This is a genomic window from Pseudomonas aegrilactucae, assembly GCF_019168305.1.
Taxonomy (GTDB): Bacteria; Pseudomonadota; Gammaproteobacteria; order Pseudomonadales; family Pseudomonadaceae; genus Aquipseudomonas; species Aquipseudomonas aegrilactucae.
Window position 1 is genome coordinate 1 of the sequence record NZ_JAHTBI010000122.1, and the last position, 44717, is coordinate 44717.

Sequence of the window (44717 nt, forward strand, 5' to 3'; positions counted from 1 at the left end):
TCAAACTTTCTCAAAACAACTTCAATACCCCATTCCTTCTATATAGAAGAGGACACTTACAGCACCCCCGCCTCTCGCAAACGCAGCACATCCTGCGCATCAAGCCCCAGTACCTGCGCCAACACCTGCTCGGTATGCTCGCCCAGCAGCGGCGGCGCACTGCGATACTCCACCGGCGTCTCGGACAGGCGAATAGGGCTGGCCACCTGCGGCACGCTGCCCGCCAGTGGGTGGGGAATCTGGATGGCCAGGCCACGCGCCTGCACCTGCGGGTCCTGAAACATCTGCGCCAGGTCGTTGATCGGACCACACGGCACACCTGCCTGCTCCAGCTGGCTGACCCATTCGGCCGTGGTCTTGAACACCGTGGCCTGACGGATCAGCGGGATCAGCTCGGCGCGGTTGGCCACCCTCAGCTTATTGGTGGCAAAACGCGGATCGTCTGCCCACTGCGGCTGGCCCGCCACCTCGGCGAACTTGCGAAACTGCGAGTCGTTGCCCACGGTGAGAATGAAATCACCGTCGGCGGTAGGGAAGTCCTGATAAGGCACGATATTCGGGTGCGCATTACCCAGGCGCCGTGGCGCCGTACCCGTGGTCAGGTAGTTCATGGCCTGGTTGGCCAGGCAGGCGACCTGCACGTCGAGCAACGCCATGTCAATATGCTGGCCGCCGCCATCGTGATCACGGTGGGCGAGGGCGGCCAGTATCGCGACCGTCGAGTACAGCCCGGTGAGGATATCGGTCAGCGCCACCCCCACTTTCACCGGCCCCGCACCGTCCTCGCCCTCGGGACGGCCAGTCAGGCTCATCAGCCCACCCAGGCCCTGGATCATGAAGTCGTAGCCGGCGCGCCTGGCATAAGGCCCGGTCTGGCCGAAACCGGTAATGGAACAATAGATAAGCTGCGGATTGATCGCCCGCAGGCTTTCGTAGTCCAGTCCGTAGGCCGCCAGCCCACCCACCTTGAAGTTCTCGATCAGGATGTCCGACTTGGCCGCCAGCTCGCGCACCAGTTGCTGGCCTTCTGGCTGGGTGAAGTCGATGGTCACCGATTGCTTGTTGCGGTTGGCCGACAGGTAGTAGGCCGCCTCGCTGGTGTTCTCGCCATAGGCGTCCTTGAGAAACGGTGGGCCCCAGGCGCGCGTATCGTCACCCGCCCCCGGGCGCTCGACCTTGATCACCTCGGCCCCCAGGTCCGCGAGGATCTGCCCGGACCACGGCCCGGCCAGTACCCGCGACAGGTCCAGCACCCGCAGATGAGATAGCGCGCCCATGGGCTGGCTCCTTGTTATCTATTAATAGAAGGCCTGGATACCGGTCTGTGCACGCCCCAGGATCAGCGCATGCACGTCATGCGTACCTTCATAGGTGTTCACCACCTCGAGGTTGACCAGGTGCCGGGCCACGCCGAACTCGTCGGAGATGCCATTGCCACCGAGCATGTCGCGGGCCATGCGCGCGACGTCCAGCGCCTTGCCGCAGGAATTGCGCTTCATGATCGAGGTGATCTCTACTGCAGCAGTGCCTTCGTCCTTCATCCGCCCCAGGCGCAGGCAACCCTGCAGGGCGAGGGTGATCTCGGTCTGCATGTCGGCCAGCTTCTTCTGGATCAACTGGTTGGCCGCCAAGGGGCGACCGAACTGCTGGCGGTCGAGGGTGTACTGGCGCGCGGTGTGCCAGCAGGCTTCGGCAGCCCCCAGCGCGCCCCACGAGATGCCGTAGCGCGCCGAGTTCAGGCAGGTGAACGGGCCCTTGAGGCCGCGCACGTCGGGGAAGATGTTGTCTTCAGGCACGAATACATTGTCCATCACGATCTCGCCGGTGATCGATGCACGCAGGCCGACCTTGCCATGGATCACCGGGGCACTCAGGCCCTGCCAGCCTTTCTCCAGCACGAAGCCGCGAATGTCACCGGCATCGTCCTTGGCCCACACCACGAACACATCGGCGATCGGGCTGTTGGTGATCCACATCTTGCTGCCGCTGAGGCGATAGCCACCGTCGACCTTTTTTGCACGGGTGATCATCGCGCCCGGATCGGAGCCATGGTTGGGCTCGGTGAGGCCGAAGCAGCCGATCCACTCGCCGCTGGCCAGCTTGGGCAGGTACTTCTGCTTTTGCGCCTCGGTACCGAATTCGTTGATCGGCACCATCACCAGCGAAGACTGCACGCTCATCATCGAACGGTAGCCGGAGTCGATACGCTCCACTTCACGGGCAATCAGGCCGTAACACACATAGTTGAGGCCACTGCCACCGTACTGCTCCGGGATGGTTGCGCCCAACAGGCCGACTTCACCCATCTCGCGAAAGATCGCAGGGTCGGTCTGCTCGTGACGGAAGGCTTCCAGCACACGGGGCGCAAGCTTGTCCTGGGCGAAGTGGAAGGCGCTTTCGCGCACCATGCGCTCTTCTTCGGTGAGCTGCTGATCGAGCAGCAGCGGATCGATCCAGTTGAAGCTTGCTTTGCCGGCCATGAGCGAATCCTCGGGAAATGGGTTCAGGTATGTCGTGGATTGATCCTAGGCCTGATCGGGGCAGGCGACAAACGAGGATTACGCATAGTGTTGTGATAATTTCTCACTCCATAAGGGTGCTGAAGGCCATTTCAACGCCCCATTAGTGAGGTTGACGTATATGCGACGCAAGATCCCCAGCACCACGGCCCTGGTGTGCTTCGAGGCTGCGGCGCGCCACGAGAGCTTTACCAAGGCAGCCCACGAGCTTTCCCTGACCCAGGGCGCCGTCTGTCGCCAGATAGGCGCTCTGGAGGCATTTCTCAATGTCGAGCTGTTTCGCCGCTCGCGGCGCGGGGTGAAGCTGACCGAGGCGGGGCTGTCGTACAGCCGCCGCGTCGCTACCCAGCTCGATGCAGTGGAGCGCGACACCTTGTCGGTGATGGGCCAGCAGGGCGCCAACGTGATCGAACTGGCACTGGTACCGACATTCGGCACCCAGTGGCTGCTGCCGCGCCTGAAGGGCTTCCAGCGCCTGCACCCCGAGGTCACGGTCAACCTCACCAACCGCACACGTCCGTTCCTGTTCGCCGACACCCCGTTCGACGCCGCCATCTACTTTGGCGACGCGGACTGGTCGGGCACCCAGTCGCATCGCCTGATGGGCGAGAACCCCGTACCGGTGTGCAGCCCTGCGCTGCTGGCAGGGCAGGCCAGCCTCAGTGCACAGGCCATCGCCCAGTTGCCGCTGCTGCAGCAGACCACCCGACCGTACGCCTGGCGCCAGTGGTTCAACAGCCTGGAGATGAACGTGGCGCGCGACATGACCGGCCCGCGCTATGAGCTATTCTCGATGTTGGCGCAGGCGGCCATGCACGAAATGGGCGTCGCGCTGATCCCGCCGTTCCTGATCCAGCACGAACTGGGGGAGGGCAGGCTGGTGATCGCCAACCCTCACGCGCTGTCGAGCATCAAGGCGTATTACCTGATGATCCCCGAGCGCAAGGTGGAATCGGCTTCATTGCGCGCCTTTCGCGACTGGCTGGTAGACGAAGCTCAGCGCTACACCGCGCAACACAAGGACGAAAGCGGTTTGCTGACCCCGTAGTCAGCAAATAAATAGCCCTACAGATATACGGAAATGTCGCATATGAGCAGACTGTTCCGGCGCACCTCAAAACACCCCTTAACCCTGCTGTTTACGGGGGCTTCACGGCATAAATCGGGCCCGATCGAGGGCTTTCGAGAAATTTGTCTGAAAAAATTTCAAATTCTACCTAATGTCCCTGAAGCCCACGGTTCGCGGGCTTGAGCCTGGTTATTGCGACATTCGGTCACAGGGTGACTTGTAGTTTGATCTTCGTCACCCTCCATAACCTGTTGAAGCGATTCAGGATCGCCTGCAAAATGCCGCGCCCCGCCTGGATTCAGGCGGGATCGTGCTGATCGGCCGCCCCAGACGCACCATCCGCAGTGCGCTGGTTTACCAACAAAAGATCACGCAGGAGAAATTGACGTGCACATTGGTGTTCCTCTCGAAACGCAGACGGGCGAGACACGTGTCGCTGCCACCCCCGAAACCATCAGGAAACTGATTGGCCAGGGTCACCAGGTCACTGTGCAGCGCGGGGCCGGCATCAATGCCAGCGTGCCGGACAGTGCCTATGAAGCAGCAGGCGCGACCATCGGCAGCGCTGCCGATGCGTTCGGCGCACAGCTTGTTCTTAAGGTTGTGGCGCCCAACGACAGCGAACTGGGCCAGATCAAGCGCGCCAGCGTGCTGGTAGGCATGCTCAACCCGTTCAACAACGACGTGATCGGCAAAATGGCCGAAAGCGGCATTACCGCCTTCGCCCTCGAGGCGGCGCCACGCACTTCGCGGGCCCAGAGCCTCGACGTGCTGTCGTCCCAGGCCAACATCGCCGGCTACAAGGCCGTGCTGCTGGCCGCTCATCACTACCCGCGCTTCATGCCCATGCTGATGACCGCCGCCGGTACCGTGAAGGCCGCCCGCGTGCTGATCCTGGGGGCTGGCGTGGCCGGCCTGCAGGCCATCGCCACGGCCAAGCGCCTGGGTGCGGTGATCGAAGCCTCGGACGTACGCCCTGCGGTGAAGGAGCAGATCGAGTCGCTGGGTGCCAAGTTCATCGACGTGCCCTACGAGACCGACGAGGAACGCGAGTGCGCCGAAGGCGTTGGCGGCTATGCGCGGCCGATGCCGGCCAGCTGGATGCAGCGCCAGGCCCAGGCGGTGCACGAGCGCGCGAAACAGGCCGACATCGTGATCACTACCGCGCTGATCCCGGGGCGCAAGGCACCGACCCTGCTCAGCGCCGAAACGGTTGCGCAGATGAAGCCTGGCTCGGTGGTCATCGACCTCGCGGCGGCTCAGGGCGGCAACTGCCCGCTGACCGTGGCCGACCAGGTGGTGATCGAGAACGGCGTGACCATCGTTGGCCCGACCAACCTGCCGGCCCAGGTCGGCGCGGATGCCTCGGCGCTGTATGCACGCAACCTGCTCGACTTCATGAAGCTGCTGTTCGACAAGGACGGCGCATTCACGATCAACCTCGAAGACGACATCGTCGCCGCGTGCCTGATGTGCCGCGACGGCCAGGTCATGCGCAAGAACGGATAAGGAGCCAGACAATGGAAGACATGCTGATCTCTCACGGCGTCTACAACCTGATCATCTTCGTGCTGGCCATCTATGTGGGCTACCACGTGGTCTGGAACGTGACCCCGGCGCTGCACACCCCGCTGATGGCGGTCACCAACGCCATCTCCGCCATTGTCATCGTCGGCGCCATGCTCGCCGCCGCGCTGACCGTGACCCCGCTGGGCAAGACCATGGGCACCCTCGCGGTGGCCCTGGCGGCGGTCAACGTGTTCGGCGGTTTCCTCGTCACCCGGCGCATGCTGGAGATGTTCAAGAAAAAGGCCGCCAAGGCTGAGGGGAAGAAGTAACCATGAGCATGAACCTGGTAACACTGCTCTACCTTGTCGCCTCGGTGTGCTTCATCCAGGCCCTCAAGGGCCTGTCGCACCCGACCACCTCGCGGCGCGGCAACCTGTTCGGCATGCTCGGCATGGCCCTGGCGGTCGTCACCACCATCGGCCTTATCTATAAGCTGGGCGCGGAGCTTGCCACCGACGGCATCGGCTATGTGATCGTCGGCCTGCTGGTTGGCGGCACCGCCGGCTCGATCATGGCCAAGCGCGTCGAGATGACCAAGATGCCCGAACTGGTCGCCTTCATGCACAGCATGATCGGCCTGGCCGCGGTGTTCATCGCCATCGCGGCCGTGGTCGAGCCGCAATCGCTGGGCATCGTGGCCAGCATCAGCGACCCGATCCCCACCGGCAACCGTCTGGAGCTGTTCCTGGGCGCGGCCATCGGTGCAATCACCTTCTCCGGCTCGGTCATCGCCTTCGGCAAGCTCTCGGGCAAGTACAAGTTCCGCCTGTTCCAGGGCGCACCGGTACAGTTCAGCGGCCAGCACAAGCTCAACCTCGTGCTGGGCCTGGCCACCCTGGGCCTGGGCCTGATCTTCACCTTCACCGGCAACCTCGGCGCCTTTGCCTTGATGCTGGCCCTGGCGTTCGTGCTGGGCGTGCTGATCATCATCCCGATCGGCGGCGCCGACATGCCGGTGGTGGTGTCGATGCTCAACAGCTATTCGGGCTGGGCAGCGGCAGGGATCGGCTTCTCGCTGAACAACTCGATGCTGATCATCGCCGGCTCCCTGGTGGGCTCCAGCGGTGCGATCCTGTCGTACATCATGTGCAAGGCAATGAACCGCTCGTTCTTCAACGTGATCCTCGGCGGCTTCGGTGGTGCGGCAGAAGCCGCCGGCCCGGCCGGTGCCAAGGAAGCACGCCCGGTCAAGTCCGGCTCGGCCGACGACGCCACGTTCCTGCTGAGCAACGCCGACACCGTGATCATCGTGCCCGGCTACGGCCTGGCGGTGGCCCGTGCGCAACATGCGCTCAAGGAACTGACCGAGAAGCTGACCCACAACGGCGTGACCGTGAAGTACGCGATCCACCCGGTGGCGGGGCGCATGCCCGGGCACATGAACGTGTTGCTGGCCGAGGCCGAAGTGCCGTACGACCAGGTGTTCGAGATGGACGACATCAACTCCGAGTTCGGCCAGGCCGACGTGGTGCTGGTACTGGGCGCCAACGACGTGGTCAACCCGGCCGCCAAGAACGATCCCACCTCGCCGATTGCCGGCATGCCGATCCTCGAAGCCTTCAAGGCCAAGACCATCATCGTCAACAAGCGCTCGATGGCCAGCGGCTATGCCGGCCTGGACAACGAACTGTTCTACCTGGACAAGACCATGATGGTGTTCGGCGACGCCAAGAAAGTCATCGAAGACATGGTCAAAGCTGTGGAATAAGCCCTTTAAAAGGCTGTGACAAAAAGCCCCAGCGCGGTGCCGGCTGGGGCTTTTTCGTGCCCGCCCAGCCGACAGAAGGCTCTATTTCAGGGCTTCGCATTCGACCTTGGTCGTGGGACGGCCGGGCGTGAAATCACTAGACTGCGCATCTAGCTTTAGCAGCCCGAGATAATAATCCATGTACCGTGATCGTATTCGCTTGTCCTCTTTGCACAGCAAGGTAATGAGTGCGGCCGACGCCGCCGGCTTGATCGAGGACGGCATGACCGTCGGCATGAGTGGTTTCACCCGTGCCGGTGAAGCCAAGGCCGTGCCGCACGCATTGGCCGAACGGGCCAAGCAGTCGCCGCTGAAAATCAGCCTGATGACCGGCGCCAGCCTGGGCAACGACCTCGACAAGCAACTGACCGAGGCCGGTGTACTGGCCCGCCGCATGCCGTTCCAGGTCGACAGCACGCTGCGCAAGGCCATCAACGAAGGCAAGGTGATGTTCATCGACCAGCACCTGTCGGAAACCGTCGAACAGTTGCGCAACCAGCAACTGAAGCTGCCGGACATCGCTGTCATCGAAGCGGTTGCGATCACCGAACAAGGCCACATCGTGCCGACCACCTCGGTGGGCAACTCGGCCAGCTTCGCGATCTTCGCCAAGCAGGTCATCGTCGAGATCAACCTGGCGCACAATGCCAACCTCGAAGGTCTGCACGACATCTATATCCCGACCTACCGCCCGACCCGCACGCCGATCCCGTTGGTAAAGGTGGACGACCGTATCGGTAGCACCGCCATCCCGATCGACCCGGCCAAGATCGTCGGCATCGTCATCACCGACCAGCCGGACTCGCCGTCCACCGTGCTGGCGCCCGACGAAGAAACCCGGGGCATCGCCAATCACCTGATCAACTTCCTCAAGCAGGAAGTCGACGCCGGGCGCATGACCAACACGCTCGGCCCGCTGCAGGCAGGCATCGGCAACATTGCCAACGCGGTGATGTGCGGCCTGATCGACTCGCCGTTCCAAGACCTGACCATGTACTCCGAAGTGCTGCAGGACTCGACCTTCGACCTGATCGACGCCGGCAAGCTGAGTTTTGCCTCGGGCAGTTCGATCACCCTGTCGACCCGGCGCAACGCCGACGTGTTCGGCAACCTGGAGCGCTACAAGGACAAGCTGGTACTGCGCCCGCAGGAAATCTCCAACCACCCGGAGGTGGTGCGCCGGCTGGGCATCATCGGCATCAACACCGCACTGGAGTTCGACCTGTACGGCAACGTCAACTCCACCCACGTATGCGGCACGCGGATGATGAACGGCATCGGCGGCTCGGGCGACTTCGCCCGCAATGCGCACCTGGCAATCTTCGTCACCAAGTCGATCGCCAAGGGCGGCGCCATCTCCAGCGTGGTGCCGATGGTCAGCCACGTCGACCATACCGAGCATGATGTCGACATCCTTGTGACCGAACAGGGCCTGGCCGACCTGCGCGGCCTGGCCCCGCGCGAGCGGGCACGGGTGATCATCGACAACTGTGTGCACCCGGACTACCGCGAGGCCCTGAACGACTACTTCAACCGTGCCTGCGAACGCGGCGGGCACACTCCGCACATCCTGCGCGAAGCACTGCAGTGGCATGAAAACCTGGAAGAAACCGGGCGCATGCTGGCCAGCTGAGACGAGTGAGGCACAGCCGGTGACGCGCAATGCGCACCGGCTGTACAGTTGAAACCGCTGAACTTAAACAAACTGTTCTACTGTACTGGTAAAATACCGGCAATTTCCCACCCTGCCCCCTCTCTCCAGCATAGAAATGCACCAATTAAGTGCGGACCGGTACAGTTGCGTTCATTTCGGGTGCAACAGTCGCTTTAAACAGTTAACTGGCCCACTACAATGCAGGTGAACTGTATCTACTGTTACGCACGACAGAAGAGGATCATTGGCATCAGTTAAATCACTACCTAATGCCGCCACAAGCGGAAGGACGACATCATGGAACGTACACTCAGTTCCGATCTGGTTTTCGAAAGCAACGCCCAACAATCCCAAGCCTCGCTGCCACTGCGCCTGCTGGCCAACCTGATGCTGTGGCAACGCCGCATTGCCAGCCGCCACCAACTGGCTCGCCTGGATGCGCGCCTGCTGGCTGACGCCGGTATCAGCGAAGCACAACGTTACGAAGAGCTGAGCAAGCCTTTCTGGCGCTGATGCAGGGCCCGCCGGCCAACGCCGGCACCCCGAATTCAAAAACCCGTCGCAGGAAACTGCTGACGGGTTTTTTTTCGCCTGAAAGGTGCGGCCTAGAGCGGTTTTGTCGATTAGCGGTACAGTTTAAGAATCTAAAAAAACGTGCAGTACAATTTAAGTCGATACTGTTTTCGGCAGCCTCTTCGCCGGCAAGGCCGCAGCGCCGACCCCACGTCTGCGTGATAACCTTATGGCACCTGACACTAGAACCACCCAAGCCCAACCCAGGAGATCGACCATGTCCACTACTCGCTTGCTTGGCGCCGCGCTGCTATTGGCTCTGGCCTCGACTGCCCACGCCACCAGCTTCGTGGTTACCACCGATACCGTCGTACGCGGTGTCGCCGCTTCCACCGATGCCACCTCCGATGTGTCCTCCTCATTGCGTGATGACAAGATCGTGCGTGCCGCCCGTGACGAGGCGGCCAGCTTCGTGGCCAGCCAAGGCGATATCCGCGGCGTGAAACTGGAAAGCGCCTTCGCCCACATCCGCCAGCAGACCCCGACCCTGCAGGCCACCGACGCCCAGCTGGCTCAGGCGATCCTGGCCCTCTGAACCCTGCGCAGGCCCGGCACACGTAACATCGTGTAAAAGCCGGGCACCCTGCGCTGGTCCCCACCGGCGCATTGGGATAGCCTTTGCCGCCTGATTTCACAGCCCACAAGACCTCATGCGTTATTTGCCACCGCTACTGCTCGCGCTCTGCGCGTCGACGGCCGCCCAGGCCTTCGATACAACCACCCAGGCCCTCGTGATCAATGGCTACGCCACCAGCAAGGTGACCTCGGCCCCCTTCGATCGCAAGCTGATACGGGCGGCCCGGGATGACGCCGCAGCCTTTGTCGCCAGTGACGGTGCGCTGCGCGGCGCGCAACTGGAGACGGCCCTTGTACGGCTGCGTCAGACGGTACCTCAACTTCATGCCAGCGACCTTGAACTGGCGCAGGCCATTCTCGTCCAATGACTACAACCGTTTCCGGAGATGCTCCATGCGTAAACCGCTGATTGCCGCCGCCCTTGGCCTGCTCATGCTCGCCGACGTGGCCCAGGCACAGACCCTGGTGGCCACCAGCAACATCATCGTGCGTGCCTTTGGCCGTTCGATCGACTTCACCTCCGACACTACCACCTCGATTCGCGACGCCAAGGTCGTGCGCGAAGCCCGTGACGACGCCGCCAGCTTCGTCGCCAGCCGCGGCGACATCCGCGGTGCACAACTGCAAGCAGCCTTCGATACCCTGCGCCAGCGCGTACCCCAAGCCCGTGACGCCAGCGACCAGGTGCTGGCCGAAGCAATCCTGGCCCTGTGAAGCCCCTGCGTGCCTGGCTGCTGGGTAGCGCACTGACGCTGCTGGGCACCCCTGCGTTGGCCGACCTGCAACTGCACCTGCAGGCAGACGGCCTCGACCCGCAACAGCAGCGCGCCAGCCAGGCACTGCTGGACGAAGCGCTGCAGGCCCTGCCGCCGCGCTTCAAGGCCGCGCTGGACCGGCGCGTGGATGTTTCATGGAACACGCGCATGCCCACAGACGCCTACGGCCAGGCGTCGCTGGTATCCACCCTGGAACTCAACCGCAACCTGCTGCCCGCGCTGGTCGACGGCAGCGCCGCTACCACGCAGACCGGCCGCCCGCACGGCACCGTCCGTCAGGAACTGCTGGCCACGGTGCTGCACGAGCTCACCCACCTGTATGACCGCGCCCGTCTCTGGCCGGCGGCCGAGCGCCGCCTGATCACCCAGTGCACGCGCCACAACGCCAGCCAGGGCAGGGTGGGGCTGACCGACCAGTGCCGCGGCCAGACCGAACGCCGCTTCACCCTCAGCGACGACCCACGCCTGCTCGACCTGGCCGGCTGGCCACAATATGTCGGGCGCCGTGGCGAACGCGAACAGCACAACCGGCAGATCGCCCGCAGCCCCGACAGCTACGAGCTGAGCAGCCCCAAGGAATTCATCGCGGTCAACATGGAGTACTTCCTCCTCGACCCGAGCTACGCCTGCCGCCGCCCGGCACTGCATAAATACCTGCGCGAGCACTTCGGCTGGGCACCGCCACAGGCGGCCTGCGCCCAAGGCCTGCCGTTCCTCAATGCGGGCAACGACTTCGCCAAGCAGCCGCTGGGCCAGATCGACCCCGAGCGGGTCTACGCGGTCGACTACCTGCTGGCCGAAGCCAACCAGAACTGGGTCAGCCGCTGGGGCCACAGCATGCTGCGCCTGGTCATCTGCGCCCCCGGCCGCCCGCGCGGGCCCGACTGCCGGCTCGATCTGGACCAGCACCTGGTGCTGTCGTACCGCGCCTTCGTCAACGACCTGCAGCTGTCGAGCTGGGACGGCCTCACCGGCGCCTACCCCTCGCGCCTGTTCGTGCTGCCGCTGGCCCAGGTCATCGACGAATACACCAAGACCGAACTGCGCAGCCTGGCCTCGATCCCGCTCAAACTGAACCGCGACGAACTCGAAAGCCTGGTGCGCCAGGCCGCCGAGATGCACTGGAACTACGACGGCAACTACTACTTCCTGTCCAACAACTGCGCGGTCGAAACCCTCAAGCTGCTGCGTAGCGGCACGGGCAACACGCGCCTCAACGGCCTGGACAGCATCATGCCCAACGGCCTGCTCGAAGTGCTGCAGGGGCGCGGCCTGGCCGACATGAGCGTACTCGACGACCCGCGTGAGGCCTTGCGCCTGGGCTACCGCTTCGACTCCTACCGCGACCGCTACCAGGCCATGTTCCTGGTGCTCAAGCAGCACCTGCCGGTGCCCCAGGACAGCGTCGAAGCCTGGCTCGAACAAACGCCTGCGCAGCGCCAGCCATGGTTTGCCAAAGCCGACCTGCGCACCAGTGCCGCGTTGCTGCTGCTGGAGCAGGCCGGCCTGCGCCGCCAACTGCTGCTGGCCCAGGACGAGGTCAAGCAACGCTACCTCAGCGGGCGCGCGCTCAACGACAGCAGCGTGGCCAAGGCCGACAGCACCTTGCAGCAGATCCTCGCCAACAGTGGTTTTCTCAGCAAACCGGCAGAATTGCTCGGCAACACGGGGTATGGCCTGCCGCAGGCCAGCGAGCGCGAGCAACTTGAGCAGGCCAGCAGCGCGCGCCAGCAGCAGTTGCAGCGCCTGACCGGTGACCTGGACACGCAAGTACGCGCCTTGCTCGGCCCCGCCCGTGCGGCCGAAATCGCCGCGGTCGAAGCCAACCTCAAACAGCTCGGCGAGCACCTGCGGGCCCTGCACAAAGCCGCTGGCGGGCTGCAATTGCCGTGAGTCGGTCCAAGGGCCTGGGCAGGCGCCCTACAGCGTTTCACCGGGCTCGCCCGGGAGCTGCTCGTCCAGGTGCAGCCAGGGCAACCGGCTGTCAGTCCAGATATGCCGGTTCGGCCGCACCTGTTCGGGCGCATCCAGGGTGGTCAGGGTGATATCGATGCTTTGCGGGCTCAGGTCGGTGGTCAGCGCCAGGTGCGCGCCGCAGCGACTGCAGAAGTAGCGCACGCAACTGGCCGACGAGTCGTAGCGCTGCGGCGTGCCCTGCAACCACTGGAAATCCTCGCAACGCACCGTTGCCCAGGTCACCAGCAAGCCGCCGGTCACGCCACGGCAGACCGAACAGTGGCAGTGCGCGACATCCTCCAGCGCCCCGCCCACCGAATACCGCACGGCGCCGCAATGGCAGCCGCCTTCATGCACTTCACTCATCCTGATCGCTCCCGCAGACCCGCATCGGTTGATGAAACCTTCTGTCGCCTTTGTGCCGTCGAAAGCTGGCTGAAAGCTTGTGCCCTTAGCATCGCCTCACCACCGGCATAAGACCGGTCGCCAGGGCCACTGACTTTACTGCAGCGCCCGGCCCAATTAACAACAACAATGGTGATACTGATGTCCTTCCACGCCCGCCTTCGCGCCATACCCCCGTCATTACTCCACGCACCGCGCCTCGCGCGCTGATTCCGTTCGTCCTTTTTTCGACGCGCCACGCCTGGAGTATTGCCCCATGCTGACCTTCCTCGGCTTTGCCATGGTCATCACCTTCATGTACCTGATCATGACCAAGCGCCTGTCGGCCTTGATCGCACTGATCCTGGTACCGATCATTTTTGCCCTGTTCGGCGGCTTCTCGGGTGAAATCGGCCCGATGATGCTGCAAGGCATCAGCAAGCTTGCCCCCACCGGCGTGATGCTGATGTTCGCCATCCTCTACTTTGCCCTGATGATCGACTCCGGCCTGTTCGACCCGGCCGTGCGCAAGATCCTCAAGCTGGTCAAGGGCGACCCGCTGAAAGTCTCCGTGGGTACCGCCGTGCTGGCCCTGGTGGTCTCGCTCGACGGCGACGGCGCCACCACCTACATGATCTGCGTGGCCGCCATGCTGCCGCTGTACAGCCGCCTGGGCATGAGCCCGCGGATCATGGCCGGCCTGATCATCCTGGCCGGCGGGGTGATGAACATGACCCCCTGGGGCGGGCCCACCGCCCGTGCCGCCAGCGCGCTGCACGTCGACCCCTCGGACATCTTCGTGCCGATGATCCCGGCCATGGCCTTCGGCGTCATCGCCATCCTCGCCATCGCCTACATGTACGGCAAGCGCGAACGTGCCCGCCTGGGCGAGCTGCACCTGCCGGGTGATGAAATCGACCACAGCGAAATCAGCGTATCGCAATACCCCGACGCCCGACGCCCGAAACTGCTGTGGTTCAACGGCGCCCTGACCTTTGCCCTGATGGTCGCGCTGATCGCCGGCCTGCTGCCGCTGCCGGTGCTGTTCATGATCGCCTTCAGTATCGCCATGGTGGTCAACTACCCGTGCCTGCAACAGCAGAAAGACCGCGTCGCGGCCCATGCTGGCAGCGTACTGGCGGTGGTGGGGCTGATTTTCGCGGCGGGTATCTTCACCGGCATCCTGTCGGGCACCGGCATGGTCGAGGCGATGTCCAAGAGCCTGCTGGCCGTGATCCCCGATGCAATGGGCCCGTACCTGGCGGTGATCACCGCGATCGTGAGCATGCCGTTCACCTTCTTCATGTCCAACGACGCGTTCTACTACGGCGTATTGCCGGTACTGGCCGAAGCGGCCAGCCACTATGGCATCTCGCCCGTCGAGATGGCCCGCGCGTCGATCGTCGGGCAACCGGTACACCTGCTCAGCCCGCTGGTACCCTCGACCTACCTGCTGGTGGCGCTGGCCGGTATCGAGTTCGGTGACCATCAGCGCTTCACCTTGAAGTGGGCAGTGCTGGTCTGCCTGTGCATAATGCTCGCCGCGCTGCTGATGGGTATTTTCCCGCTGTTCAGCAGCCTGTAATTCAACGGTTTCATCCAATCGATTGCGCGCCGGCCTGCCTGGCGCGCAACGCCTCACGCTCGAAGGAACAAACATGGAATGGCTGACCAGCCCAGAGATCTGGGTTGCCTTTTTAACGCTTACGGCCCTTGAGATCGTTCTCGGTATCGACAACATCATCATGATCTCGATCCTGGTCAGCCGCATGCCCAAGCACATGCAGCAGCGCACCCGGATCTTCGGCCTGGCCCTGGCCATGATCACGCGCATCCTGTTGCTGCTGTCGATCGCCTGGGTCATGCGCCTGACCGCCGACCTGTTCCATGTGTTCGGCCAGGGCATTTCCGGGCGCGACCTGATCCTGTTCTTCGGTGGCCTGTTCCTGTTGTGGAAGAGCTCGCAGGAGATCTACCACGGCCTGGAAGGCGAGGACGAGACCCACGACGAGCCAGAAGCGGGCAAGGCCGGCGGCAAGTTCCTCTACACCATCCTCCAGATCGCGATCATCGACATCGTGTTCTCGCTGGATTCGGTGATCACTGCGGTGGGCATGGTTTCCCACGTGCCGGTGATGGTGGCGGCGATCATCGTCGCGGTACTGGTGATGATGCTGTGCGCCAAGACCATCAGCGATTTCATCGACAAGCACCCGTCGCTGAAGATGCTCGCCCTGTCGTTCCTGATCGTGGTGGGTACCGTGCTGATCGCCGAGGCCTTCGAAGTGCATGTGCCAAAAGGCTATGTCTACTTCGCCATGGCGTTCTCGCTGGCGGTGGAAGCGATCAACATCAAGATGCGCACTGCGGCTGCGAAAAAGAAACAGCAGAGCGATCCGGTGAAACTTCGCAAGGACATTCCGGGTCAGTAACACTGGCTGCGTTGAACGAAGGCCCCATTTGGGGCCTTTTGTTTTTTCGGACAGCGCCGATCCTGTGGGCGCTGGCTTGCCAGCGAAGACGCCCGAGCAGCCAACCAAGGTTTCAAAGCCTGAACATGCATGCCATGCTGGCGCCAAGGTTGCTGGCCGACTACAGCTTAAGTGAGCACTGGGAAAAACCGCCTGCCACCAGGCCAGGCTCACGGCATCATCCATTGCCCCGCTGGGGCACCTCAAACAGGGGGCTTTTCGTATGCTGACCCTGCTCAACCTGCTCTCGGCCGTGGCCCTGCTGATCTGGGGCACGCATATCGTGCGTACCGGCATCCTGCGGGTGTACGGGTCCAACCTGCGCCGGGTACTGAGCCAGAACATGGCCAAGCGGCCGCTGGCGTTCATCGCCGGCATCCTGGTCACGGCCATGGTGCAAAGCAGCAACGCCACGGCGATGCTGGTGACCTCGTTCGTCGGTCAGGGCCTGATGACCCTGACCCCGGCCCTGGCGATCATGCTCGGCGCCGACGTCGGTACTGCGCTGATGGCGCGGGTGCTGACCTTCGACCTGTCGTGGCTGTCGCCGCTGCTGATCTTCCTCGGGGTGATCTTCTTTCTCTCGCGCAAGCAGACCCGCGCCGGCCAGCTGGGCCGCGTGGGCATTGGCCTGGGCCTGATCATCCTGGCCCTGCAACTGATCGTCGAGGCCGCCGCGCCGATCACCCAGGCCCAGGGCGTGAAGGTGCTGTTCGCCTCGCTCACCGGCGACATCCTGCTCGATGCGCTGGTCGGTGCACTGTTCGCGCTGGTGTCCTATTCAAGCCTGGCCGCGGTGCTGCTTACCGCCACCCTGGCCGGGGCCGAGGTCATCAGCCTGCCGGTGGCGATCGGCCTGGTCATCGGCGCCAACATCGGCAGCGGCCTGCTGGCGTTTCTGAGCACCAGCATGCAGAACGCCGCCGGTCGCCAGGTGGCGCTGGGGAGCCTGCTGTACAAGCTGATCGGCCTGCTGCTGATCATCCCGGTGCTCGACCCACTGGTGCACTGGATGGACAGCCTGCCGTTCAGCCCCCAGGAGCTGGTGATCGGCTTCCACCTGCTCTACAACACCTTGCGCTGCGTGGCGCTGCTGCCCACCGCCACACCCATGGCGCGACTGTGCCGCTGGCTGCTGCCGGAGCGCGAGGAAACCAACGGGCATGCCAAGCCACGCCACCTCGACCCCACTGCGCTGGTCACACCCAGCCTGGCCCTGGCCAATGCGGTACGCGAGACACTGCGCCTGGGCGATCTGGTCGACAGCATGCTCGATGCCATGCTCAACGTGCTGCGCGGCACCCAGACCGCCCTGACCCAACAGATTCGTACCCTCAGTGATGACGTCGAAAGCCTGTACAACGCCATCAAGCTGTACCTTGCACAGATGCCCCGCGAAGACCTCAGCGATCACGACAGCCGGCGTTGGGCGGAAATCATCGAGCTGGCGATCAACCTCAAGCTGGCCAGCGACCTCATCGAACGCATGCTGCGCAAGGTCCAGCAGCAGAAGACCGCGCAACGCCGGGAGTTCTCGCAGGTCGGGCTGGAAGAGCTGACCGTGCTGCAGACCCAGTTGCTGTCCAACCTGCGTCTGGGCCTGTCGGTGTTTCTCAGTGGCGACCCGGAGAGTGCGCGCCAGTTGCTGCGCGAGAAACGCCGTTTTCGCGCTCAGGAGCGGCGCCTGGCCCACGCCCATGTCAGCCGCCTGCAACGCAAGGTGGTGCAAAGTATCGAGACCAGTTCCCTGCACCTGGAACTGATCGCGGACATGAAACGTCTGAACTCACTGTTCTGCAGCAGTGCCTATACCGTACTGGGGGGTGGCGACACGGGTGCCTTGCTGATCGACAGCGTGCCGGACGATGCCCATTCGCCGTGACCCAATGCCGCCACGAACCTGTGCAAGGAAGCTTGCGATGCGTTGCCTGATATTGATGTGCCTGTTGCTCGGCGCCACGCCGGGGTTTGCCCTGGACCGTAGCCAGGTCGAAGGCTACCTGCTGGAAAATGGCCTGCAGGTGCTGCTCAAGAGCGGCTACGAGCGCGACCACGTGTCGATTCGACTGGTGGTGGGGATCGGCTTCGACGACTTCCCGTGCGAGCGTCAGGAGCTCCCGCACCTGCTCGAGCACCTGCTGTTCAGCGGCATCGACGACAGCGGTGAAGGCGGCCTGGAAACACGCATGCAGGCACTGGGCGGGGAATGGAACGCCTACACCAGCAGCGCCGATACGACCTTTGTCATCGAAGCCCCGGCGCGCAACCAGCGCAAGGTGCTCGACCTGCTGCTGGCGGCGCTTCACGACACGCAAATAGACGAAAAGGCCCTGCAGGTATCGAAGAAAATCGTCGAACGTGAGGATGGCGGGCACTACACCCACCTGCAGCGCTGGCTGGATCGCCAGGACGTGGGGCACCGCGCCAGCGATCAGCTGGCCGTGGAGCTGGGGCTCAAATGCGCCGAGCGCTCCTCCGTGCAGGACATGACCCTGGCGCAAGTGCAGGACCTGCGCCAGCACTGGTACGCGCCCAACAACATGAGCCTGATCGTGGTCGGCGGCCTGGACCGGCTGTTGCCGGCCTACCTGGAGCGCACCTACGGCCAGCTGGAACCGGTGGAGCCCGGTGAGCGCCGCGTGCTTGAGGGTGTCACGCATGCGGCAGAGCCGCGCCGCGAGCTGACCCGCGGCGGGCTGGGCGAGAGTGCGCGGCTGCACTGGCTGTTCCTCGAGCCGGTATTGGACGAGGGGCATGACCAGACCTACGACCTGCTGCAGCGCTACCTGGACTGGGCGCTGTACCACGAGCTGCGCCTGCAGCATGGGTTGTCGTACGGGCCCTCGGTACAGCGCGAAAGCTTTGGCGACACCGGCCTGCTGAGCCTGAATGCCGACGTGGACCGCGACCAGGTGGAGCAGGCCGAGCGTCTGCTGGGGCAGATGATCGAGCGCCTGCGCAAGGACGGGCTGGACCCGGCAACATTCGAACGCATCAAGGGCGCGGCAATCGCACGTGAATCGTGGACCAGCCAGGGCAACAGTGCGCTGGCCGATTACTACTGGGGCGCGCTGAACGACTATGCCGAGGGCCGGGTAGGCGAGCCCAGGCAACGGCTGCGCGACGTCAGCCTGGCGGATGCAGACGCGGCGCTCAAGGGGCTGTTCGCCGCGCCGGGGTATGTGCGGGTGGAGAAACCGTTGCTGGGGTATGACCAGCTGTACGGGCTGGGGGCGCTGGGGGTAGCGCTGGTGTTGGCGGCCTTGCTGCTATGGCGGCGACGCCGCTGACGCTTTCGCTGGCAAGCCAGCTCCCACAGGGTCATGTGTACACCGCATGACCCTGTGGGAGCTGGCTTGCCAGCGAAGGGGCCATTACTGACACCCCAAAGCAGCGTATCCTGTAACAGATTTTTACCTCACCCTGCGAACACCCCATCATGCCTCCACTTCTCCAGCGCCTGATCAACCTGATAAAGCGCTATCCCGGGGTTATCGCCCTCGGCGGTTTCATCTCCGGTATCGGCAGCTTCATGCTGGTCGACCGTCAGGAAAGCCTGGCCAGCTGGGTCGCGATCCTGATGCTGGTGAGCTGGTTGTGGCTGATGTTCGAGAACACCTTCACCCAGCTGTTCACCCGTGTGTTCAAGCGCGAGATCCCACAGCCGCTGCTGCGCTACGCCACGCAGATGATCCACCAGGAAAGCCTGTTCTTCGTGCTGCCGTTCTTTTTCGTCACCACCACCTGGAACAGCGGCCAACTGGTGTTCACCGGGCTGCTGGCCGGCGCCGGGCTGGTCTCGATCGTCGACCCGCTGTACTACAGGTGGCTGGCCCCGCGGCGCTGGCTGTTCCTCGCCCTGCACACCCTGACGCTGTTCGCCGCGCTGCTCACCGCACTGCCGATCATCCTGCACCTGACCACCTCGCAGAGCTTCAAGCTGGCCCTGGGCATTGCCATGCTGCTGTCGTTCCCCAGCCTTGCCAGCAGCTTCCCGATCAGCCACTGGCGGCGCGGCCTGATGCTGGTGGTGATGACCCTGGCGGTCGGCGCCGGCGGCTGGCTGCTGCGCTTCTGGGTGCCGCCCGCCACCTTGTGGATGACCGAGGTGGCGATCAGCAGCGAGCTGCAGAACCGCACCCCCGGCGAGAGCCTCAAGCAGGTCGGCGCCAGCCAGATCCGCAGCGCCGGGCTGTACGCCTACACCGCCATCAAGGCCCCGCGCGGGCTCAACGAGCGTATCTACCACGTGTGGAAACAGGACGGCAAAGAGGTCGATCGCATCGCCCTGAACATCAACGGCGGGCGCAAGGAAGGCTACCGCGCCTGGACCCATAAACAGGTGTTCCCGCCCAACCCGGTCGGCAACTGGCAGGTGCGCGTGCTGACCGAGGACGGCCAGGTGATCGGCGTGCTGCGCTTCGAAGTGGTTGATGACGGTCAAGCATCGGCCCGCAAGTGACGCTATGCTCTGAGGCGGCGCACTGGAGCGCCGGCCGGCCCGCCAGGAGCTTATGACCACCACCGTCACCCCCGCCAGCGCCACCCTCGATACCACGCGCAGCCCGGCCTGCCTGCGCATCACCGGCGACTGGACCCTGGCCAACTACACTCGCCTCAAGCACAGCACCGAGGCCCTCGCCGGGCAGTACGACGCCAGCGCCGAGGTCGACCTCGCGCCCCTGGGCAAGCTCGACACCGCCGGCGCCTCGCTGCTGGTCGAGCTGCTCGGGGCCGAACGCCTGGCGCGACTGGCCGACGACCACGCCAGCCCCTTGTCCGCCGCCGACCGCGCGCTGCTGCACACGGTGTACTGCTCGCTGCAGGACTACTGCATCCCGGTGCGTCAGCCCGAAGTGCCGGTGCTCACCCAGTTGCTCAGCCGCATCGGCCGCGCGGTCGATGTGCTGTGGCAGGACACCCGCCAACTGCTCGGCTTCATCGGCCTGATCATCGCCACCCTGGCCAGGCGCCTGCTGCAGCCGCGGCGCTGGCGCATGACCGCGGTGGTGGCGCACATCGAGCAGACCGGGCTGGATGCCGCGCCCATCGTCGCCTTGCTGACCTTTCTGGTGGGGGCCGTGGTGGCGTTCCTCGGGGCCACGGTACTGGCCAGCTTCGGTGCGAGCATCTTCACCGTCGACCTGGTGGCCTTCTCGTTCCTGCGTGAGTTCGGCGTGCTGCTGACCGCGATCCTGATGGCCGGGCGCACCGCCAGTGCCTTCACCGCGCAAATCGGCTCGATGAAGGCCAACGAAGAGATCGACGCGATCCGCACCCTCGGCCTGGACCCGGTCGAGCTGCTGGTGATCCCGCGGGTACTGGCGCTGCTGATCGCGCTACCGCTGCTGACCTTCCTGGCGATGCTCTGCGGCATCCTCGGTGGTGCCGTGGTGTGCGCCGTGTCGCTGGACATCTCGCCGGCGATGTTCCTCTCGCTGCTGGAGAGCGACATCGGCGTACAGCATTTCCTGGTAGGCCTGGCCAAGGCACCGTTCTTTGCCTTCCTGATCGCCGCCATCGGCTGCCTGGAGGGCTTCAAGGTCAGCGGCAGCGCCGAATCGGTCGGCGCCCACACCACCTCGGCGGTGGTGCAGTCGATCTTCGTGGTGATCGTGCTGGACGCGGTGTTCGCGCTGTTTTTCATGGAGATGAGCTGGTGAGTGCCCCCAACGAGCGTGACACGGTCATCCAGGCGCGCGGGCTGTGCAACCGCTTCGGCACCCAGAGCGTGCACGAGCAGCTCGACCTGGACCTGTACCGCGGCGAGATCCTGGCCGTGGTCGGCGGCTCGGGCAGCGGCAAGTCGGTGCTGCTGCGCAGCATCGTCGGCCTGCGCCGGCCCAACGAGGGCCAGGTCAAGGTGTTCGGCCAGGACCTGAGCCAGGCCAGCGACGAGCAGCGTTCACAGGTCGAGCGCCGCTTCGGCGTGCTGTTCCAGAAGGGCGCACTGTTCTCCTCGCTGACCGTCACCGAAAACGTCGCGCTGGCGCTGATCGAGCACGCGGGCCTGAGCCGCGACGATGCCGAGCACCTGGCCGGGGTCAAGCTGGCCCTGGCCGGGCTGCCGCTGTCGGCGGCCGACAAGTACCCGGCCTCGCTGTCCGGCGGCATGATCAAGCGCGCCGCACTGGCGCGTGCCCTGGCGCTGGACCCGGACATCCTGTTTCTCGACGAACCCACCGCCGGCCTCGACCCGATCGGCGCGGCGGCCTTCGACCAGTTGATCCTGACCCTGCGCGACGCGCTGGGCCTGAGCGTGTTGCTGATCACCCATGACCTGGACACGCTCTACACCATCACCGACCGCGTCGCCGTGCTGGCGCAGAAGAAGGTGCTGGTGGCCGGGCCCATCGGCCAGGTCTCGGAAACCGACGACCCGTGGATCCACGACTACTTTCATGGCCCGCGCGGCCGGGCGGCCTACCAGGCCGCCACAGCGCTCAAGGAGCATTGAGATGGAAACCCGCGCACACCATGTCCTGATCGGCCTGATCACCGTGCTGGTGGTGGCCGGCGCCATGCTGTTCGGCCTGTGGCTGGCCAAGTCGAGCGTCGACAGCACCTTCAAGGACTACGAGGTGGTGTTCAACGAGGCCGTCAGCGGCCTGTCCAAGGGCAGCGCCGTGCAGTACAGCGGGATCAAGGTGGGCGACGTGATCAACCTGCGCCTGGACCCCAACGACCCGCGCCGGGTACTGGCGCACATCCGCCTGAGTGCCGAAACCCCGGTCAAGCAGGACACCCAGGCCAAGCTGACGCTCACCGGTGTCACCGGCACCTCGCTGATCCAGCTCAGTGGTGGCACCCCGCAGAGCCCACCACTGCAAGGCAAGGGCGGCAAGCTGCCGGTCATCATCGCCTCGCCTTCGCCGATTGCGCGTCTGCTCAACGACAGCAGCGACCTGGTGACCAACATCAACCTGCTGCTGCACAACGCCAACCGGCTGTTCTCCGAAGAGAACGCCACGCGCCTGGGGGCGACTCTGGCCAACCTCGAACAGACCACCGGCGCGATTGCCGGCCAGCGCGACGATATCCGCGTGGCGATCCAGCAGATGGCCCAGGTCGGCAAGCAGGCCGGCGACGCGCTGGAGCAGACCAGCAAACTGATGCGCAGCGCCAACAGCCTGCTGGGCAGCGAAGGCAGGCAGATCGTCGGCAGTGCCGAGCAGGCCATGCAGTCGCTGGCGCGCAGTACCGCCACCATCAACGCCCTGCTCGACGACAACCGCGAGGCCATCAACGGTGGTGCCCAGGGCTTCAACGAACTGGCGCCGGCGATCCGTGAGCTGCGCGATACCCTGACATCGTTGAAGGGCATCTCCCAGCGCCTGGAAGCCAACCCCAGCGGCTACCTGCTGGGCCGTGACAAAAACAAGGAGTTCACCCCATGAGCCGCACCCGCCGCGCCGTTGCCCTGGCCATGCTGCTGAGCCTGAGCAGCGCCTGCTCGATCCTGCCCCAGGCCGAGCCTGCCGACGTCTACCGCCTGCCGGCCGCGCAGGCCGTGCGCAGCAGCGCAGCCGGCGAGGGCTGGACGCTGCGCATCAACAAGCCGCTGGCCAGCGAAGTGCTCAACTCACCGCGCATCGCCGTGGTGCCGGCCGGCGACCTGATCAGCAGCTACAAGGGTGCGCGCTGGGCCGACCCGGCGCCGGCGCTGTTGCGCAACCGCATGCTCGATGCGTTCCAGCGCGACGGCCGCGTGCAACGGGTCAGTGCCGACGACGCCAACCTGCAGGCCGACTACGAGGTCGTCGGCGAACTGCAGGCGTTCCAGAGCGAATACAGCGCGGCGGGGCTTGCCGTGGTGGTGCGCCTGGATGCACGGCTGGTGCAGGGGCGCACCCAGCGCGTACTGGCCAGCCGCAGCTTCGAGGTACGCCAGCCGGTGGCGCAGACGCAGGTACCGGCGGTGGTCAGCGGTTTTGGCCAGGCCAGTGACCGGCTGATGGCGCAGTTGGTGGACTGGACCGTGGCTCAGGCAAAGAACCAGTAGCACACCGCGATGGCCGCCACCACGCCGGCCAGCTCCGCCAGCAGCGCGCAGCCCACGGCGTGGCGGGCACGCTGGATGCCGACCGCGCCGAAATACACCGCCAGCACGTAGAAGGTGGTCTCGGTGCTGCCCTGAATGGTCGCCGCCACCAGCGCCGGGAAGCTGTCCACGCCGTGGGTCTGCATGGTCTCGATCAGCATGGCCCGCGCCGCACTGCCGGAGAACGGCTTGACCATCGCGGTGGGCAGGGCGTCGACGAAGCGCGTGTCCCAGCCCAGCCACTCGACCACATGGCGGATGCCGTCCAGGCCGAACTCCAGCGCACCGGAGGCGCGCAGCACGCCCACCGCGCAGAGCATCGCCACCAGATACGGCAACAGGCTCCTGGCCACGTCGAAGCCTTCCTTGGCACCTTCGACGAAGGTTTCGTACACCTTCACCCGCTTGAACGCGCCAATCAGCAGGAACAGCATGATCAGGCCGAACAGCGTGAGGTTGCCCAGCAGCGATGACAGGGTGGCCAGCGCAGTGGCCGAGAGCCCGGCCAGCAGCGCCATGAAGCCGCCCAGCAACAGCGCACCGGGGATCAGGTAGGCGAGTACCACCGGGTCCCACAGGCGCAGGCGCTGCATCACCGCCACCGCCAGCAGGCCGACCAGGGTAGAGGCACTGGTGGCCAGCAGGATCGGCAGGAACACCAGGGTCGGGTCCATCGCGCCCTGCTGGGCGCGGTACATGAAGATGGTCACCGGCAGCAGCGTCAGTGACGAGGCGTTGAGCACCAGGAACAGGATCTGTGCGTTGCTGGCGGTGGTGGAGCTAGGGTTGAGCTCCTGCAGCGCACGCATGGCCTTGAGGCCGATGGGCGTGGCGGCGTTGTCCAGGCCCAGGCCGTTGGCGGCGAAATTCAGGGTGATCAGGCCCAGCGCCGGATGGCCGGGCGGCACGTCGGGCATCAGGCGCCGGAACAGCGGGCCGAGCACCTTGGCCAGCCAGTCGACGATGCCGGCCTTCTCGGCGATGTTGAGAAAGCCCAGCCACAGGGTGAGGGTGCCGAACAGCAGCACCATGACCTCGACCGACAGCTTGGCCATGGCGAAGATGCTCTCGACCATGGCGGCGAAAATGCCGGCGTTGCCGCCGACCAGCCACTGCGCCAGTGCGGAGATGGCGGCTACCACGAAAAAGCCGAGCCAGAGGCCATTGAGCATTGGTCGTTTCCCTTGCAAGTTGGGGGGCATGATAGCGGGGTGTCGGTATCGCCGCCATCGCTGGCAAGCCAGCTCCCACAGGGTTTTGCGGTGCTCACGAAACCCTGTGGGAGCTGGCTTGCCAGCGAAGCTTTTAGAAGACAACAAAAAGCCCCGACAAGTCGGGGCTTTTGTGTTTCAGACAGTCAGCACCTTAGTGGTGAGCGGTCTCGCCGGCCGGCGCCGGATCCTTGCTGCGCCAGTGTGGCAGCGAGTTCCAGTAGGCCTGGCCCTTGGCGTCGTCGTACATGCCTTCCCAGCGCGAGATCACCAGCACTGCCAGGGCGTTGCCGATCACGTTCAGGGCGGTACGTGCCATGTCCATGATGCGGTCCACACCGGCGATGAACGCCAGGCCTTCCAGCGGGATGCCCACGCTGCCCAGGGTCGCCAGCAGTACCACGAAGGACACGCCCGGCACACCGGCAATACCCTTGGAGGTGACCATCAGGGTCAGCACCAGCAGCAACTGCTGGCTGATCGACAGGTCGATGCCGTACAGCTGCGCGATGAAGATCGCTGCAATGCTCTGGTACAGGGTCGACCCGTCCAGGTTGAACGAGTAGCCGGTCGGCACCACGAAGCTGCAGATGGCTTTGGGCGAACCGTAGGCTTCCATCTTCTGGATCACGCGCGGCAGCACGGTCTCGGAGCTGGCGGTGGAGTAGGCCAGGATCAGCTCGTCCTTGAAGATGCGCATCAGCTTCAGGATCGAGAAGCCGAACAGGCGGGCGATCAGGCCCAGCACCATGAAGCCGAAGAAGGCGATGGCGAAGTACACCAGCAGCACCAGCTTGGCCAGCGGCAGCAGCGAGGCGAAGCCGAAGTTGGCCACGGTCACCGCGATCAGGGCGAATACACCGATCGGGGCGTAGTTCATGATCATGTGGGTGACCTTGAACATGGCTTCCGACACGCCCTGGAAGGTTTTCACCAGCGGGTCGCGGATGTCTGCCTGCAGGCTCGACAGGCCCAGGCCGAACAGTACCGAGAAGAAGATGATCGGCAGCATCTCGCCACGCATCAGCGCTGCGAAGATGTTCGACGGGATCAGGTTGAGGATGGTCTGGATGAACGCATGCTCATGCTGAACCTCGGCGGCCGTCGCCTGGTACTTGGAAATATCCACGGTACCCAAGGTGCTCATGTCGATGCCGGCGCCCGGGTGGAACACGTTGGCCAACACCAGGCCGACCACGATCGCGATGGTGGTCACCACCTCGAAATAGATGATGGTCTTGAGGCCGATACTGCCAAGTTTCTTCGCATCGCCAACCCCGGCGATACCCACGATCAGCGACGAGATCACGATCGGGATGACGATCATTTTGATCAGGCGAATGAAGATGTCACCTGCCGGTTGCAGGACGTTACTGATCCACCATGCCTTTTCTGCACTGAAATGGTTCAGCAGCGCCCCGATGGCGATCCCCAATACCAGACCGATGAGGATTTGCCAGGCGAGGCTTAGTTTTGCCTTCTTCATGTCGTTACCCTTTGTTCAAGTGGTCACGGGCACTGCCTTGAAACCTGCACTCTAGAGCCGCTGAAAGCGATTTATCCGGAGTTTTGTCGATGCAGGCAATGCGCCGTAGAAGGTCACCGCAAGCGAGCGCAAAGACGCTCGGACCAGCGAAAAAGGCGCAACTATTCCGATGCGGACGCACCGAGTCTAATGCCGTAAATGACTACCCTATGCCGAATCGGCATGATCTTTTTGCACCAAAACGGACGTCCCAACGGGTTCGAAGACGCTTGTTCGGAATCCCGACGATGGCCAAAGCGCCATAATTCGGCCGATACAGCGGTATTCGTTCACGTGCAAAAAGCCATTGTTCGACAATCCGAATGCGTGAAAAACGCCCTTCGGGACGGCAAACTGGCGAGAGATTTTTTTGATGTACGGTCAGCCGTCTGACCGATCCGTCACTTTACAAGGGGGGAAATGCAGCAGGCTGGAAAAGTGTAGGCAAGTCTGACCGGGGGCTGTCATATGCAAAACGCCCCCGGCCCACGACTGCAATGCCTTTTTACTACCCTGACCCGGCCCTCGTCGGAGGTACTCCCTGTACCCCTAGGCCCCTCCGATCCTGTAGCAATCAGAGCAGCCCGGCCCCCTGGTCATGCGCTCACCCTCCTCGGGCGGGCGCAGCATAGAAACTGGAACGGGCAAAAGGTTCAGCTTCTATATAAGTACTGAAATGTCCGGCGACACTCAGTAATAGTTCGGGTCTTTCTTCAACTGCTCTTCGAGCATCTGCTGCATGCCTTTGTCCGGCTCGCCCAACCAACGCCTGTCGGTGTGGCGGCTGGGTGACCTGTCGGCGGGCAACCCGGCCGGCACCGTCACCAGCAACCCATAGGCGTCGTCCTTGTCCCAGCTGAACGCCACGATCAGGCGTGCACTGGAGCAACTCTGTTGGGTTTCGCATAACGGCCCGACCAGGTACTTGTCGCCGTCTTCCTGCAGCGCCGTCATCTGCTCGGTGGAAGCGCCGCTGAGGTTGATCACCCAATCGGGCAAGCGCTCCTCGTTCTTGACCACGTCTTGCCAGGTTTCCCGGTACTCGGGGTCCGAGCCCAGCAGTTGGCTGGTGCGGACCTGGCCGTCATTGGCCGCCATTGCCGCTGTGCAGGCCCCTACCATCAGGGCGCCTGCCAGGGCGTTGCGTAGCGTGCGGTTCATGCCTAACCTCTGCCGCGACGACCGAAGAAGAAGGACGCCACGAACAGTACCAGGAAGACAATGAAGAGGATCTTCGCGATACCCGTAGCGGCGCCGGCGATACCACCGAAGCCCAGTACGGCAGCGACAATGGCGATAATCAGGAAGGTGATGGCCCAACTCAACATGGTGATTCTCCTTACCGTTTGAAAGCGGTCATGTAGGACACAGGTAATGCGTTGCTGCTCGGCTAGAACACCCACCGCTCGCGCGGTACGACGGTCTCGACGGTGGCCGCATTGGCCGGCTGTGAGCGCAGGGCGGTCCTGGCTTGCAGCAGCATCGAGGCACGGGTGGCCTGAATGTGCGCCACCTGGGTGGCTTGTGCAGATAACTGATCGGCGATCTGTTTCGATTGCCAGATGCTGTACAGCTGCCCGGCAACCAGGGTCAGCAGCAGCGCCAGGCACAGAAACAGCAACTGACGCACATGTAGCGGGGAAATCTGCACCAGGGCGGCGGTTAGCGGGTTCATGCCGAGCTCCTTTGCTGCATCTTGTTATGGACTGACTGGGATATTGCAGCCTGCATGCCAGCTTTTTGAAATCAATAAAACTCTTATAAATCAGCAGGTTAGATATCAGGTAGTGGGTTGTGCAGGACGCATCCTGCACGATGCCTCTTCCACCTTCGTGCGAAATGCACGATCAGCCGTCGACCTTCACCGCCACCTTGAGCATGTCGGCGTCCACGCCACGTACGCCGCGGATCTGCCGGGCCACTTCCTGGGCGATGGTTTTCTGCTGGTCGCTCATGACGTCGCCCGACAGGCGCACCACGCCCTCCTGGGTCGTCACCTTGATGTTCGGGCCGTCCAGGTTGCGGCTATATAGAAAGCTGGCTTGCACCTTGTCGTTGATCCACGCGTCGCTCTGCACCTCGGCCGCGGCGGTGGCCGCCTGCTCACGGGCCTGGGCAGGGTCGCCGACCCCCAGGCTGATCAGGTTGTTGACCAGGTACACGCCGTCGCTGGAGCCTGCGATCGAGCCCGCCATCTGTTTGGCCTCGGCACTGGTCACGCGCCCACGCAGGGTCACCACGCCAGCGCGGCTGTCGACGTCGATGGGCAAGGCGTGGGTCTGGCTGCTCCACAGCAGGCGGGCGCGGATGATCGAGCGCAGCGTCGCGTCCTCGACGCGCTGGGCATAGGCCCGGCGCTGCAAGCTCTCCTCGACCAGCTCCGGGTTGACCTGCAAGCGGTTGTCGACCTGCTCGATGCCGGCAGTGGCCAGCGCCACCTGCTCGGCCAGCTCGCGCTCCACGTCGTTTTCCACCTGGCCCTCGAGGCGAGCGCTGCTGTCGCGCACGGTCACCTGGATCTTGAACGGGTTAAGCAGGCGATTGAGTGCCAGCGCCGTCTGCAATGCGCCCTCCTGACGTGCCTGCTGCACGCCGGGGTCGGCGGCGACCGCCTGGGCAAGGGGGAGTTGGTTGAAAAGCAGTGCGGCAGTCAACACTGCCAACGGGCGTAGTGCACGCATGAGGAAGCCTCCTGTTGGTCAGAAGACAGATATTCGCAATCAATGTGCCAGCCCTTTGAAAATCGCTAAAACCATTATTTTCAATGGGTTAGCTAAACAGCTGGCTTGGAGCTAGCATGCAGGGAGCGGAATCAATCAGAATCGACCATGCAACTTGCCCGATTTTTCCGACACTAACCAAGATCATTCTTAAAGGAGCGTAGGAAAATGGAATCCGCCACGGAACATCAAGGCCGCATTCTGCTGGTGGACGACGAGTCCGCCATCCTGCGTACCTTCCGTTACTGCCTGGAAGACGAAGGCTACAGCGTGGCCACCGCCAACAGTGCGGCGCAGGCCGAAGCCTTGCTGCAGCGCCAGGTGTTCGACCTGTGCTTTCTGGACCTGCGCCTGGGTGAAGACAACGGCCTGGATGTGCTGGCGCAGATGCGTATCCTGGCGCCCTGGATGCGCGTGGTGATCGTCACCGCGCATTCGGCGGTCGATACCGCCGTGGATGCGATCCAGGCCGGCGCCGCCGATTACCTGGTCAAACCGTGCAGCCCCGACCAACTGCGCCTGGCCACCGCCAAGCAGCTTGAGGTGCGTCAGCTGTCGGCACGGCTCGAGGCGCTGGAAGGCGAGATCCGCAAGCCCAAGGACGGCCTCGACTCACACAGCCCGGCCATGATGGTGGTGCTGGAGACGGCCCGTCAGGTCGCCACCACCGATGCCAACATCCTGATCCTGGGCGAGTCGGGCACCGGCAAGGGTGAGCTGGCACGGGCCATCCACGGCTGGAGCAAGCGCGCGCGCAAGGCCTGCGTGACCATCAACTGCCCGTCGCTGACCGCCGAGCTGATGGAGAGCGAACTGTTCGGGCACAGCCGCGGTGCGTTCACCGGGGCCAGTGAAAGCACCCTGGGGCGGGTCAACCAGGCCGACGGCGGCACGCTGTTTCTCGACGAAATCGGTGATTTTCCGCTGACCTTGCAGCCAAAGCTGCTGCGTTTCATCCAGGACAAGGAGTACGAGCGGGTGGGCGACCCGGTCACCCGCCGCGCCGATGTGCGAATTCTGGCGGCGACCAACCTGCACCTGGAAGACATGGTGCGCGACGGGCGTTTCCGCGAAGACCTGCTGTATCGTCTCAACGTCATCACCCTGCACCTGCCGCCGCTGCGCGAACGCAGTGAAGACATTCTGACCCTGGCCGATCGATTCCTCGCCCGCTTCGTCAAGGAGTACGCGCGGCCGGCGCGCGGCTTCAGCGACGAGGCACGCGCAGCCCTGCTCAACTACCGCTGGCCAGGCAACATTCGCGAGCTGCGCAACGTGGTCGAGCGCGCCAGCATCATCTGCCCGCAGGAACGGGTCGAGGTCAGCCACCTGGGCATGGCCGAGCAACCGGTCAGCAACGCCCCGCGGGTCGGCGCCGCACTGAGCCTGGATGAGCTGGAGCGCGCGCACATCGGCGCAGTCCTGGCCACCAGCGACACCCTCGACCAGGCCGCCAAGACCCTCGGTATCGACGCCTCGACGCTCTACCGCAAACGCAAGCAGTACAACCTGTGAAGCTGGCGATGAAGCTGCGTACGCGGCTTTTTCTCAGCATTTCGGCGCTGATCACCGTGGCACTGCTGGGCCTGATCCTGGGCCTGGTCAGCGTGCAGCAGATGGCCATCTCGCAGCAGAAGATGATCAGTGACAACTCCTACATCCTCGACCTGGGCCTGAGGCTGCGCCAGAACCTGGGTGAGCAATTGACCCTGATCCTGGACGCAGACACCGAACTGCAGGCGCTGCAGCCGTTGCAGGAGCAGTTTCAGCAGTTGCTCGACGAAGGCATGAGCCATGAGCGCCAGGCCGATGGTTTCGAAGGGTTCAGCAGCGCCAACCGGGACTACCAGACGTTCCTCCAGGCCATCCGCGAAAGCCCCGAGCCGAGCCGCAGCCTGGGTCCGGAACAGCCCCTGGGCGCGGCATTCAACCTGTTGCGCACGGACCTGGTCGACTCGCACAAGCAGGCCCTGGCGCATATCAACCACAGCGAACAGCAGGCGCGCGAGCGTGCACTGCTGGTGTCCAGCCTGCTCGGGCTGGTCGGGCTCGCCGTGCTGGTGCTGGGTTTCATCACCGCCCATGGCATCGCCCGGCGCTTCGGCCAGCCGATCGAGGCCCTGGCCAAGGCCGCCGACCAGATCGGCCAGGGCAATTTCGAAGTAACCCTGCCGGTCACCCCGGCCCTGGAGATCAACCAGCTGACACGGCGCTTCGGCTTGATGGCCGAGGCCCTGCGCAAGCACCAGGCCACCAATGTCGACGAGCTGCTGGCCGGCCAGCAGCGCCTGCAGGCAGTGCTCGACAGTATCGACGACGGCCTGTTGATCATCGACCGCGAAGGCAACCTGGAGCACCTCAACCCGGTCGCCCAGCGCCAGCTGGGCTGGGACGCCAGCCGCCTGGGCCAGGGCCTTGGCAAGGCGTTGCAGCGGCCCGAGCTGGACAGCCAGTTGCAGTTGATCCTGCGTGGCGCCAGCCTGGAGCGCGTGCCGGATGACCTGAGCCTGGAGATCGAGGACGAGATGCGGTTGCTGTCCTATAGCCTGACACCGGTGTGCCACCCCCAGGGGCAGATCCTGGGCGCGGTGATGGTGCTGCACGACGTCACCGAGCAACGCGCCTTCGAACGGGTGCGCAGCGAGTTCGTGCTGCGCGCCTCCCATGAGCTGCGCACCCCGGTGACCGGCATGCACATGGCTTTCGGCCTGCTGCGCGAGCGCCTCGAATTCCCCCCGGAAACCCGCGAGGCAGACCTGTTCGACACCATTGGCGAGGAAATGCAGCGCCTCACGCAACTGATCAACGACCTGCTCAACTTCTCCCGCTACCAGAGCGGCCTGCAAAAGCTTGAGCTGGCACCGTGTGCGGTGGACGAGTTGCTGGAACGGGCCTGCGCGCGCTTTGCCCCGGCACTGGCTGAGAAACAGATCGAGCTGCTGGTCGAGCTTGCAGCGCCCTTGCCGCGAATCCAGGCCGACCCGGCGCAGCTGGACCGGGTGCTGGACAACCTGCTCGACAATGCGGTGCGCCACACGCCGACGGCCGGGCGCATCCGCCTGAATGCGCGGCGCCATGCGGAGCGCGTGATCATCAGCATCGAGGACAATGGCGAGGGCATCGCCTATGGCCAGCAGGGGCGGATCTTCGAGCCGTTCGTGCAGGTCGGGCGCAAGAAGGGCGGTGCCGGGCTGGGCCTGGCGCTGTGCAAGGAGATCGTGCAGTTGCATGGCGGGCGCATGGGCGTGTATTCACGGCCAGGGCAGGGTACCCAGTTCTATATGGCACTGCCTGTATAGCCGCCTTCGCTGGCTTGCCAGCGCACACACCCTACGCCTCATCATCGATCCGCCGCGGCCCCAGGCGCCGCCCGCGGGTGATCAGCTCGACGAACTGGCGCGCATTGAGCGGGTGGGCAAACAGCCAGCCCTGCCCGTAGTTGACCCCCTCGCTGTTGAGCAGCGAGGCCTGGTCCTCGTACTCGATACCCTCGGCAATCACCCGCAGTTGCAGCGCATGGGCCATGCGAATGATGTGCGGGGCCACACCACTGCTGGCCGCATCATGCCCCAGCGCGTCGATGAAGGCCTTGTCGATCTTCAGGCAGTCCACCGGCAGGGTCTGCAGGTAGGCCAGGCTGCAGTAACCGGTGCCGAAGTCATCGATCAGCACCTGGTGCCCGACCGCACGCAGCGCCTGCAGGTTGTCACGCGCCACCACCACATCGATCAGGCCGCGCTCGGTCACCTCGAAGGCGATCTGCGTGGCCGACACATGGTGCAAGGCCAGCAAGCGCGCCGCGACCCGGCCGATGCGCGGCACCATCACGTCACACGCGGCCAGGTTCACCGAAATGTACAGCTGGCGATTGGCGCGCAGCAGCTGGCCGAGCTGTTCGAGCACCCGTTGCAGCACGAAGTCGGTGATCTGGCGAATCTGCCCGGTGTTTTCCGCCAGCGGGATGAACAGGTCGGGGCTGGTCAGCGTGCCATCCGGGCGACGCCAGCGCACCAGCGCCTCGGCACCGACGCAACGGCGGCTGGTGAGTTCGAAGATCGGCTGATACAGCACCTGCAACTCGCCACGGCGTAGCGCTCCCTGCAGCTCGGAACTCATCGAGCGGCTCTGGCGTACCAGCTGCAACACCAGCCAGCCAATGCACCAGGCCAGCAACAGGCTGCCGGGAAACAGCAGCCACAGCACGCCGTTCATTTTCAGCGGCAGGCTTTCACGCGGGGTGATCAGTACCAACTGGTAGTCTGGCGACTTGGTCGGCATGCGATACACCAGCCGGTCCGGCAGTTCCAGCAGGTCGACCTTGCCGGCCGGCGGCCAGGCGCTACTGGGAGGCCAGGGCTGTGTCGGGCCCAGCACCGGTACCGCCCGCGCGCCCTTGTCGAGCACCACCAGCAGGCTGCCGCCGGCGGGCAGGTCGACCACGTCGGTCAGGTGCCCGCGCGAGGTGGACACGCGAAAGTGGCCACGGCCCAGCACCAGCGCCGCGCGGTTGTCGTCAGGCTCGGTGGTGGTGTTGAGCCAGTAGCTGTAGGTCGGGCCCTGGATGTCCGGGGCGCGCAACGGGTCGAAGCTGCTGCTGCCCAGCCGGTTGGAGCACGATTGCTCGCCGTCCAGGTAGGTGGCCTCGAAGACGAAGCGGTTGTCGAACGTCACTTGCTGCAACGCGGCCATCATCTGCGCATCGCAGCCCCGCAGGGGCAGCGCCTGCAGCGCATCGACGCCTTCGCGCAACTGCCCGAAGATCTGCTCCAGGCGTTCCAGGAAGCGCTCGCCCTTGGCATTCATCTGGGCGCTTTCGCTCTGCTGCAACTGGTGCATGGCCACGCCGATGCTGGCCAGCAGCAACAGCGTCGCACTCGCCGTGGCCGCAAGCGTGGCCAGAAGCCAGGGACGATAGAGCAGGCTGCGCAACGCGACAAAGGCGGATGACATCAAGAATTATCCCGTTGAATACCATGAGGTATAGCAACTGCCAGCCAAATCGCCCTGCCCGTTGGGCGGCGCCGCTCAACGCTGGTTGTTGAGCACCTGCAGAATGGCCGCGGTCTGCGCATCGGGCTGACCGTCGAACAACTGGGGACGGAAGCGCATCTGGAACGCCGCCAGCACATGCCGGGTGCTGACGTCGAACTCGCCGGTCTGCTCGACGGCGTAGCCAAAGCGCGCCAGTTGCTGCTGGTACCAGGTGGCGCTGGGCGGGTTGACATCGAACCGGGGCCGCTGGCGTGCAACCGCCTGGGCATCCGGCCAGATGCCAAGGCCGGCATCGGCCAGGCGCTTCCAGGGGAACAGCGGGCCGGGGTCAAGCTTGCGCAGCGGCGCTATGTCGCTGTGGCCGATGATGTGCCGGGGCTGGATGCCGTTGCGCTGGACGATGTCCTTGAGCAGCACGATCAGGGCCTGCACCTGCGCTTCGGGGTACGGGTGCCAGACACGCCCGGTGGGGGTATCGGTAAAGCCCGGGTTGACGATCTCGATGCCGATGGAGGTGGAGTTGAGCCAGGTGCGGCCCTCCCACTGGCTGTCGCCGGCATGCCAGGCGCGGCGGCTCTCGTCGACCAGTTGATAGAGCGTCGGCGGGTTGTCGCCGATCAGGTAGTGGCTGCTGACCTCGCCATGGGTCAACAGCGCCAGCGAGCGATCCAGGTTGGCGTTGGTGTAATGCAGTACCACGAACTGGATGCGGTTGTCCTGATTGACCGAAGGGTGGCTGCGGTCGATTTTCGGGCCGCTGGCGCAACCGGCCAGGGTGAGCAGCAGCGCGCAAAGAAACGCTTTCATAGGAGAGGGGCAAGGCCTGAGCAGTCGGTAATGCAATAGCATAACGTATCCTCGCTGGCGGCACTCACCCCTGTTCGACGCGGTTGCGGCCCAGGTGCTTGGCGCGGTACAGCGCCTGGTCGGCGCGCTTGAGCACGGCCTCGCTGCGCTCACCGGAGCGGAACGCGGTGATGCCGATGGACAGGGTGATCGTCACCCGTTCGCCCTTGAAATGGAAGGGGCAGGCTTCGATGGCGGCGCGCAGCGTTTCAGCCAGGTCGATGCCGCCGGCCAGGGCGGTCTGGGGTACCAGCAGGATGAACTCCTCGCCACCGAAGCGGGCAATGAAATCACGGCTGCGCAGGCGCTTGCGCAACTCGTTGGCGACGATCTTGAGTACCTTGTCGCCGGCCTGATGGCCGTAGTTGTCGTTGATGCGCTTGAAGTGGTCCAGGTCGAGCATGGCCATCAGCAGATAGCCGCCGTTTTCTTGCCAGGCGAGCACTTCCTGGTCCAGGCGCTCGGACCACGCGGCACGGTTGGGCAGGCCGGTGAGCGGGTCGATCAGGGCTTTCTGGCGCTGCTCCTCGAGGTGCTCGCGGTAGCCGAGGGCTTCCTGCTCCATACTCGCCACGCGCTCGGCCAGGCCTTGCAGGCGGCTGGCCATTTCGTGTTCGCGCCGGTCGCGCTGGTGCTGGTGCTCGTCCATGGTGCCGAGCAGGCCTTCGAGGCGGTTTTCCAGGATGTGCTTGAGGCTGTCGAGGTCGGCGGCGCCCTGTACGCTGCTTTGCAGGCCGTCGACCTGCTCACGCAGCTGGGTATTGAGGTCGCGGTCGGCGGAGCTGTTGTCGGCATGCCCGTCGCTGGCTTCCTGCAAATGGCTCTGGAACGATTCGAGGCGCTCGTTGAGCTGCTGCAGGTAGGCTTCGAATTCGTGCTGGCCGCTGTCGGTGATGGCCAGCATCAACACGGCCAGGTCGTCCAGTACCGGCAGCAGCTCGTACCAGTTCAGGCCGTGCTCCAGGCGCTGGCGCACGGCCAGGGCCTGGGGCTTGTGGCGTTCAGGCAGGGTCAGGTCGTCGAGCAGGCCGAGCAACGTATGCTCGATGTGGGTGGCCACAGAGCTATAGGACGGTTCGGTGCCGTCGGGGAGGGCGTAGTGCAGCTCCTCGGGGGTGGGTTCGGGTAATGCCTCGCCTTCGGCCCCGGTCACCTCAGGTGCGGCTGCGTCGCCGACGACATCCTCGGCAAGGATATCCTCCTGGGGTGCCTGTTCCGGCGTATTCGCTGGCAAGCCAGCTCCCACAGTTACCGGGGCGGGCTCAGGGTCGTTAGTGTCACTGTGGGGCTCTGCGGACGACGCAGAACCTGTGGGAGCTGGCTTGCCAGCGAAGGGCTGCGCAGCAGCCCCGGTGTTCTCGGGCTCGGCCACCGGCGCTGGCAACGGCTGCAACTCATCCACGTCCACCACAACTGTCACGGCCGCGGGGGCCTGCTCGGGCTCGGGCTCGGGGTCGAGCTCAACCGGTTCCACCGCTTCTGTCGTCACCGGCGCTGCGGGCACCGCCTGCACCTGCGGCTCAGGCGCCGCTACCCCGTCTTCATCCCGCCCGCCAAACAGCCGCTGCAAGAAGCCCGGCTTGCTCGCCTCCTCAGGGTGTTCCAGCACCGCCAGTGCCTTGCCCTGCAAACCGCTTAGCTCACTGAGCAGCAACGGCATCTCGCGCGATTGGCTGGCCCGCGCCTCGAGTTGCTTGGCGAATTTCTTCAGCGGCCGGCTGACCTCGCTGGGCAACGGCAGTTTCTGCAACTGGGCCACCAGCGCATTCAACGCCGTGCCGACCTGGGCAATGCGCGTTTCACGGCGTTGCTCAGAGTCGAGCACGGCCTTTTCCAGGCGCGGGATCAACCCGGCCAGGGCGGCGTCCATGTTGTCGGTACGGATGACCTCGCGCATTTCCTTCATGCACTGGTCCACGGCCCGGTCGCTGCCTTCGGCGGCCAGGGTGCTGCGCACAAGGCCGCGGCGCAGCAAGTCGAGACGGGCGTCCCAGCGGCGCTCGAGCTTTTCCTGCTGCTCGATGCTCTTGAGGTATTTTTCTTTCCAGCGCTGGGCTTCGTCGGTCATGCCAGGGTCCGCAGAGGAGGGGACTAACGCAAGGCCGGAAGGGTATCGACAGTCAGGGCGTCAGGCAAACGAATCTCAACCGCGACCGGAAGATGGTCGGAAATCGGCTGGGAGAGCACCTGAACACGCTCCAGCGTGAGGCTCGGGCTGAGCAGGATATGATCAAGGCAGCGCTGCGGGCGCCAGCTTGGGAACGTGGCCTCCACCTGCGGCGCAATCAGGCCCAGGTCACGCAGCGGCGAGTGTTGCAACAGGTCGGTGGCATGGGTATTCATGTCGCCCATCAGCACCTGATGGCGGTAGCCGCCGATCAGCTCGCGGATGTACCCCAGTTGCAGGGCACGGGTACGCGCCCCGAGCGCCAGGTGCATCATCACCACCACCAGCGCGTCTTCGCCTTCGCCAAAGCGCACCAGGATCGCCCCGCGCCCCGCCGGGCCGGGCAACGGGTGGTCTTCGAGCAATTGCGGCTTGAGGCGGCTGAGTACGCCGTTGCTGTGCTGGGCCAGGCGCCCCAAGTTGCGGTTGAGCTGCTGGTACCAATAAGGGAACGCACCCAACTGCGCCAGGTGCTCCACCTGGTTGACGTAGCCGGAGCGGTGGCTGCCGCCATCCACTTCCTGCAACGCCACCAGGTCGAAGTCATTGAGCAGGTCGCCGATCTTCTGCAGGTTGCCGGCCCGGCCCGTGTGCGGTAGCAAATGCTGCCAGCTGCGGGTCAGGTAGTGCCGGTAACGCTCGGTACTGATGCCCACCTGGATATTGAAGCTGAGCAGGCGCAGGCGCCCGTCCTGCGGCAAGCCGCTCGCTTGCAGGTGATGCTCGTTGACCTGCGGTTCATGCAGGCCAACCAGACGCTCGGATTTCCAGCGACGCATGGTTTCGCCTCTTATTTGGCGGCGCGTTCCTTGGCAATCAGCTGGTCGGCGACGTTCAGTACGCCCTCTGGACCTTGGGCGGTGCCCAGGTCGAAACGGTACTTGCCGTTGACGACCATGCTTGGGACGCCGGTGATGCCGTACTTCTTGGCCAACTCGCGGGCGGCATTCACCTGGCCCTTGATGGCAAAGGAGTTGAAGGTGGCCAGGAACTTGTCCTTGTCCACACCCTGGGTGGCGAGGAACTCGGCCATCTCTTCAGGCTTGGTCAGGTGCTTGCGCTGCACCTGGATGGCATCGAACACTGCGGCGTGGACCTTGTGTTCCACACCCATGGCTTCCAGGGTCAGGAACATCTGCCCATGGGCGTCCCACGGGCCACCGAACATGGCGGGAATACGCTTGAAATTGACATCCTCAGGCAATTTGTCGACCCACGGGTTGATCACCGGTTCGAAGCTGTAGCAGTGCGGGCAGCCGTACCAGAACAGCTCCACCACTTCGATCTTGCCAGGCTTGGACACCGGCACCGGGTTGCTCAGCTCGATATATTCCTTGCCGGCGATCACAGGATCAGCCGCCTGGACCGTCATACCGAAGGCGCTGGCGGCGACCAGCGCGGCGCTGAGAATCAGATTACGCATGCGTTACTCCTGAGCAATGATGAGTCGCCTCGTCGCGACCTGTATTCAGACAGGCCCGGGCAGGTTCGAGTTCGTTAGTGTAACGGCCGAGCACAGAAAAGGGTGGCCTGGGCCACCCTTTTCATCGTTGCATCAAACCATTAACCCAGCGTTAACGCACAGATCAATGCAGGCCCTGGATGTAGCTGGACAGCGCTTCGATGTCCTTGTTGCTGAGCTTGCTGGCGATGGTGCGCATGGTGGTGGCGTCGCCATCGTTGGTGCGCTCGCCCTCGCGGAACGCGGTCAGTTGCTTCTTGGTGTAGTCGGCGTGCTGCCCCCCCAGGTGCGGGAAGCCGGCGGCGGCGTTGCCCGCGCCATTTGGCGAGTGGCACCCGGTGCAGGCCGGCAGACCCTTGCTCAGGTCGCCGCCACGGAACAGCGCTTCACCGCGTGCCACCAGCTCAGGGTTGGCGGCACCGACGCTGCCCTTCTGGCTGGCAAAGTAGGCAGCGATGTCGGCCAGGTCCTGTTCACTGAACGCGGCCAGCATACCGGTCATCTCCAGCACGGTGCGCTTGCCCGACTGGATGTCGTGCAATTGCTTGGTCAGGTATTTCTCGCCCTGGCCGGCCAGTTTCGGGAAATTCGGCGCCAGGCTGTTGCCGTCGGGATTGTGACACGCGCCACATACAGCGGTTTTTGCCTGACCGGCAGCGGCATCGCCAACGATAACGACAGGGCCGGCAGCGTTGGCAGCCCCGGTGATGCCAACGCTCAACAGCAGACTCACGAGTAGTTTGTTCATCAGCTAATCCAACTACGGCTAAGGGTGAAAGAGTTATGTATCGGGGCTACCTGTTTTATTGGCTGGTAGTCCTCGGTACTGCAGTCCATGCACAATCCACGCGGCGGCATAGCCTTGAAACCCTGGGTGAGCTGCACCGACCGGTTCTACAACCCCTTTGTCAGCGGTGACTTCCACGCTGTCGGGATCCTGTGTAGCCTGAGCGCCGAAAACGACCCTTTCAGGGTTGGGGCTGCACTGCGTTCTACTGCGCAAGCTTGATCAAGCAGCTCCCGTGCACATCGTCCTACGCTGGGATAATGCGCACACTAAAAACGGGGGCATTATATACTCCCGTGCCTGAAACGGAAACGACACCGCTTGCCGAGACCCCCTCGCGCAACGCCCAATCGGAAAGACCATGCAAGTCAAAAACCCCATCCTCGGACTCTGCCAGCAGGCCAAGTTCGCCCTCAGCGCCGCCAAAGTCGACCAGTGCCCGGACGACGAAGGTTTTGAAGTGGCCTTCGCCGGCCGTTCCAACGCCGGCAAATCCAGCGCCCTCAATACCCTGACCCACGCCAGCCTGGCGCGCACCTCGAAAACCCCGGGGCGCACCCAGCTGCTGAATTTCTTCAGTCTGGACGACGATCGGCGTCTGGTCGACCTGCCGGGCTACGGTTATGCAAAAGTGCCGATCCCGCTCAAGCAGCACTGGCAGCGCCACCTGGAGGCGTACCTGGGCAGCCGCGAAAGTCTGAAGGGCCTGATCCTGATGATGGACGTGCGTCACCCCATGACCGACTTCGACAAGATGATGCTCGACTGGGCGGTCGCCAGCGGCATGCCGATGCACATCCTGCTGACCAAGGCCGACAAGCTGACCTTCGGCGCGGCCAAGGGCACGCTGCTCAAGGTGCAGGCCGAAATCCGCAAGGGCTGGGGCGACAGCGTGACCATCCAGCTGTTCTCGGCGCCCAAGCGCCAGGGCCTGGAAGAGGCCTACGCGGTGCTGGCACGCTGGATGGAACTGCCGGACAAGCCCGCAGAATAAGGGCTGCCCGGTAAACGCCGGGCAAAAAAAACCCCGGACTTCGTATGGGGAGGGGGAAGTTCGGGGTTCAAGTTCCGGACCGCTAGGGCGGGGTCCGGATTATCTGCCAACACTTAACACAACATAGGAGCATCGAAGGGCTTCACCAGCCATTCAGTTACTCTGAGTCGTGGTTCACCGGTTTAGTTCCCAAGCGTTAGAAACTATTTGCGATAACCCCCTGAACGCCAGGAATGCCGCGACCTTATGCCGCAGCATTCTTCTGCAGGTCAGTGCGCCTGGTCCCAGTTCGCGCCCACCCCAACGTCCACCACCAGCGGTACATCCAGTTGCGCCGCGCCGCTCATGTGGCCTCGGATCTGCTGCGTCACCTGCTCGACCAGGTCCTCACGCACTTCCAGTACCAGTTCATCGTGTACCTGCAGGATCACCCGGGCATCCAGGCCACTGCTGGCCAGCCAGTTGTCCACCGCCACCATGGCACGCTTGATGATGTCGGCCGCCGTGCCCTGCATCGGCGCGTTGATGGCCGTGCGTTCAGCGGCGGCGCGCTCCTGCGGGCGGTTGGAGTGAATGGTCGGCAGGTACAGGCGACGCCCGAACAGGGTTTCCACGTAGCCCTGGTCGGCGGCCTGCTTGCGGGTGTTTTCCATGTACTCGCGCACGCCCGGGTAACGGGTGAAGTACACGTCGATGTAGGCCTTGGCGGTCTTGCTGTCGACACCGATGTCCTTGCCCAGCTTCTTGGCGCCCATGCCATAGATCAGCCCGAAGTTGATCGCCTTGGCACTGCGGCGCTGGTCGGAAGTGACCGCGTCGAGTTCGACCTTGAACACTTCGGCTGCCGTGGCAGTGTGCACGTCCAGGCCGTTGCGAAAGGCACTGAGCAGGCCTTCGTCCTTGGCCAGGTGGGCCATGATGCGCAGCTCGATCTGCGAGTAGTCCGCCGCCAGCAGCGTGTAGCCGGGGGCAGCAATGAAGGCCTGGCGAATGCGCCGGCCTTCGGCGGTGCGCACCGGAATGTTCTGCAGGTTGGGGTCGCTGGAAGAGAGCCGCCCGGTCGCCGCCACGGCCTGCTGGTAGGAGGTGTGGACGCGGCCGGTGCGCGGGTTGATCTGCTCGGGCAGGCGGTCGGTGTAGGTGCTCTTGAGCTTGCTCATGGAACGGTACTGCATCAGCACCTTGGGCAGCGGGAAACCTTCCTCGGCCAGCGCCTCGAGCGCTTCTTCGGCAGTGGAGGGCTGGCCCTTGGGGGTCTTTTTCAGCACCGGCAGGCCAAACTTGTCGTACAGGATCGCCCCTAGTTGCCTGGGCGAGCCGAGGTTGAACGGCTCGCCGGCCAGCTCGATGGCCTCGCGCTCCAGCGCCTCCATCTTGTCGCCCAGCTCAACGCTCTGGATCTTCAGCAGGTCGGCATCCACCAGCGCGCCCTCGCGCTCGATGCGCGCCAGCACCGGCACCAGCGGTATCTCGATATCGCTGAGCACATGCGCCAGGCTCGGCAACGCGGCAAGCTCGGCGTGCAGCTTCTGGTGCAGGCGCAGGGTGATATCCGCGTCTTCGGCGGCATACGGGCCGGCCTTGTCCAGGTGGATCTGGTCGAAGGTGAGCTGCTTGGCACCCTTGCCGGCGATGTCCTGGAAGGTGATGGTGGTGTGGTCCAGGTACTTCTTGGCCAGGCTGTCCATGTCATGGCGGGTAGCCGTGGAGTTCAGCACATACGACTCGAGCATGGTGTCGAACGCCACGCCGCGCACGGTGATGCCGGCGCAGTTGGCCAGGATATTGATGTCGTACTTGGCGTGCTGGCCGACCTTGAGCTTTTTCGGGTCTTCGAGCAGCGGCTTGAGCGCAGTGAGCACCCGCTCGCGGTCCAGTTGCTGCGGCACACCTTCGTAGGTGTGTGCCAGCGGGATGTAGGCAGCCTCGAAAGCCTGCACCGCGAACGACAGGCCGACCAGCTGCGCCTGCTGCGCATCGACCCCGGTGGTCTCGGTATCGAAGGCGAACAGCTCGGCATCCTTGAGCTTTTGCAGCCATACGTCCAGGCGGGCCTGGTCGAGGATGGTCTCGTACACAGGCTCTACCGGGGCCGCCGGCGCGACGGGCGCCGCTGCGGCAACCGGCACCGTATCGGGCGCAGCAACCGCCGCCGGCGCGACGGCCGGTGCCAGCGCCTGACGCTGGGCGTCACGCTTTACCTCATCGATCCAGCCCTTGAACTCAAGGTCGGTGTACAGCGCCAGCAGCGTGTCGCAGTCCGGTTCACCCAGGTGCAGGTCGTCCAGCCCGACCTCCAGTGGCACATCGACCTTGATCGTGGCGAGCTTATAGGAGAGGAACGCCAGGTCCTTGTGTTCCAGCAGCTTGGCCGGCAGGGTCTTGGCCCCGCGAATCGGCAGGGTCGGTACGATGTCGAGGTTCTCGTAGAGCTCCTTGATGCCACCGTTGACGCCCACCAGCAGGCCGACGGCGGTCTTTTCACCCACGCCCTTGACCCCGGGAATGTTGTCGGACGAATCGCCCATCAGCGCCAGCAGGTCGATGATCTGCTCGGGAGCGACACCGAACTTCTCTTTCACGCCGTCCACGTCCATGGACGAACCCGACATGGTGTTGACCAGCGTAATGTGCGCATCGACCAGTTGCGCCATGTCCTTGTCGCCGGTGGAGATCACCACCGGGCGCGAGGCGGCGGCGCTGCTGCGCGCCAGGGTGCCGATCACGTCGTCGGCCTCGACCCCCTCCACGCACAGCAGCGCGAAGCCCATGGCCTTGACGCTGGCATGCAGCGGCTCGATCTGCACGCGCATGTCATCGGGCATGCTCGGGCGGTTGGCCTTGTAGTCGGCGTACAGGTCGTCACGGAACGTGCCGCCCTTGGCGTCGAACACCACCGCGAACGGGCTGTGCGGGTATTGCTTGCGCAGGCTCCTGAGCATGTTCAGCACACCCTTCACCGCACCGGTGGGCATGCCCTTGGAGTTGGTCAGCGGCGGCAGCGCGTGAAACGCGCGGTACAGGTACGACGAACCGTCCACCAGGACGAGGGGAGCTTGGCTCATGAGCAGAATCAACCTTTTCAACGGGCCCGGCGCTAGAATGTCCGGAACATTGACGACAAAGGGACAAGGTTATCATGGGTAGACTAAATCGCCTGTTGCTGCTCGGTGTGCTGGCTGTCGCTCCACTGGCGGCCAGCGCGGCGGATGAAGCGCCGTCGGCCGACCCGGATGTCACCATTCGCACGGAAGGCGACAAGACCATCCAGGAATACCGCCAGAACGGCTTCCTGTATGCCATCAAGGTCACGCCCAAAGGGGGCAAGCCTTATTTTCTGGTGCGTGCCGACGGCTCGGAAGGTAACTTCGTCCGTTCCGACCAACCCGATATGCTGATTCCGTCCTGGAAAATCTTCGAGTGGTAATGCAGCACCCTACCATCCACCTGGCACGTCCTGCGGGAAGTGCCCGAATGAGCAGTTTTTGACCATGTCTGTCTTCACCCCACTGACCCGGCCCGAGCTGGAAACCTTTCTGGCACCCTATGGACTGGGCCGCCTGCGGGACTTCCAGGGGATCGCCGCCGGCACCGAGAACAGCAACTTCTTCGTCAGCCTCGAACAGGGTGAGTTCGTGCTGACACTGGTCGAACGCGGCCCGATCCAGGACCTGCCGTTCTTCATCGAACTGCTCGATGTACTGCACGATGCCGACCTGCCGGTGCCGTACGCGCTGCGCACCACCGACGGCGTGGCGCTGCGCGAGCTGGCGGGCAAGCCGGCGCTGCTGCAGCCGCGCCTGCCGGGCAAGCACATCAAGGTGGCCAACAACCAGCATTGCGTGCAGGTGGGCGAGCTGCTCGGCCATTTGCACACCGCTACCCAGCACCAGGTGCTGGAGCGCAAGACCGACCGCGGGCTGGACTGGATGCTGCAGACCGGCGCCGAGCTGATGCCGCGTCTGACCCCGGTGCAACAGGCGCTGCTCAAGGGTTGCCTGGACGAGATCACCCTGCACCAGGGGCAGATCATGGCGCTGCCCAGGGCCAACCTGCATGCCGACCTGTTCCGCGACAATGCCTTGTTCGAAGGCACCCACCTGACCGGCCTGATCGACTTCTACAACGCCTGTTCGGGGCCGATGCTGTATGACCTGGCGATCACCCTGAACGACTGGTGCTGCGAGGATGACGGGCAGATCGATGCGCCACGGGCGCGGGCATTGCTGGGAGCGTACGCGGCGCTGCGACCGTTCACGGCGGCCGAGGCGAACCTGTGGCCGGTGATGCTGCGTATAGCCTGTGTGCGGTTCTGGCTGTCGCGGCTGATTGCCGCCGAGTCGTTTGCCGGGATGGACGTGCTGATTCACGACCCGGCCGACTTCGAGGTGAGGCTGGCGGCGCGCCAGCGAGTGGAGATCGCCCTGCCGTTTGCGCTCTGACCGCTGAAAAGCTTCGCTGGCAAGCCAGCTCCCACAGGGTTTTGCGGTGTTCACAAAACCCTGTGGGAGCTGGCTTGCCAGCGAAGGGGCCCCCACTGCTGGCGCAGCACTTTCACTTCAGCTGAGCCTGCTGGTGCTGCTGTCGAGCTACGGGCCGAGGACGCATCAGGGGATGTTCGTGTTTGGTGTGGTGGTGCACCTGGTGGGGTTGCTGATGCTCAACACCAAGCGGCACC

General features: G+C 64.2%; 40 protein-coding genes and 1 pseudogene. 24 read left to right on the forward strand and 17 right to left on the reverse strand.

Annotation, left to right across the window (positions count from 1 at the left end):
* Nucleotides 1-56: 56 nt before the first annotated feature.
* Nucleotides 57-1277, reverse strand: coding sequence for a CaiB/BaiF CoA transferase family protein (locus tag KUO17_RS25145; RefSeq protein WP_217978268.1), 1221 nt, complete (start codon nt 1275-1277; stop codon nt 57-59).
* Between the two features lie 21 nt (nt 1278-1298).
* Nucleotides 1299-2480, reverse strand: coding sequence for an acyl-CoA dehydrogenase (locus KUO17_RS25150; RefSeq protein ID WP_217978269.1), 1182 nt, complete (start codon nt 2478-2480; stop codon nt 1299-1301).
* A 160-nt stretch (nt 2481-2640) separates the two neighbouring features.
* Here KUO17_RS25150 and KUO17_RS25155 point away from each other — a divergent pair, with 160 nt between their 5' ends.
* The 10 genes from KUO17_RS25155 (at nt 2641) to KUO17_RS25200 (ending at nt 12376) form a co-directional block, all read left to right on the forward strand.
* Nucleotides 2641-3567 carry a LysR family transcriptional regulator gene (locus KUO17_RS25155; protein WP_217978270.1) on the forward strand — a complete coding sequence of 309 codons (927 nt, stop codon included), beginning with the start codon at nt 2641-2643 and terminating at the stop codon, nt 3565-3567.
* A 408-nt stretch (nt 3568-3975) separates the two neighbouring features.
* Complete coding sequence (locus KUO17_RS25160; RefSeq protein WP_217978271.1) at nt 3976-5097, forward strand: Re/Si-specific NAD(P)(+) transhydrogenase subunit alpha; 1122 nt, start codon at nt 3976-3978, stop codon at nt 5095-5097.
* A gap of 11 nt (nt 5098-5108) precedes the next feature.
* Entirely contained in the window at nt 5109-5426 is a 318-nt protein-coding gene (locus tag KUO17_RS25165) for an NAD(P) transhydrogenase subunit alpha part 2 (protein WP_043862333.1), read from the forward strand.
* Between the two features lie 2 nt (nt 5427-5428).
* Complete coding sequence (locus KUO17_RS25170) at nt 5429-6865, forward strand: NAD(P)(+) transhydrogenase (Re/Si-specific) subunit beta (RefSeq protein WP_217978272.1); 1437 nt, start codon at nt 5429-5431, stop codon at nt 6863-6865.
* 178 nt (nt 6866-7043) lie between these two features.
* Nucleotides 7044-8537 carry an acetyl-CoA hydrolase/transferase family protein gene (locus KUO17_RS25175; protein ID WP_217978273.1) on the forward strand — a complete coding sequence of 498 codons (1494 nt, stop codon included), beginning with the start codon at nt 7044-7046 and terminating at the stop codon, nt 8535-8537.
* A gap of 318 nt (nt 8538-8855) precedes the next feature.
* Nucleotides 8856-9071 (forward strand): DUF1127 domain-containing protein, encoded by a 216-nt coding sequence (locus KUO17_RS25180; protein ID WP_217978274.1) that lies wholly within the window; start codon nt 8856-8858, stop codon nt 9069-9071.
* 277 nt (nt 9072-9348) lie between these two features.
* On the forward strand, nt 9349-9666 hold the full coding sequence (locus tag KUO17_RS25185; protein WP_217978275.1) for a DUF2388 domain-containing protein: 318 nt from the start codon (nt 9349-9351) through the stop codon (nt 9664-9666).
* Between the two features lie 115 nt (nt 9667-9781).
* The gene (locus KUO17_RS25190; RefSeq protein ID WP_217978276.1) at nt 9782-10075 is read left to right on the forward strand and encodes a DUF2388 domain-containing protein; all 294 of its coding nucleotides are present in this window, start codon (nt 9782-9784) and stop codon (nt 10073-10075) included.
* A gap of 25 nt (nt 10076-10100) precedes the next feature.
* Nucleotides 10101-10421, forward strand: coding sequence for a DUF2388 domain-containing protein (locus tag KUO17_RS25195; RefSeq protein ID WP_217978277.1), 321 nt, complete (start codon nt 10101-10103; stop codon nt 10419-10421).
* Nucleotides 10418-12376 (forward strand): DUF7844 domain-containing protein, encoded by a 1959-nt coding sequence (locus KUO17_RS25200; protein WP_217978278.1) that lies wholly within the window; start codon nt 10418-10420, stop codon nt 12374-12376. Before KUO17_RS25195 ends, KUO17_RS25200 begins: the two co-directional genes overlap by 4 nt.
* Nucleotides 12377-12403: 27 nt before the next feature.
* Here KUO17_RS25200 and KUO17_RS25205 read toward each other — a convergent pair whose 3' ends face one another.
* Nucleotides 12404-12805, reverse strand: a complete 402-nt coding sequence (locus KUO17_RS25205) for a GFA family protein (RefSeq protein ID WP_217978279.1) — start codon at nt 12803-12805, stop codon at nt 12404-12406.
* Between the two features lie 295 nt (nt 12806-13100).
* Between KUO17_RS25205 and KUO17_RS25210 the strand changes: the two genes are divergently transcribed.
* From KUO17_RS25210 to KUO17_RS25250, 9 genes are all read left to right on the forward strand, one after another.
* Nucleotides 13101-14408 (forward strand): CitMHS family transporter, encoded by a 1308-nt coding sequence (locus tag KUO17_RS25210; RefSeq protein WP_217978280.1) that lies wholly within the window; start codon nt 13101-13103, stop codon nt 14406-14408.
* A gap of 73 nt (nt 14409-14481) precedes the next feature.
* Nucleotides 14482-15255, forward strand: coding sequence for a TerC family protein (locus KUO17_RS25215; RefSeq protein WP_217978281.1), 774 nt, complete (start codon nt 14482-14484; stop codon nt 15253-15255).
* 262 nt (nt 15256-15517) lie between these two features.
* Nucleotides 15518-17176, forward strand: a complete 1659-nt coding sequence (locus KUO17_RS25220; RefSeq protein ID WP_217978282.1) for a Na/Pi cotransporter family protein — start codon at nt 15518-15520, stop codon at nt 17174-17176.
* A 37-nt stretch (nt 17177-17213) separates the two neighbouring features.
* Nucleotides 17214-18584, forward strand: coding sequence for a M16 family metallopeptidase (locus KUO17_RS25225; protein ID WP_217978283.1), 1371 nt, complete (start codon nt 17214-17216; stop codon nt 18582-18584).
* 149 nt (nt 18585-18733) lie between these two features.
* On the forward strand, nt 18734-19756 hold the full coding sequence (locus tag KUO17_RS25230; RefSeq protein ID WP_217978284.1) for a DUF5924 family protein: 1023 nt from the start codon (nt 18734-18736) through the stop codon (nt 19754-19756).
* Nucleotides 19757-19808: 52 nt separating this feature from the next.
* A complete protein-coding gene (locus KUO17_RS25235) occupies nt 19809-20957 on the forward strand; it encodes an ABC transporter permease (RefSeq protein ID WP_217978285.1) in 1149 nt (382 codons plus the stop codon).
* Nucleotides 20954-21751, forward strand: a complete 798-nt coding sequence (locus KUO17_RS25240) for an ABC transporter ATP-binding protein (RefSeq protein WP_217978286.1) — start codon at nt 20954-20956, stop codon at nt 21749-21751. Before KUO17_RS25235 ends, KUO17_RS25240 begins: the two co-directional genes overlap by 4 nt.
* A 1-nt stretch (nt 21752) precedes the next feature.
* A complete protein-coding gene (locus KUO17_RS25245) occupies nt 21753-22691 on the forward strand; it encodes an MlaD family protein (RefSeq protein WP_217978287.1) in 939 nt (312 codons plus the stop codon).
* Nucleotides 22688-23296 (forward strand): ABC-type transport auxiliary lipoprotein family protein, encoded by a 609-nt coding sequence (locus KUO17_RS25250; RefSeq protein ID WP_217978288.1) that lies wholly within the window; start codon nt 22688-22690, stop codon nt 23294-23296. The genes KUO17_RS25245 and KUO17_RS25250 overlap by 4 nt, the downstream gene beginning before the upstream one ends.
* Here KUO17_RS25250 and KUO17_RS25255 read toward each other — a convergent pair.
* From KUO17_RS25255 to KUO17_RS25280, 6 genes are all read right to left on the reverse strand, one after another.
* On the reverse strand, nt 23278-24507 hold the full coding sequence (locus KUO17_RS25255; RefSeq protein ID WP_217978289.1) for a nucleoside recognition domain-containing protein: 1230 nt from the start codon (nt 24505-24507) through the stop codon (nt 23278-23280). The genes KUO17_RS25250 and KUO17_RS25255 overlap by 19 nt on opposite strands.
* Before the next feature lie 193 nt (nt 24508-24700).
* Nucleotides 24701-26032: a glutamate/aspartate:proton symporter GltP gene (gene gltP / locus KUO17_RS25260; protein WP_217978290.1), complete on the reverse strand. Its 1332-nt coding sequence runs from the start codon at nt 26030-26032 to the stop codon at nt 24701-24703.
* A gap of 729 nt (nt 26033-26761) precedes the next feature.
* Nucleotides 26762-27232: an inhibitor of vertebrate lysozyme family protein gene (locus tag KUO17_RS25265; RefSeq protein ID WP_217978291.1), complete on the reverse strand. Its 471-nt coding sequence runs from the start codon at nt 27230-27232 to the stop codon at nt 26762-26764.
* Between the two features lie 2 nt (nt 27233-27234).
* The gene (locus KUO17_RS25270) at nt 27235-27399 is read right to left on the reverse strand and encodes a DUF1328 domain-containing protein (RefSeq protein WP_009401691.1); all 165 of its coding nucleotides are present in this window, start codon (nt 27397-27399) and stop codon (nt 27235-27237) included.
* Nucleotides 27400-27461: 62 nt separating this feature from the next.
* Nucleotides 27462-27746: a hypothetical protein gene (locus KUO17_RS25275; protein ID WP_217978292.1), complete on the reverse strand. Its 285-nt coding sequence runs from the start codon at nt 27744-27746 to the stop codon at nt 27462-27464.
* Nucleotides 27747-27918: 172 nt separating this feature from the next.
* A complete protein-coding gene (locus KUO17_RS25280) occupies nt 27919-28752 on the reverse strand; it encodes a BON domain-containing protein (RefSeq protein WP_217978293.1) in 834 nt (277 codons plus the stop codon).
* A 207-nt stretch (nt 28753-28959) separates the two neighbouring features.
* On the opposite strand from KUO17_RS25280, the gene algB reads away from it, so the two are divergent.
* Nucleotides 28960-30306: a sigma-54-dependent response regulator transcription factor AlgB gene (gene algB, locus KUO17_RS25285; RefSeq protein WP_217978294.1), complete on the forward strand. Its 1347-nt coding sequence runs from the start codon at nt 28960-28962 to the stop codon at nt 30304-30306.
* Nucleotides 30307-30314: 8 nt separating this feature from the next.
* Nucleotides 30315-32090, forward strand: a complete 1776-nt coding sequence (locus tag KUO17_RS25290; RefSeq protein WP_217978295.1) for a KinB sensor domain-containing domain — start codon at nt 30315-30317, stop codon at nt 32088-32090.
* A gap of 31 nt (nt 32091-32121) precedes the next feature.
* Here KUO17_RS25290 and KUO17_RS25295 read toward each other — a convergent pair whose 3' ends face one another.
* The 7 genes and pseudogenes from KUO17_RS25295 to KUO17_RS27405 all read right to left on the reverse strand — a co-directional run bounded on the left by KUO17_RS25295 (nt 32122) and on the right by KUO17_RS27405 (nt 39261).
* The gene (locus KUO17_RS25295) at nt 32122-33741 is read right to left on the reverse strand and encodes an EAL domain-containing protein (RefSeq protein WP_217978296.1); all 1620 of its coding nucleotides are present in this window, start codon (nt 33739-33741) and stop codon (nt 32122-32124) included.
* Between the two features lie 75 nt (nt 33742-33816).
* The gene (locus KUO17_RS25300; RefSeq protein WP_217978297.1) at nt 33817-34590 is read right to left on the reverse strand and encodes an N-acetylmuramoyl-L-alanine amidase; all 774 of its coding nucleotides are present in this window, start codon (nt 34588-34590) and stop codon (nt 33817-33819) included.
* A 64-nt stretch (nt 34591-34654) separates the two neighbouring features.
* Entirely contained in the window at nt 34655-36697 is a 2043-nt protein-coding gene (locus tag KUO17_RS25305; protein ID WP_217978298.1) for a GGDEF domain-containing protein, read from the reverse strand.
* A gap of 23 nt (nt 36698-36720) precedes the next feature.
* Nucleotides 36721-37575 carry an endonuclease/exonuclease/phosphatase family protein gene (locus tag KUO17_RS25310; protein ID WP_217978299.1) on the reverse strand — a complete coding sequence of 285 codons (855 nt, stop codon included), beginning with the start codon at nt 37573-37575 and terminating at the stop codon, nt 36721-36723.
* Nucleotides 37576-37586: 11 nt separating this feature from the next.
* Nucleotides 37587-38219 (reverse strand): thiol:disulfide interchange protein DsbA, encoded by a 633-nt coding sequence (dsbA, locus tag KUO17_RS25315; protein ID WP_217978300.1) that lies wholly within the window; start codon nt 38217-38219, stop codon nt 37587-37589.
* A 163-nt stretch (nt 38220-38382) separates the two neighbouring features.
* Nucleotides 38383-39006 carry a c-type cytochrome gene (locus KUO17_RS25320; protein ID WP_217978301.1) on the reverse strand — a complete coding sequence of 208 codons (624 nt, stop codon included), beginning with the start codon at nt 39004-39006 and terminating at the stop codon, nt 38383-38385.
* A pseudogene (locus KUO17_RS27405) lies at nt 39006-39261 on the reverse strand (hypothetical protein). The gene KUO17_RS25320 and the pseudogene KUO17_RS27405 overlap by 1 nt, the downstream one beginning before the upstream one ends.
* Nucleotides 39262-39406: 145 nt before the next feature.
* Between KUO17_RS27405 and yihA the strand changes: the two are divergent.
* On the forward strand, nt 39407-40039 hold the full coding sequence (gene yihA / locus KUO17_RS25325) for a ribosome biogenesis GTP-binding protein YihA/YsxC (RefSeq protein ID WP_163948182.1): 633 nt from the start codon (nt 39407-39409) through the stop codon (nt 40037-40039).
* A gap of 269 nt (nt 40040-40308) precedes the next feature.
* Here yihA and polA read toward each other — a convergent pair whose 3' ends face one another.
* Nucleotides 40309-43104 (reverse strand): DNA polymerase I, encoded by a 2796-nt coding sequence (gene polA / locus KUO17_RS25330; RefSeq protein WP_217978302.1) that lies wholly within the window; start codon nt 43102-43104, stop codon nt 40309-40311.
* A 74-nt stretch (nt 43105-43178) separates the two neighbouring features.
* Between polA and KUO17_RS25335 the strand changes: the two genes are divergently transcribed.
* On the forward strand, nt 43179-43466 hold the full coding sequence (locus tag KUO17_RS25335) for a DUF2782 domain-containing protein (RefSeq protein ID WP_217978303.1): 288 nt from the start codon (nt 43179-43181) through the stop codon (nt 43464-43466).
* 64 nt (nt 43467-43530) lie between these two features.
* A complete protein-coding gene (locus tag KUO17_RS25340) occupies nt 43531-44481 on the forward strand; it encodes a homoserine kinase (RefSeq protein WP_217978304.1) in 951 nt (316 codons plus the stop codon).
* Nucleotides 44482-44717 lie beyond the last annotated feature (236 nt).

What these genes read in the sequence shown, in the direction of transcription:
- KUO17_RS25145 (WP_217978268.1), bottom strand. Translation starts at nt 1,277, where the DNA reads ATGGGCGCGCTATCTCATCTGCGGGTGCTGGACCTGTCGCGGGTACTG.
- KUO17_RS25150 (WP_217978269.1), bottom strand. Translation starts at nt 2,480, where the DNA reads ATGGCCGGCAAAGCAAGCTTCAACTGGATCGATCCGCTGCTGCTCGAT.
- KUO17_RS25155 (WP_217978270.1), top strand. Translation starts at nt 2,641, where the DNA reads ATGCGACGCAAGATCCCCAGCACCACGGCCCTGGTGTGCTTCGAGGCT.
- KUO17_RS25165 (WP_043862333.1), top strand. Translation starts at nt 5,109, where the DNA reads ATGGAAGACATGCTGATCTCTCACGGCGTCTACAACCTGATCATCTTC.
- KUO17_RS25170 (WP_217978272.1), top strand. Translation starts at nt 5,429, where the DNA reads ATGAGCATGAACCTGGTAACACTGCTCTACCTTGTCGCCTCGGTGTGC.
- KUO17_RS25175 (WP_217978273.1), top strand. Translation starts at nt 7,044, where the DNA reads ATGTACCGTGATCGTATTCGCTTGTCCTCTTTGCACAGCAAGGTAATG.
- KUO17_RS25180 (WP_217978274.1), top strand. Translation starts at nt 8,856, where the DNA reads ATGGAACGTACACTCAGTTCCGATCTGGTTTTCGAAAGCAACGCCCAA.
- KUO17_RS25185 (WP_217978275.1), top strand. Translation starts at nt 9,349, where the DNA reads ATGTCCACTACTCGCTTGCTTGGCGCCGCGCTGCTATTGGCTCTGGCC.
- KUO17_RS25190 (WP_217978276.1), top strand. Translation starts at nt 9,782, where the DNA reads ATGCGTTATTTGCCACCGCTACTGCTCGCGCTCTGCGCGTCGACGGCC.
- KUO17_RS25195 (WP_217978277.1), top strand. Translation starts at nt 10,101, where the DNA reads ATGCGTAAACCGCTGATTGCCGCCGCCCTTGGCCTGCTCATGCTCGCC.
- KUO17_RS25205 (WP_217978279.1), bottom strand. Translation starts at nt 12,805, where the DNA reads ATGAGTGAAGTGCATGAAGGCGGCTGCCATTGCGGCGCCGTGCGGTAT.
- KUO17_RS25210 (WP_217978280.1), top strand. Translation starts at nt 13,101, where the DNA reads ATGCTGACCTTCCTCGGCTTTGCCATGGTCATCACCTTCATGTACCTG.
- KUO17_RS25215 (WP_217978281.1), top strand. Translation starts at nt 14,482, where the DNA reads ATGGAATGGCTGACCAGCCCAGAGATCTGGGTTGCCTTTTTAACGCTT.
- KUO17_RS25220 (WP_217978282.1), top strand. Translation starts at nt 15,518, where the DNA reads ATGCTGACCCTGCTCAACCTGCTCTCGGCCGTGGCCCTGCTGATCTGG.
- KUO17_RS25225 (WP_217978283.1), top strand. Translation starts at nt 17,214, where the DNA reads ATGCGTTGCCTGATATTGATGTGCCTGTTGCTCGGCGCCACGCCGGGG.
- KUO17_RS25230 (WP_217978284.1), top strand. Translation starts at nt 18,734, where the DNA reads ATGCCTCCACTTCTCCAGCGCCTGATCAACCTGATAAAGCGCTATCCC.
- KUO17_RS25235 (WP_217978285.1), top strand. Translation starts at nt 19,809, where the DNA reads ATGACCACCACCGTCACCCCCGCCAGCGCCACCCTCGATACCACGCGC.
- KUO17_RS25245 (WP_217978287.1), top strand. Translation starts at nt 21,753, where the DNA reads ATGGAAACCCGCGCACACCATGTCCTGATCGGCCTGATCACCGTGCTG.
- KUO17_RS25250 (WP_217978288.1), top strand. Translation starts at nt 22,688, where the DNA reads ATGAGCCGCACCCGCCGCGCCGTTGCCCTGGCCATGCTGCTGAGCCTG.
- KUO17_RS25255 (WP_217978289.1), bottom strand. Translation starts at nt 24,507, where the DNA reads ATGCTCAATGGCCTCTGGCTCGGCTTTTTCGTGGTAGCCGCCATCTCC.
- gltP (WP_217978290.1), bottom strand. Translation starts at nt 26,032, where the DNA reads ATGAAGAAGGCAAAACTAAGCCTCGCCTGGCAAATCCTCATCGGTCTG.
- KUO17_RS25265 (WP_217978291.1), bottom strand. Translation starts at nt 27,232, where the DNA reads ATGAACCGCACGCTACGCAACGCCCTGGCAGGCGCCCTGATGGTAGGG.
- KUO17_RS25270 (WP_009401691.1), bottom strand. Translation starts at nt 27,399, where the DNA reads ATGTTGAGTTGGGCCATCACCTTCCTGATTATCGCCATTGTCGCTGCC.
- KUO17_RS25275 (WP_217978292.1), bottom strand. Translation starts at nt 27,746, where the DNA reads ATGAACCCGCTAACCGCCGCCCTGGTGCAGATTTCCCCGCTACATGTG.
- KUO17_RS25280 (WP_217978293.1), bottom strand. Translation starts at nt 28,752, where the DNA reads ATGCGTGCACTACGCCCGTTGGCAGTGTTGACTGCCGCACTGCTTTTC.
- algB (WP_217978294.1), top strand. Translation starts at nt 28,960, where the DNA reads ATGGAATCCGCCACGGAACATCAAGGCCGCATTCTGCTGGTGGACGAC.
- KUO17_RS25290 (WP_217978295.1), top strand. Translation starts at nt 30,315, where the DNA reads ATGAAGCTGCGTACGCGGCTTTTTCTCAGCATTTCGGCGCTGATCACC.
- KUO17_RS25295 (WP_217978296.1), bottom strand. Translation starts at nt 33,741, where the DNA reads ATGTCATCCGCCTTTGTCGCGTTGCGCAGCCTGCTCTATCGTCCCTGG.
- KUO17_RS25300 (WP_217978297.1), bottom strand. Translation starts at nt 34,590, where the DNA reads ATGAAAGCGTTTCTTTGCGCGCTGCTGCTCACCCTGGCCGGTTGCGCC.
- KUO17_RS25305 (WP_217978298.1), bottom strand. Translation starts at nt 36,697, where the DNA reads ATGACCGACGAAGCCCAGCGCTGGAAAGAAAAATACCTCAAGAGCATC.
- KUO17_RS25310 (WP_217978299.1), bottom strand. Translation starts at nt 37,575, where the DNA reads ATGCGTCGCTGGAAATCCGAGCGTCTGGTTGGCCTGCATGAACCGCAG.
- dsbA (WP_217978300.1), bottom strand. Translation starts at nt 38,219, where the DNA reads ATGCGTAATCTGATTCTCAGCGCCGCGCTGGTCGCCGCCAGCGCCTTC.
- KUO17_RS25320 (WP_217978301.1), bottom strand. Translation starts at nt 39,006, where the DNA reads ATGAACAAACTACTCGTGAGTCTGCTGTTGAGCGTTGGCATCACCGGG.
- yihA (WP_163948182.1), top strand. Translation starts at nt 39,407, where the DNA reads ATGCAAGTCAAAAACCCCATCCTCGGACTCTGCCAGCAGGCCAAGTTC.
- polA (WP_217978302.1), bottom strand. Translation starts at nt 43,104, where the DNA reads ATGAGCCAAGCTCCCCTCGTCCTGGTGGACGGTTCGTCGTACCTGTAC.
- KUO17_RS25335 (WP_217978303.1), top strand. Translation starts at nt 43,179, where the DNA reads ATGGGTAGACTAAATCGCCTGTTGCTGCTCGGTGTGCTGGCTGTCGCT.
- KUO17_RS25340 (WP_217978304.1), top strand. Translation starts at nt 43,531, where the DNA reads ATGTCTGTCTTCACCCCACTGACCCGGCCCGAGCTGGAAACCTTTCTG.